This window comes from Bradyrhizobium sp. CSS354 (assembly GCF_029051725.1).
GTDB lineage: Bacteria > Pseudomonadota > Alphaproteobacteria > Rhizobiales > Xanthobacteraceae > Bradyrhizobium.
Map to the genome: position 1 here is coordinate 281,577 of NZ_JAACFU010000004.1, position 55,397 is coordinate 336,973.

Annotated in this window: 63 protein-coding genes (2 of these 63 cut by a window edge); 44 read left to right on the forward strand and 19 right to left on the reverse strand. The window is 62.0% G+C overall.

Annotation, left to right across the window (positions count from 1 at the left end; translation table 11 throughout):
- Together GWG67_RS11330 and GWG67_RS11335 are read left to right on the forward strand one after the other, a co-directional pair.
- A protein-coding gene (locus GWG67_RS11330) for a helix-turn-helix domain-containing protein (protein WP_275169693.1) crosses the window boundary here: on the forward strand, positions 1–452 show its 3' portion. It extends 76 nt beyond the left edge of the window; the window shows 452 of its 528 coding nt (coding positions 77–528); the start codon falls outside the window, past its left edge; its stop codon occupies positions 450–452.
- Between the two features lie 982 nt (positions 453–1,434).
- Positions 1,435–2,217 (forward strand): Crp/Fnr family transcriptional regulator, encoded by a 783-nt coding sequence (locus GWG67_RS11335; protein WP_275169425.1) that lies wholly within the window; start codon positions 1,435–1,437, stop codon positions 2,215–2,217.
- Here GWG67_RS11335 and GWG67_RS11340 read toward each other — a convergent pair.
- A complete protein-coding gene (locus GWG67_RS11340) occupies positions 2,183–3,133 on the reverse strand; it encodes a hypothetical protein (protein WP_275169426.1) in 951 nt (316 codons plus the stop codon). The genes GWG67_RS11335 and GWG67_RS11340 overlap by 35 nt on opposite strands.
- A 14-nt stretch (positions 3,134–3,147) precedes the next feature.
- The gene (locus GWG67_RS11345) at positions 3,148–3,435 is read right to left on the reverse strand and encodes a hypothetical protein (protein ID WP_275169427.1); all 288 of its coding nucleotides are present in this window, start codon (positions 3,433–3,435) and stop codon (positions 3,148–3,150) included.
- Between the two features lie 370 nt (positions 3,436–3,805).
- Between GWG67_RS11345 and GWG67_RS11350 the strand changes: the two genes are divergently transcribed.
- The 15 genes from GWG67_RS11350 (at position 3,806) to GWG67_RS11420 (ending at position 19,504) form a co-directional block, all read left to right on the forward strand.
- Complete coding sequence (locus GWG67_RS11350) at positions 3,806–4,906, forward strand: inositol-3-phosphate synthase (RefSeq protein WP_275169428.1); 1,101 nt, start codon at positions 3,806–3,808, stop codon at positions 4,904–4,906.
- Positions 4,906–5,505 carry a histidine phosphatase family protein gene (locus GWG67_RS11355; RefSeq protein WP_275169429.1) on the forward strand — a complete coding sequence of 200 codons (600 nt, stop codon included), beginning with the start codon at positions 4,906–4,908 and terminating at the stop codon, positions 5,503–5,505. Before GWG67_RS11350 ends, GWG67_RS11355 begins: the two co-directional genes overlap by 1 nt.
- Positions 5,502–6,605 (forward strand): glycosyltransferase, encoded by a 1,104-nt coding sequence (locus GWG67_RS11360; protein WP_275169430.1) that lies wholly within the window; start codon positions 5,502–5,504, stop codon positions 6,603–6,605. The genes GWG67_RS11355 and GWG67_RS11360 overlap by 4 nt, the downstream gene beginning before the upstream one ends.
- A 2-nt stretch (positions 6,606–6,607) precedes the next feature.
- Positions 6,608–7,417, forward strand: a complete 810-nt coding sequence (locus GWG67_RS11365) for a sugar phosphate nucleotidyltransferase (protein WP_275169431.1) — start codon at positions 6,608–6,610, stop codon at positions 7,415–7,417.
- A complete protein-coding gene (locus tag GWG67_RS11370; RefSeq protein WP_275169432.1) occupies positions 7,414–8,181 on the forward strand; it encodes a TIGR04290 family methyltransferase in 768 nt (255 codons plus the stop codon). The genes GWG67_RS11365 and GWG67_RS11370 overlap by 4 nt, the downstream gene beginning before the upstream one ends.
- Complete coding sequence (locus GWG67_RS11375) at positions 8,178–9,131, forward strand: beta-xylosidase (RefSeq protein ID WP_275169433.1); 954 nt, start codon at positions 8,178–8,180, stop codon at positions 9,129–9,131. Before GWG67_RS11370 ends, GWG67_RS11375 begins: the two co-directional genes overlap by 4 nt.
- Positions 9,119–10,324, forward strand: a complete 1,206-nt coding sequence (locus tag GWG67_RS11380) for a phosphopentomutase (protein WP_275169434.1) — start codon at positions 9,119–9,121, stop codon at positions 10,322–10,324. The genes GWG67_RS11375 and GWG67_RS11380 overlap by 13 nt, the downstream gene beginning before the upstream one ends.
- Before the next feature lie 208 nt (positions 10,325–10,532).
- Positions 10,533–11,645, forward strand: a complete 1,113-nt coding sequence (locus tag GWG67_RS11385) for an NAD-dependent epimerase/dehydratase family protein (protein WP_275169435.1) — start codon at positions 10,533–10,535, stop codon at positions 11,643–11,645.
- Positions 11,645–12,709, forward strand: a complete 1,065-nt coding sequence (locus tag GWG67_RS11390) for a GDP-mannose 4,6-dehydratase (protein ID WP_275169695.1) — start codon at positions 11,645–11,647, stop codon at positions 12,707–12,709. Before GWG67_RS11385 ends, GWG67_RS11390 begins: the two co-directional genes overlap by 1 nt.
- Entirely contained in the window at positions 12,706–13,992 is a 1,287-nt protein-coding gene (locus GWG67_RS11395) for a TIGR04295 family B12-binding domain-containing radical SAM protein (protein ID WP_275169436.1), read from the forward strand. Before GWG67_RS11390 ends, GWG67_RS11395 begins: the two co-directional genes overlap by 4 nt.
- Positions 13,989–15,092, forward strand: coding sequence for a glycosyltransferase family 4 protein (locus GWG67_RS11400; protein WP_275169437.1), 1,104 nt, complete (start codon positions 13,989–13,991; stop codon positions 15,090–15,092). Before GWG67_RS11395 ends, GWG67_RS11400 begins: the two co-directional genes overlap by 4 nt.
- Positions 15,089–16,219, forward strand: coding sequence for a glycosyltransferase (locus GWG67_RS11405; protein ID WP_275169438.1), 1,131 nt, complete (start codon positions 15,089–15,091; stop codon positions 16,217–16,219). The genes GWG67_RS11400 and GWG67_RS11405 overlap by 4 nt, the downstream gene beginning before the upstream one ends.
- A complete protein-coding gene (locus tag GWG67_RS11410) occupies positions 16,216–17,304 on the forward strand; it encodes a glycosyltransferase (protein WP_275169439.1) in 1,089 nt (362 codons plus the stop codon). The genes GWG67_RS11405 and GWG67_RS11410 overlap by 4 nt, the downstream gene beginning before the upstream one ends.
- Positions 17,301–18,425 (forward strand): glycosyltransferase, encoded by a 1,125-nt coding sequence (locus GWG67_RS11415; protein ID WP_275169440.1) that lies wholly within the window; start codon positions 17,301–17,303, stop codon positions 18,423–18,425. The genes GWG67_RS11410 and GWG67_RS11415 overlap by 4 nt, the downstream gene beginning before the upstream one ends.
- An 11-nt stretch (positions 18,426–18,436) precedes the next feature.
- On the forward strand, positions 18,437–19,504 hold the full coding sequence (locus GWG67_RS11420; RefSeq protein WP_275169441.1) for a UDP-glucuronic acid decarboxylase family protein: 1,068 nt from the start codon (positions 18,437–18,439) through the stop codon (positions 19,502–19,504).
- Positions 19,505–19,547: 43 nt separating this feature from the next.
- On the opposite strand, the gene GWG67_RS11425 is transcribed toward GWG67_RS11420, so the two are convergent.
- Both GWG67_RS11425 and GWG67_RS11430 read right to left on the reverse strand, forming a co-directional pair.
- On the reverse strand, positions 19,548–19,808 hold the full coding sequence (locus GWG67_RS11425) for a hypothetical protein (protein WP_275169442.1): 261 nt from the start codon (positions 19,806–19,808) through the stop codon (positions 19,548–19,550).
- A gap of 132 nt (positions 19,809–19,940) precedes the next feature.
- Entirely contained in the window at positions 19,941–20,438 is a 498-nt protein-coding gene (locus GWG67_RS11430; protein ID WP_275169443.1) for a ferritin-like domain-containing protein, read from the reverse strand.
- 227 nt (positions 20,439–20,665) lie between these two features.
- Here GWG67_RS11430 and GWG67_RS11435 point away from each other — a divergent pair, with 227 nt between their 5' ends.
- The 4 genes from GWG67_RS11435 (at position 20,666) to GWG67_RS11450 (ending at position 23,639) form a co-directional block, all read left to right on the forward strand.
- Positions 20,666–21,268, forward strand: coding sequence for an NADH-quinone oxidoreductase subunit B family protein (locus GWG67_RS11435; protein WP_275169444.1), 603 nt, complete (start codon positions 20,666–20,668; stop codon positions 21,266–21,268).
- Positions 21,269–21,297: 29 nt separating this feature from the next.
- Positions 21,298–22,152 carry an MBL fold metallo-hydrolase gene (locus GWG67_RS11440; RefSeq protein ID WP_275169445.1) on the forward strand — a complete coding sequence of 285 codons (855 nt, stop codon included), beginning with the start codon at positions 21,298–21,300 and terminating at the stop codon, positions 22,150–22,152.
- 72 nt (positions 22,153–22,224) lie between these two features.
- Positions 22,225–22,548 carry a hypothetical protein gene (locus GWG67_RS11445; RefSeq protein WP_275169446.1) on the forward strand — a complete coding sequence of 108 codons (324 nt, stop codon included), beginning with the start codon at positions 22,225–22,227 and terminating at the stop codon, positions 22,546–22,548.
- 203 nt (positions 22,549–22,751) lie between these two features.
- Entirely contained in the window at positions 22,752–23,639 is an 888-nt protein-coding gene (locus GWG67_RS11450; protein ID WP_275169447.1) for a manganese catalase family protein, read from the forward strand.
- Positions 23,640–23,691: 52 nt separating this feature from the next.
- Here the strand turns inward: GWG67_RS11450 and GWG67_RS11455 are convergent, their stop codons facing one another.
- Positions 23,692–23,928 (reverse strand): hypothetical protein, encoded by a 237-nt coding sequence (locus GWG67_RS11455; protein WP_275169448.1) that lies wholly within the window; start codon positions 23,926–23,928, stop codon positions 23,692–23,694.
- A 26-nt stretch (positions 23,929–23,954) separates the two neighbouring features.
- Positions 23,955–24,371, reverse strand: a complete 417-nt coding sequence (locus GWG67_RS11460) for a hypothetical protein (protein ID WP_275169449.1) — start codon at positions 24,369–24,371, stop codon at positions 23,955–23,957.
- A gap of 161 nt (positions 24,372–24,532) precedes the next feature.
- Between GWG67_RS11460 and GWG67_RS11465 the strand changes: the two genes are divergently transcribed.
- Positions 24,533–24,769, forward strand: a complete 237-nt coding sequence (locus tag GWG67_RS11465) for a DUF3551 domain-containing protein (RefSeq protein WP_275169450.1) — start codon at positions 24,533–24,535, stop codon at positions 24,767–24,769.
- Positions 24,770–24,923: 154 nt separating this feature from the next.
- Here the strand turns inward: GWG67_RS11465 and GWG67_RS11470 are convergent, their stop codons facing one another.
- The 5 genes from GWG67_RS11470 to GWG67_RS11490 all read right to left on the reverse strand — a co-directional run bounded on the left by GWG67_RS11470 (position 24,924) and on the right by GWG67_RS11490 (position 27,838).
- A complete protein-coding gene (locus GWG67_RS11470) occupies positions 24,924–25,784 on the reverse strand; it encodes an SIR2 family protein (RefSeq protein ID WP_275169451.1) in 861 nt (286 codons plus the stop codon).
- Positions 25,785–26,258: an NUDIX hydrolase gene (locus GWG67_RS11475; RefSeq protein ID WP_275169452.1), complete on the reverse strand. Its 474-nt coding sequence runs from the start codon at positions 26,256–26,258 to the stop codon at positions 25,785–25,787. It abuts the gene before it with no gap.
- Between the two features lie 74 nt (positions 26,259–26,332).
- On the reverse strand, positions 26,333–27,118 hold the full coding sequence (locus GWG67_RS11480) for a succinate dehydrogenase iron-sulfur subunit (RefSeq protein ID WP_275169453.1): 786 nt from the start codon (positions 27,116–27,118) through the stop codon (positions 26,333–26,335).
- Positions 27,119–27,192: 74 nt separating this feature from the next.
- Complete coding sequence (locus GWG67_RS11485) at positions 27,193–27,357, reverse strand: hypothetical protein (RefSeq protein WP_275169454.1); 165 nt, start codon at positions 27,355–27,357, stop codon at positions 27,193–27,195.
- Entirely contained in the window at positions 27,329–27,838 is a 510-nt protein-coding gene (locus GWG67_RS11490) for a DUF2243 domain-containing protein (protein WP_275169455.1), read from the reverse strand. Before GWG67_RS11490 ends, GWG67_RS11485 begins: the two co-directional genes overlap by 29 nt.
- Before the next feature lie 245 nt (positions 27,839–28,083).
- Here GWG67_RS11490 and GWG67_RS11495 point away from each other — a divergent pair, with 245 nt between their 5' ends.
- Complete coding sequence (locus GWG67_RS11495) at positions 28,084–28,545, forward strand: DUF4142 domain-containing protein (protein ID WP_275169456.1); 462 nt, start codon at positions 28,084–28,086, stop codon at positions 28,543–28,545.
- An 88-nt stretch (positions 28,546–28,633) separates the two neighbouring features.
- A complete protein-coding gene (locus GWG67_RS11500; protein WP_275169457.1) occupies positions 28,634–29,053 on the forward strand; it encodes a hypothetical protein in 420 nt (139 codons plus the stop codon).
- Positions 29,054–29,434: 381 nt separating this feature from the next.
- Here the strand turns inward: GWG67_RS11500 and GWG67_RS11505 are convergent, their stop codons facing one another.
- The gene (locus tag GWG67_RS11505; RefSeq protein ID WP_081747988.1) at positions 29,435–29,635 is read right to left on the reverse strand and encodes a hypothetical protein; all 201 of its coding nucleotides are present in this window, start codon (positions 29,633–29,635) and stop codon (positions 29,435–29,437) included.
- Positions 29,636–29,809, reverse strand: coding sequence for a hypothetical protein (locus tag GWG67_RS11510; RefSeq protein WP_275169458.1), 174 nt, complete (start codon positions 29,807–29,809; stop codon positions 29,636–29,638).
- Positions 29,810–29,957: 148 nt separating this feature from the next.
- Between GWG67_RS11510 and GWG67_RS11515 the strand changes: the two genes are divergently transcribed.
- Together GWG67_RS11515 and GWG67_RS11520 are read left to right on the forward strand one after the other, a co-directional pair.
- Positions 29,958–30,527, forward strand: coding sequence for a DUF1236 domain-containing protein (locus GWG67_RS11515; protein WP_275169459.1), 570 nt, complete (start codon positions 29,958–29,960; stop codon positions 30,525–30,527).
- Positions 30,528–30,569: 42 nt separating this feature from the next.
- On the forward strand, positions 30,570–30,758 hold the full coding sequence (locus GWG67_RS11520) for a hypothetical protein (RefSeq protein ID WP_081747987.1): 189 nt from the start codon (positions 30,570–30,572) through the stop codon (positions 30,756–30,758).
- A gap of 20 nt (positions 30,759–30,778) precedes the next feature.
- On the opposite strand, the gene GWG67_RS11525 is transcribed toward GWG67_RS11520, so the two are convergent.
- A complete protein-coding gene (locus GWG67_RS11525; RefSeq protein ID WP_275169460.1) occupies positions 30,779–31,246 on the reverse strand; it encodes a metallophosphoesterase family protein in 468 nt (155 codons plus the stop codon).
- Positions 31,247–31,260: 14 nt separating this feature from the next.
- Positions 31,261–31,479: a hypothetical protein gene (locus GWG67_RS11530; protein ID WP_275169461.1), complete on the reverse strand. Its 219-nt coding sequence runs from the start codon at positions 31,477–31,479 to the stop codon at positions 31,261–31,263.
- A gap of 131 nt (positions 31,480–31,610) precedes the next feature.
- On the opposite strand from GWG67_RS11530, the gene GWG67_RS11535 reads away from it, so the two are divergent.
- The 12 genes from GWG67_RS11535 (at position 31,611) to GWG67_RS11590 (ending at position 43,688) form a co-directional block, all read left to right on the forward strand.
- Positions 31,611–31,733, forward strand: coding sequence for a hypothetical protein (locus GWG67_RS11535; protein ID WP_275169462.1), 123 nt, complete (start codon positions 31,611–31,613; stop codon positions 31,731–31,733).
- A gap of 114 nt (positions 31,734–31,847) precedes the next feature.
- Positions 31,848–32,858, forward strand: coding sequence for a cytochrome c oxidase subunit II (gene coxB / locus GWG67_RS11540; protein WP_342761031.1), 1,011 nt, complete (start codon positions 31,848–31,850; stop codon positions 32,856–32,858).
- Positions 32,855–34,768: a cytochrome c oxidase subunit I gene (gene ctaD / locus GWG67_RS11545; RefSeq protein ID WP_275169464.1), complete on the forward strand. Its 1,914-nt coding sequence runs from the start codon at positions 32,855–32,857 to the stop codon at positions 34,766–34,768. The genes coxB and ctaD overlap by 4 nt, the downstream gene beginning before the upstream one ends.
- Positions 34,765–35,364 (forward strand): cytochrome c oxidase subunit 3, encoded by a 600-nt coding sequence (locus tag GWG67_RS11550; RefSeq protein ID WP_275169465.1) that lies wholly within the window; start codon positions 34,765–34,767, stop codon positions 35,362–35,364. Before ctaD ends, GWG67_RS11550 begins: the two co-directional genes overlap by 4 nt.
- A 74-nt stretch (positions 35,365–35,438) precedes the next feature.
- Positions 35,439–35,714, forward strand: coding sequence for a hypothetical protein (locus GWG67_RS11555; RefSeq protein WP_275169466.1), 276 nt, complete (start codon positions 35,439–35,441; stop codon positions 35,712–35,714).
- The gene (locus GWG67_RS11560; protein WP_275169467.1) at positions 35,702–36,640 is read left to right on the forward strand and encodes a cytochrome c oxidase assembly protein; all 939 of its coding nucleotides are present in this window, start codon (positions 35,702–35,704) and stop codon (positions 36,638–36,640) included. Before GWG67_RS11555 ends, GWG67_RS11560 begins: the two co-directional genes overlap by 13 nt.
- Before the next feature lie 58 nt (positions 36,641–36,698).
- The gene (locus GWG67_RS11565) at positions 36,699–37,490 is read left to right on the forward strand and encodes a heme-binding protein (RefSeq protein WP_275169468.1); all 792 of its coding nucleotides are present in this window, start codon (positions 36,699–36,701) and stop codon (positions 37,488–37,490) included.
- A 111-nt stretch (positions 37,491–37,601) separates the two neighbouring features.
- Positions 37,602–39,437, forward strand: a complete 1,836-nt coding sequence (locus tag GWG67_RS11570) for a methanol/ethanol family PQQ-dependent dehydrogenase (protein ID WP_275169469.1) — start codon at positions 37,602–37,604, stop codon at positions 39,435–39,437.
- Positions 39,421–40,260: a substrate-binding domain-containing protein gene (locus tag GWG67_RS11575; protein ID WP_275169470.1), complete on the forward strand. Its 840-nt coding sequence runs from the start codon at positions 39,421–39,423 to the stop codon at positions 40,258–40,260. Before GWG67_RS11570 ends, GWG67_RS11575 begins: the two co-directional genes overlap by 17 nt.
- Entirely contained in the window at positions 40,260–40,895 is a 636-nt protein-coding gene (locus GWG67_RS11580) for a cytochrome c (protein WP_275169696.1), read from the forward strand. The genes GWG67_RS11575 and GWG67_RS11580 overlap by 1 nt, the downstream gene beginning before the upstream one ends.
- Before the next feature lie 19 nt (positions 40,896–40,914).
- Positions 40,915–41,283: a cytochrome c family protein gene (locus tag GWG67_RS11585; protein ID WP_275169471.1), complete on the forward strand. Its 369-nt coding sequence runs from the start codon at positions 40,915–40,917 to the stop codon at positions 41,281–41,283.
- A 5-nt stretch (positions 41,284–41,288) separates the two neighbouring features.
- Positions 41,289–43,688, forward strand: a complete 2,400-nt coding sequence (locus GWG67_RS11590; RefSeq protein ID WP_275169472.1) for a glucose/quinate/shikimate family membrane-bound PQQ-dependent dehydrogenase — start codon at positions 41,289–41,291, stop codon at positions 43,686–43,688.
- On the opposite strand, the gene GWG67_RS11595 is transcribed toward GWG67_RS11590, so the two are convergent.
- The 3 genes from GWG67_RS11595 to GWG67_RS11605 are packed head-to-tail and all read right to left on the reverse strand — an operon-like array spanning position 43,648 to position 46,150.
- The gene (locus GWG67_RS11595) at positions 43,648–45,474 is read right to left on the reverse strand and encodes an SDR family oxidoreductase (RefSeq protein WP_275169473.1); all 1,827 of its coding nucleotides are present in this window, start codon (positions 45,472–45,474) and stop codon (positions 43,648–43,650) included. The two genes, GWG67_RS11590 and GWG67_RS11595, sit on opposite strands and share 41 nt — an antisense overlap.
- 57 nt (positions 45,475–45,531) lie before the next feature.
- Positions 45,532–45,984 (reverse strand): hypothetical protein, encoded by a 453-nt coding sequence (locus GWG67_RS11600; protein WP_275169474.1) that lies wholly within the window; start codon positions 45,982–45,984, stop codon positions 45,532–45,534.
- The gene (locus GWG67_RS11605) at positions 45,956–46,150 is read right to left on the reverse strand and encodes a hypothetical protein (protein WP_275169475.1); all 195 of its coding nucleotides are present in this window, start codon (positions 46,148–46,150) and stop codon (positions 45,956–45,958) included. The genes GWG67_RS11600 and GWG67_RS11605 overlap by 29 nt, the downstream gene beginning before the upstream one ends.
- A 1,262-nt stretch (positions 46,151–47,412) precedes the next feature.
- On the opposite strand from GWG67_RS11605, the gene GWG67_RS11610 reads away from it, so the two are divergent.
- Entirely contained in the window at positions 47,413–48,339 is a 927-nt protein-coding gene (locus tag GWG67_RS11610; protein ID WP_275169476.1) for a Ku protein, read from the forward strand.
- A gap of 44 nt (positions 48,340–48,383) precedes the next feature.
- Entirely contained in the window at positions 48,384–49,172 is a 789-nt protein-coding gene (locus tag GWG67_RS11615; RefSeq protein ID WP_275169477.1) for a DUF72 domain-containing protein, read from the forward strand.
- Between the two features lie 49 nt (positions 49,173–49,221).
- Here GWG67_RS11615 and GWG67_RS11620 read toward each other — a convergent pair whose 3' ends face one another.
- Complete coding sequence (locus tag GWG67_RS11620; protein ID WP_275169478.1) at positions 49,222–49,491, reverse strand: hypothetical protein; 270 nt, start codon at positions 49,489–49,491, stop codon at positions 49,222–49,224.
- A 1,614-nt stretch (positions 49,492–51,105) separates the two neighbouring features.
- Here GWG67_RS11620 and GWG67_RS11625 point away from each other — a divergent pair.
- The 4 genes from GWG67_RS11625 to GWG67_RS11640 all read left to right on the forward strand — a co-directional run.
- Positions 51,106–52,785, forward strand: coding sequence for a retron Ec67 family RNA-directed DNA polymerase/endonuclease (locus GWG67_RS11625; RefSeq protein ID WP_275169479.1), 1,680 nt, complete (start codon positions 51,106–51,108; stop codon positions 52,783–52,785).
- A gap of 16 nt (positions 52,786–52,801) precedes the next feature.
- Entirely contained in the window at positions 52,802–53,947 is a 1,146-nt protein-coding gene (locus tag GWG67_RS11630; RefSeq protein ID WP_275169480.1) for a Shedu immune nuclease family protein, read from the forward strand.
- Between the two features lie 558 nt (positions 53,948–54,505).
- Positions 54,506–55,300: a hypothetical protein gene (locus GWG67_RS11635; RefSeq protein ID WP_275169481.1), complete on the forward strand. Its 795-nt coding sequence runs from the start codon at positions 54,506–54,508 to the stop codon at positions 55,298–55,300.
- Positions 55,297–55,397, forward strand: partial view of an AAA family ATPase gene (locus tag GWG67_RS11640; RefSeq protein ID WP_275169482.1) — the 5' portion only. It continues 1,996 nt past the right edge of the window; only the first 101 of its 2,097 coding nucleotides appear in the window; it begins with the start codon at positions 55,297–55,299; its stop codon lies beyond the right edge, outside the window. The genes GWG67_RS11635 and GWG67_RS11640 overlap by 4 nt, the downstream gene beginning before the upstream one ends.

Below are 55,397 nucleotides of genomic sequence, written 5' to 3' on the forward strand. Positions count from 1 at the left end.
TTCTGATCCTGCGTGAATGCTTCCTGCGCACACGCCGTTTCGAGGGGTTTCAGTCTTCGCTCGGAATCACGCGTCACCTGCTCGCCGAACGGCTGAAGAAGCTGGTCCGGCAGGGCGTGCTGCGTCGTATTCCCTATCAGGACTCGCCCAAGCGGCACGAATACATCCTCACCCAAAAGGGGCTCGATCTCCATCCGATCATGATGGCGATCGTGCACTGGGGCGACACTCATATGGTCGACGCGCGCGGACGACCTTTGCTGCATCAACACCGCAAATGCGGCAAGGACTTCGATCCGGTCATGGTTTGCTCCGAATGTGGCGAACCGCTTTCGGCCAAGGAGGTTCATACCCACCCCGGTCCCGGTGCTCGAGGCACCCCGGTATCGGCGGCGCCGGAGAAGAAGGCAAAGCGAGAGACAAAGTCAAAGACCCAGCGCAGCGCCGCGTGAGATGGCGGCGTGGCGCGAGCAACGTTCGACATATCCCGGGCTGATCTTTCAACAGCGGACATGAGCTCTCGTTCTCGCGGCGCAATTCGCCCGAGTTTTGCTTCGTCACTCCACCCTCTTATCCAAGAGGGCGCAGGGAAGGCCCGGTGCCGGCTGGCACCCGCGGTCCGCTGCGCGAAAAGCACACGCAGGAAAACGGCACAGCAGCATACAGGTGTAGCCAATCACTCGGCCTTCCCTGCGCGATGGTTGGACGGCTTATGCCGTGCTCTCCCGGGAGCCGAGTTCCTTTTGACCTCCCTCGCCTTCGCGAAAGTCGCCGGCACCGCGCCGGTTGACGCGGATGCCGCATTCGCCAAGGCTTGACCGTAGCAACGACGGCCAGGACCACACGGTTTTGCCGTACGCACGGCCCGCCATTTCGCCGCAGTTTTCCCAGCCCTGTCGACGGAGCCGGAAACTTACAGACGAGACGAAGCCTAGCAGCGCCGCTCGTCGGAACGAAGCCTTGGGCTCACGGAGAGCAATCCGCCCTGCCCACGCCTCTCGCACCCGAACGCTGCCGCGTCCACCGCAAGCCCGGCTCGCGAACGTGACGACCACAAGATCGCCCCTCAAGATTGAGCCGGGACGGCCGACACATACGCCATAACCGAATTTCGGTAAAGCGGAATATTTTTGTGAGGAGGGGTTGACGGGATTGCGGGTGTGTTGCCCGACAGGCAGCCATCACATCCGTCAAAGCCTTGGAGTCAGAACAAACGCGATGGCTCGAGAGTTAAGTATATGAAAGTAAGTATACTAAATCTTGGTTCGGCGCAGATGGTAGGCCGTTCGCCCACTCGAGCGCCTCTCGCGCTTCCGGTTCCCGGATCGTCCGAGACCGACAACGATCTGCGTGGAGCGAAAGTATCAAAGTTTAATGCGTTCGGTCGTTCTCATCGATCAGATTGGGGACGGGCTCTGAGTTATTAGGCGACCAATGCAGGCAGGATTTGCGTTCTCCAAGCTCGCCGACCGGTTGGCGAGCCTCACTCCCGTAACGGCCGACGATCTCCACCTGCTTGCGGACATGGCAAGCACAATCGCGCATCTCAGTTCGCGTCAGGCCGTTTTGCGGCATGGCGACGATGCCACCCACTGCTGTCTCCTGCTTCAGGGATATCTGTCCTGGCAGGATGCCGAGAGCGTGGACGGGCAGATCACGTCGCTCCATGTTCCCGGTGACATCGCCGATCTACACACGCTGTATCGTCCTCGCGTTGACGGCAACCTGATCGCGCTCGGCCCTGCCATCGTCGCACTCGTGCCACACCGCTTCTTTCACGATTTGTCCGCGCGTTCGCCCGCCATGTCTCGCGCATTGCTGCTGATGCTGCTCACCAGCCACGCCATTCAGCGCAACTGGACAGTGAACCTGGGTAGCCGCGATGCCTTGACGCGTGTTGCGCATCTGCTGTGCGAGATCACCACCCGCCTGCAAAGCGTCGGCTTGGCGAGAGATCTCAGGCTGCCATCACCCTTCACCCAATCGGACCTTGCTGCAGCGTGCAGCATTTCCCCAGTCCACGCCAACCGAACAATTCAGGAACTGCGACGATGCAACCTCCTGCGATGGCAGGGTAAGACGGTAACGATCACGGACTGGCCGGGACTCGTGCGGCTCGCAAGATTCGATCCGACCTACCTGGGCATTCCGTCCAGCCGCGACGAGTCGTCGTCCTCGCGTCTCAGACCACTCGCGGCGGATCTTGCGCTCGCTTGAGCCCGTTTCCGACGACACCTTGGAGATTTGCGGAGCGTGCAATCAGGGCCTCCCGCGCCTCTCCAATGACATCATCCCAATTGCCTGGTGCCCTCTGATGAAACAGGCGCAGGCTCGGATACCAAGGGGAATGGGACTCGCATGACGGCCAGCGCCAGTCGCAATCCGCATGCAACAAGACCCACGCGTCACAGCCGAGTGCGCCCGCAAGATGAGCCACCATGGTGTCGACGCAAATGAGCAGATCGAGCCGCTGGAGCAGATGACCGAGAACCGTAATGTCAGGCGTGCTGACGTCCCTCGCGCCGATCTCGGCCAGTTCGCACGTTCGGGCCCCGCGTTGCAGCGAGCAGAGCGTCACGCCGGGAACGGCAAGATGCCCTAGCAGGGACGGCGGGATGGTCCTTCGCTTGTCCCAATTGCCGACTTCCCAAACCAGGCCGACGGCAAGACCTTGTGGCAGTGGTAGCTCGAGCACCGGCGGCAGCGATACGTAAGGTGCACGCATCTCGACCTGCTCCCGTTTCGCCCTTATAGCATGCGGCACCTCCATAATCTCGATATCGACCTCGAAGTCGATCTCAGGCGTACCATCATGGATCGAAAACGCACGATCGACGCCCGCCACACGCTCCACCAGCGGCAGAAGTTCGCCTTGGCACCACACAGTGACGCTGCGCGCGAGATCACGGAGCGGTCGCATGAAGCGCAGGAACTGGATGGTATCGCCAAGCCCATGGTAGCAACGGACGAGCACATGCTTGCCCACCAGGGCCTCGCCGCGCCAGATCCGCTGGAGGTGACGCGGCCCGGTGTGCTTTGGTGGATAGGCAAGCATTATCAGATCGCGGTCGCTGATCGCCCAGGCGCGTTCGAAGTCGCCTGCCCGCATCGCCTCCGTCCAACCGCCCGACATGCGCGGCGATCCGATCAACGCCGCACGAATTTGTGAAAGCGACTCACTTGGCCGTCCTTGGTGCGGTCCTGGTGAAGGAACGCAATGCCGGTCTCGTCGAACTTCGCGAAGAATTCGTCCCAACTGATCCGGTCGAGACCTTCGTCGGGCGGATCGAAATCGATGCGCAGGATGCCGGCGTGTCCGTCCTCCTCCGTAGCCTTGACCGTCGCGGGCTTTCCACCGCGCTCCTCCGCCCATTTCCGGATGACGTTATGGCTGGTGGTCTGCTGGGCTTCGCTGGTTTGTGATTTGGTTGACATGTGACACCTCGACTGCTGACAAAGAGCGAGCGACGAATAGGTCGTCGCGTCAGACTGTTCGCCGTGAACGCCGGACGGAAGGATTTGTTCTTTCGCGGTGTCGGCTCTCTCGGAGCATCATCTTCTTCATCTTCATCATGGAAGCTTTTCGTTCCCGCCAAACTGCCCGGGATTCTATCCCAGGTTAAGGGCGCGAAATTTTTTTGGCCGGAATCTGACGTGAGGCGGACATAGTGCCGTGAGTTCAGGAACGAACATACGTTCCTCACGTTCGCCGACGTACTTACGTCAACACTGCAAGTCTTCAACACTGCATATCCTTCAACACTGCATGCCTTAACGCTGCACGTCTTCCGGAGGGCCTAGATCCATGCATTCTCGTCTTCAGGACAGGCGGCGCGTGCGCGTCGGCATCGTCGGTGTCGGCAATTGTGCGAGCTCGTTCGTTCAGGGGCTCTCCTATTACCGGGACGCCAAATCGAATGAGCCGGTGCCTGGGTTGATGAACGCCGATCTCGGCGGCTACCACATTAGCGACATTCAGGTCGCGTCGGCCTTCGACGTCCATGCCGGCAAGGTCGGACGCGACGTGACCGAGGCGATCTTCGCAGCACCGAACAACACGCACCGCTTCTCCGAGGTCGCGCCCACCGGCGTCATGGTCCAACGCGGCCCCGTCATGGACGGCGTCGGCCAATATCTCAAGGACGACGTTCCGATTGCGGATGTTCCGGAAGCCGACGTCTCCGAAGTGCTCGCGACATCGCGCACGGACGTACTTGTGTCCTATCTTCCCGTGGGCTCGCAGCGCGCGAGCGAATTTTACGCCGCGCGCGCGATCGAGGCCGGCTGCGGCTATGTCAATTGCATCCCGGTCTTCATTGCCTCGAATCCCGACTGGCGGCGGCGCTTCGAGGATGCAGGCCTGCCGATCGTCGGCGACGACATCAAGAGCCAGGTCGGCGCCACCATTCTGCACCGTGTGCTCGCCAACCTTTTCCGCGAACGCGGCGTGCGGCTGGACAGAACCTACCAGCTCAATGTCGGCGGCAACACCGATTTCAAGAACATGCTCGAGCGCGAGCGGCTGACGTCAAAGAAGATCTCCAAGACGCAAGCCGTGACTAGCCAGTTCGACGTGCCGATGGATGCCGACAATATCCATGTCGGCCCGAGCGACCATGTGCCGTGGCTGACCGACCGCAAGCTGGCCTTTATCCGCCTGGAGGGCACGACGTTCGGCGGTGTTCCCTTGAGCGCGGAAGTCAAGCTCGAGGTCTGGGACTCCCCGAACTCGGCGGGCGTCGTGATCGACGCGGTCCGCTGCGCCAAGCTTGCCATGGACCGCGGGCAGGCCGGCGCGCTGACGGGCCCTTCGAGCTATTTCATGAAGTCGCCGCCTCAGCAGTTCACCGACGAGGAAGCCGGACGGCGAACGCGCGCCTTCATTGACGACAAGGCGTACACCTGATGGCGAAGATCATTCATCTGATCCGCCACGGGCATCATGCCCTGCTCGGCCGCACGCTCTGTGGCCGGATGAAGGGCGTAGAACTCGATGATCTCGGCTGTGAGGAAATCGCGCGATGCGCCGATACCTTCACGCCGCCACCGAGCATGGTTCAGTCGAGCCCGCAGCGGCGCTGCATGCAGTCGGCCTGCATCCTGGCGGCACGGTTCGGCTTGCCGGTCGAGATCGTGCCGGCACTCGACGAACTCGACTACGGCGAATGGACCGGACTGTCGTTCGAAGCGCTCGCCCGGGACCCCCGATGGTCACGCTGGAACGAACAACGCGGAACGAACCGCCCGCCGGGCGGCGAAAGCATGCGGTCGCTCCAGAAGCGCGTCGTCGCCCATCTGGAACAGGTGCGCAATGATCATGGTAGCGGCACCGTCGTTGTCGCCGTCAGCCATGCCGAACCGATCCGCGCGGCGCTGCTGCACTATTCCCGGAAAGAGCTCGACGACTTCCTCTCGATCGAGATCGACCCCGGCAGCGTCAGCACCCTCAGCGTGGACAATCGCGGAATCAAGATCACCGGGATCAATCAGCGGGTGCCAGCGTGAAGATCGTCATTTTCGGCCTGACAATTTCCTCGTCCTGGGGCAACGGTCACGCCACCTTGTGGCGAGGGCTTTGCAAGCATCTCGCGCAAGCCGGCCACAGCGTCGTCTTTTTCGAGCGCGACGTGCCCTACTACGCCGGCGCGCGGGATTTGCACGAACTGCCCGGCGGCCAACTGCGACTGTTCTCGAACTGGGACGATGTGCTTCCTTTGGCGCGCAGCGACATTCGAGATGCCGATGTCGCGATCGTGACCTCTTATTGTCCCGACGCGATCGCCGCGACGGAGCTTGTCCTGTCCGAGGGTCGCGCGGTGCCCGCGTTCTACGACCTCGACACGCCGGTCACGCTGGCGAAGCTGATGGCCGGCGAGGCCGTTCCCTATATCGGGCCGCGCGGCCTGCGGGATTTCGCGCTGGTGCTGAGCTTCACCGGCGGTCCCCGCATCTGCAACGAATTTCGCGACAGGCTCGGCGCCTGCAATGTCCGTCCGCTCTACGGCCATGTCGATACGGACATCCATCGGCCCGTGCCGTCGCAGCCGCATTACCGTGCGGATCTGTCCTATCTCGGCACATATTCGCAGGATCGCCAGCGCGCGCTCGAGGCTCTGTTCGTCGAACCCGCACGTAGCAGGCAGGATCGGCGCTTCCTGATCGGGGGTGCACAGTACCCGGAAGATTTTCCCTGGTCGCCAAACATCTACTTCGTGCAGCACTTGCCGCCCTCGGAGCACGCGGCGTTCTTTGCGTCGTCCCGGCTGACACTCAACGTCACGCGCCGTGCCATGGCGGAGATGGGCTGGTGCCCCTCCGGCCGCCTGTTCGAAGCTGCTGCCTGCAAGGCCCCGCTGCTCAGCGACGACTGGCCGGGAATCGATCAATTCTTTGCACCCGGACAGGAGATCCTGATCGCACGCGATGCGAAGGACACGCTTGCTGCGTTGACGATGGCCGACGCCGAGCTTCAGCACATCGCCGGGCGCGCCTATGAACGGACCATGGATCAGCACACATCCGACAAGCGCGCAGCCGAACTAATTTCGCTGCTCGAACAGACGGCATCCCTCGGCGCGCGCCGACAGCAACCCGAGGAGGCCTGATCATGTGGGGCATCGTTCCGGCCGCGGGCCGTGGCAGCCGCATCCAGCCGCTCGCCTTCTCCAAGGAGTTGCTTCCAGTCGGAAGCCAACGGGACGACGGCATCGACCGTCCGTGCGCCGTCTCCGAATATCTGCTGGAGCGGCTGATCCTTGGGGGGGCCGACAAGATCTGCTTCGTGATCTCCCCCGGCAAATCAGACATCCTCGAATATTTCGGCGATCACTATGGCAGCGCCCAGCTCGCCTACGTCGTGCAGCCCGATGCGTCGGGGCTGTGCGATGCCGTGTTCAGGGCGGGCACGGTGGTTGGCCACTACGAGGACATCCTGGTTGGACTTCCGGATACCGTCTGGTTCCCGAAGGCGGCCCTGCAGGCATTGCCGGCCGCTGACCTGTCGTTTCTGCTGTTTCCGGTCGAACATCCCGAGTTCTTCGATGCCGTCGTGCTCGACGGCGACCGTGTCACGGAGATCCAGGTCAAGCAGCCGGATGCGGCGTCGAAATGGATATGGGGCGCCTTCAAGATGTCCGGCAACGGATTTCGCGAGCTCCAGTCGCTGTGGACGAAGCGCGAGCGCCGGGATGAATATTTCGGGACGCTGGTCAATGCCTACATCGCGGCCGGCGGCCAGGGTCTCGGCGTCAAGGCCGGCGAATCCTATGTCGACGTCGGCACCATCGACGGCTACCGGACGGCAATGGCGTTGCTCGCGGAAAGCTCCCCCGGGAACGGACGCTCTCGACTGCTGGCCGGCGGTTCGCCGGAGGCAGCCCGCCCGGCCCACGCAATGAACAATGGAGTGACCGCATGAGCAGAGGCGCCCTCTCCCGCGAGGAAATCCGGCAGCGCGTCGATGCGCTCGGGCCATGGTTTCACAATCTGGACCTGAACGGCGTGCCGACAGCGCCTTCACATTTTCTCGGCGATTATCCCAACGTGAAATGGCGGCGCTTTTCCGGAATCATCCCGGACCGTCTCGAAGGCAAGACCGTGCTCGATATCGGCTGCAATGCCGGTTTCTACGCCATGGAGATGAAGCGGCGCGGCGCCGAGCGCGTGCTCGGCCTGGACACCGACGACGAATATCTCGCGCAAGCCCGCTTCGCGGCCGAGGTGAACGGTCTCAGGATCGAATTCCGCAAGATGTCAGCCTATGATGTCGGACAGCTGCGCGAAAAGTTCGATCTCGTGATCTTCATGGGCGTGCTCTACCACCTGCGGCACCCTTTGCTGGCCCTCGACCTGATCCACGAGCACGTCGCCGGCGATCTCCTGCTGTTCCAGTCGATGCAGCGCGGCGACAGCCGCGTGGATTCCCTCGACAAGAACTACGACTTCTGGACCACCGATCAGTTCGATTCGCCGGGCTATCCAAAGCTGCACTTCATCGAGAACAAATATGCCGACGACCCCACCAATTGGTGGGTACCGAACCGCGCCTGCGCCGAAGCCATGCTGCGCAGCGCCGGCTTTGCGATCGCGGCGCATCCGGAAGAGGAAGTCTATCTCTGCAAGCGGGTGGCAAGGCCGCAGGCGGAAGGTCCCGTCTATCCGTCGCGGGAGACCGGCCGATGATCGAAGCCGCCAAAATCTGGAACGAGCCCAACAACAAGTCGCACTGGGACATCCTGATCGATCCGGATTGGACCATGTTCGCGAGCCTGGCGCTCGCTGCGGGAAAGGCGATCCGCAGCGCGCATCCCACACTCCCGCGTGTGCTTGGCGGCATATCGCCGATCGATCCGTCCTTCATACGCAACATGCAGGCGCGCGGCGTGCTCGATCATGTCGATGCCGTGGCCGTGCACGGCTTTCCGCTCGACTGGAACTTGTGGCAGATCGCGGAATGGCCGGCCAAGCTCGACGAGATCAAGGCGGTCACCTCGCTGCCGGTCTGGGTCACGGAGGTGGGAGTCTCGTCCTTCGGTGCCGAGGAGGTGCAGGCCTGGGGACTGACGCGGACCGCCGAGCTGTTGACTGGCCAGGCACCGCGAATTCACTGGTACAGCCTGTACGATCTTCCTTCGAGCTGGGAGGCGACGACGCGGCACAAGGAAGCTGAAGGTTCCTCCTACTACCGGCACTTCCACATGGGGCTGCTGCGCGAGGACGGAACGCCGAAAGCCTCGGCGGACCTGTTCGCCCAATATGCACCAGCGATGGGCCTGTGCCAGTGGTTTCACTTCGAGGACCACCGCCTCGATGACGCCGTGCTCTGGATGCGCCGGCTCGGCGTGCAGCATCTCAGGACCGGCCTGTCCTGGGCCGACAGCTTCCGTCCGAACGCGCTCGCCTGGTTCGATCGGCAGATGGACGCGCTGGCGGAGTTTCAGGTCACAGTGACCTTCTGCTTCACTCCGGAACATCGGGGCGTCGAGCCTCATCACACCAGCCCGCCGCTCGACGTGAACGAGTTCGCGGATTTCTGCGCACAGATGGTCGAACGCTATTGCGCGAAAACGGGGCTCGCGCCGTCCGCAGCGTCTTCGCGCCCGGCCATCTCGGAGCCGACATGCGCGCCCTGATCCTGGTGATGGACTCCGTCGGGATCGGCGCCGCGCCCGATGCCATCAATTACGGCGACGAGGGTGCCGATACCGTCGGCCACATTGCCGAAATGTGCATGGCCGGTAATGCCGACGGACCACGCCGGGCGGGGCCGCTTCGACTTCCCAATCTGGTTGCGCTCGGACTTGGCCGAGCTTGCCATCTCGCCACCGGGCGCGTGCCGCCGGGCCTGGATGGCCGGCCTGAGCACGCGCGCTTTGGCTGCGCGAGCGAGATCTCCAAAGGCAAGGACACGCCATCCGGTCATTGGGAGATCGCCGGCGTGCCGGTGCCGTTCGACTGGGGCTATTTTCCAAGAACCAAGCCGTGCTTTCCGCGCGACCTGACGGAGCGCCTGTGCGAACAGGCTCGATTGCCCGGCATCCTCGGGAACTGTCACGCCTCCGGCACCGAGATCATCGCCGAATTCGGCGAGCGTCACATCAGAACGGGCGAACCGATCTGCTATACGTCGGCCGACAGCGTGTTCCAGATCGCAGCGCACGAAGAGACGTTCGGACTCGAACGCCTCTATGAGGTCTGCCGCGTTGCCCGCCGACTGGTCGATCCCCTCAACATCGGGCGCGTCATCGCACGTCCCTTCATCGGCACGTCGGCAGGCGACTTCAAGCGAACATCGCACAGGAAGGACTTTTCCGTCCCGCCGCCGGAGCGGACGATCCTCGATCTTGCGGAAAGCGCAGGCCGTGACATCGTCACGATCGGCAAGATCGACGACATCTTCGCCCATCGCGCGACAGGGAAGAACCTGCGCGGCGATGGCAACCAGGCGCTGTTCGATGCCACGCTCGATGGGCTGGCTTCTCTCGCAAAGGGCGGGATTTTATTCGCCAATTTCATCGATTTCGACACGCTGTACGGCCATCGCCGAGACGTCGCGGGCTATGCAGCGGCGCTCGAAACCTTCGACGCGCGCGTTCCGGATTTGCTGAACCGCTTGCGCGACGATGATCTCCTGATCATCACGGCCGATCATGGTTGCGACCCGACCTGGAGCGGCACCGATCATACGCGGGAACAAGTACCGATCTTGGCGTGGAGCGCGCGCTCGACTTCTCCGATCGGCAAGCGCGCCGGATTTGCGGACATTGGCGCGACCGTCGCGAGCCATCTCGAACTGCAGGCGCCGGTTCACGGCGCGCAATTCTAGTTGGCTGCACCGGCCGATTCACCTGGGTTATTGATCCAGGTTAGAGAAATATTCGTTTGTAGGTTTCGCAGGAACGAACATTCCTTGCGTCGCTTCTAATTTCAAATGTGACTGGCGCGCCGGTCGCCCGACCAGAACAGCAGCGCGCTTTCATTCTCATCACGGATTGATCCCGCAGGATCGATCTCACGGCGGCACGGAGCGGTGAATGACGCGAGTATTGATCACTGGAGGTGCGGGATTCATCGGATCGCATGCGGCCGACGCGCTGCTGGCGGCCGGCTATGAAGTCCGCCTGCTCGACAATCTCTCGCCGCAGGTCCACGGAGGCAACCGTCAGCGTCCCGCCTATCTTGCCAACGACGCGGAGCTCGTCGTCGGTGACGTCACCGACGCTCTTGCGGTCGATCATGCGTTGCGCGGCACCGACATGGTCCTGCATCTCGCATCAGCGGTCGGCGTCGGCCAGAGCATGTACGACATCGAACCCTATGTCAGGACCAACGAGCTCGGTACCGCCGTGCTGTTGCAGACGCTATCCAAGCGCCCGGTCGCGCGGCTCGTGGTGGCCTCGTCCATGAGTATTTACGGCGAAGGCCTCTACCGGAGCGCCGATCAGAGCGTGGTCGCCTGCGAGGAGCGAGCGGTCGAGCAGCTTCGCCGCGGTGATTGGGAGCTGCGCGATGCCACCGGCAACCCGCTGGATCCCGTTCCCACGCCGGAGACAAAGCAGCCTTCGCTGAGCTCGATCTATGCGCTCAACAAATATGCGCAGGAGCGCATGTGCCTGATCACAGGCAAGGCGTATGGCATCCCGACCGTGGCGCTACGCTTCTTCAATGCGTTCGGGCCACGTCAGGCCCTGTCCAATCCGTATACCGGCGTGCTGGCCATCTTTGCCGCCCGGCTGCTCAACGGCCGTCCTCCCCTCGTCTTCGAGGACGGCCGGCAGCGCCGCGACTTCGTCCATGTGCATGACGTCGCCCGCGCCTGCCGGATGGCGCTGGAGGCGGAGCACGCGCACGACGTCTTCAACGTCGGCTCGGGTCAGAGTCGCACCATTCTATCGGTCGCCGAGGATCTGGCCGAAGTCATGGGGCGCCGCGACATTGCGCCCGAGCTGACGCGGAAATATCGCGCCGGGGATATCCGGCACTGTTTCGCCGACATGGGAAAATCCCGCGACGTGCTCGGCTTCGAGCCGCGCGTCGCATTCAGGGACGGGCTCGAAGAGCTGGCGGAATATCTCGCCGACCAGATCGCCGACGATCAGGCGGAGCGAGCCACCAAGGAGCTGCAGCAACGAGGATTGGTCGCGTGATGAGAGAACGAGACAACAGACCCGTCCTGATCACCGGCGGCTGCGGGTTTATCGGCTGCAACCTCGCCGACCGCCTCGCGGAGCGCGGCGAGCCGGTGCTGATCCTGGATAATCTCGCCCGCGCCGGCGTGCGGGAGAATGCGCAGTGGCTGAAGTCCCGGCATGGCGACCGGGTCACAATCGCCGTCGCCGACATCCGCGAGCCGATCCCGGTGATCGACGCCGTACGCGAAGCCCGCGCCGTGCTGCACTTGGCGGCCCAAGTCGCCGTCACCGACAGCGTGAGCGATCCGGCCGCCGATTTCGAGATCAACGCGCGGGGCACATTGAACGTGCTCGAAGCCGTGCGGCTCCACAACAACGCCGCGCCGATCGTGTTCGCCTCGACCAACAAGGTCTACGGACGTCTGATCGACGATGGCGACATCGCGCTCACCGGCCGCCGCTACACGCCGACAAGAGGCCTGCTCGCCGCCGGCATCTCGGAAAATGCGCCGCTCGACTTCTACAGCCCCTATGGATGCTCCAAGGGAACGGCGGATCAATACGTCCACGACTATGCGCGGGTCTACGGACTCCAGACCGTGGTGATGCGGATGAGCTGCATCTATGGGCCCCGCCAATTCGGCACCGAGGATCAGGGCTGGATCGCGCATTTCCTGCTGAGCGCCATCCGCAGCAAAGAGCTGACGATCTATGGCGACGGCCATCAGGTCCGCGATGCGCTTCACGTCTCCGACGCGGCCTCGGCCTGGCTCGCCGTGCTCGATGGCATCGCGCTCGCCCGTGGACGCGTATTCAATCTCGGCGGCGGTCCGGCCAACGCGATCAGTCTGCTGGAATTGATCGACCGCATCACCGATCTGACCGGCCGCAAGGTGGCCTATCGCTTTGCCGATTGGAGGCCCGGGGATCAGCCCTGGTACGTGACCGACACGCGCGCCCTCTCCAGCGCGCTCGGCTGGGCCCCTCAGGTTTCGTTCGCAGACGGCCTCCGATCCCTTCACAGCTGGCTGGACGGCCGGTTCGGATCGTCACAAGGCAACCGCGAGGCGCTGGCATGACGCGTGTTGCCCTCATCAACCCAAACTGGGATTTTGGCGGCAGCATCTATTTCGGCTGCCGATCCCCTCACCTTCCGCTCGAACTCGGGATCTCCGAGCATTACCTGAAGGCGGCAGGGCACAAGACGCTTCTGCTCGATGCCCACATGTTCGATCTTTCGCTCGCCGATATCGAAGCCGAGCTGCGCGCGTTCGGCCCCGACCAGATCGTCATCACGACGGCGCCGACCTATCTGTTCTGGCGCTGCGCCCCTCCCGAGCTCCGCGTTCCGCAGGCGCTTGCGATCGCCGTGCGCGACCTGGCTCCGATCCTCGTCGCGGTGGGCCCCCACGGCTCGACCGTGCCAAAAGCGGCGCTTCGAAAGCTCGGCACCGACATCGTCGTGATGGGCGAGTGCGAGGCGTCCTTGTTGCGTCTTGCCAATGGCGAACGGGACTTTCCGGGCTTGTGCTTCGCCGATGCCGCATCGCTCCGCGTCAATGGCGGTCCGCAGGCGGTCGCATTCAAGGATCAGCCGCCGCTTGACTGGCCGGAGGAAATGATCCGGCGGCATCACCATCACCACCACCGTTTCGAAGCCGAGCCACAGGCACCTGGCGCCGAGGTCGAGTCGTCCAGGGGATGTCCGTACAATTGCACGTTCTGCGCCAAGGAGAACTTCCGCAACGCCTATCGCAAGCGGCCTGCCTCCATCGTTCTCGAAGAGATCGACGGCCTGCGTCATCAGGGCATCGAATATGTCTATTTCATCGACGAGATTTTCCTACCGAACGCAGAACTGCTGGAAGGGCTGACCACACGCGGGCTGAAGTTCGGTGTGCAAACCCGCATCGACCTCTGGAAGCCGGACATGCTGGCTCTGCTCGGCCGCGCCGGCTGCGTCTCGATTGAAGCCGGCATCGAAAGCCTCACGGTCGAGGGCCGCGCCGCGCTCGCCAAGAACTGCAAGATGACGACCGACCAACTTGCCGAACGGCTGGTCGAGGCGCGCCGTCACGTTCCTTTCGTGCAGGCCAATTTGATCGAAGTCCCCGAGGACGATGACCCCATCGTGCAGCGCTGGCGCCGCACCATGCAGGATGCCGGCATCTGGGCCAACGATCCGGTCCCGCTGTATCCCTATCCGGGCTCGCCGGATTACCGGAAGCTGTGGGGCGAGCCGGACGATTACGCCTGGGAGCGCGCACACCGGCACTATCTCGCGATGTTCGATCAGTTCAGCGACGTGCAGAACGATCGTCCGGTGCCGCTCGAGGCTCTCGAACTGCAGGTGGCATCATGAGCCGCAGCTCGCAGCTCAGGATCCTGATGACGACCGATACCGTCGGAGGCGTCTGGACCTACTCGTCCTCACTTGCTTCGTCCCTTGCTGCACAGGGGGCGGACGTCACCCTGGTGACGATGGGCCCCTGCGCGCGGGCCGGCCAGCTTGAGATTCTGCGTGGCTCGCGGGTCCACCTGATCGAAACGGACCTTGCACTCGAATGGCAGGATCCGGAAGGACAAGATCTGTCCCAGGCCAGGCGCGTCCTCGCGAAGCTCGAAGCTGGAATCAGGCCCGACGTCGTTCACCTCAATAGTTTTCGCGAGGCGACCTTCGCGTGGCGCGCTCCGGTCGTGGTCGTCGCGCATTCCTGCGTCAACTCCTGGGGGCTCGCCTGCCGCGATACGAGCTGGCTCGGCGAACCAAAATGGCGCGGCTACACCCAACGGGTGACGGCCGCACTCGACACGGCACAGGCCTGGGTTTGCCCCAGCCAGTCCTTCCACGATGACATTGCGGAAATCTATCGGCCTCGCTCGCGCGGCATCGTGATCTGGAATGGAATTGCCCCTCAGGGCTTTGCGGGACAGAAGCAAGACGTGATCTTTGCGGCGGGCCGGCTCTGGGACCGCGCCAAGAACATCGAGGTCTTGGCGGCCGCAGCGCCTGGGCTCGACTGGCCCGTTCAGGTCGCCGGGCCAGCGGACGAGTGCCCTTCGGCTTCCGTCACCTGGCTCGGGCAGTTGCCTCACGAAGCCATGCGCGCGCACTTGCAGCACGCCGCTATCTTCGCCAGCCCCGCGCTCTATGAGCCGTTCGGCCTCTCCGTTCTGGAAGCCGCGGCGGCGGGATGCGCCCTCGTCCTGTCCGACATTTCGACCTTCAGGGAATTATGGAGCGGGGCTGCGGTGTTCGTCGACCCTACCGACAGCAATGCGCTGCATCGGGCACTCGCAGGTCTGTGCACCGACGATCGCGAGCGGGTGCGGCTGCAACGAGCCGCCTTTGAGCATTCCCTGACCTACTCGCTGACCCGAACCACGAGCGCCTATCTCAGCCTCTACGAGGAGCTGCTTGCCGTCCATCGCGCGCCCGCCCCCATGGAGGTACGCGCATGAAATGCGTTCTGTTCTACCATGCGTTCACCTCCTGCTGGAACAACGGCAATGCCCATTTCCTGCGCGGTTATGCCCGCGAACTTCACGCGCTCGGTCATGAGGTCGTCGTGTTCGAGCCGATCGACGGCTGGAGCCGATTGAATGCGATCCGCGAGGGTGGCAGTCAGACAATGGAGGATATTCCAACGCTGTTTCCCGGCATCGGCATCCGCCGCTACGACGCCTCCCTCGATCTCGATGAGGCGCTGCACGGTGCCGATCTCGTCGTCGTCCACGAATGGAATTCGCCTGATCTGATCGCGGACATCGGATCGAGACGGGCTCACGGCGCTCCGTTCACGCTGCTGTTCCACGACACCCATCATCGCGCCGTCAGCGCACCGGACGAGCTTGCGCAGTTTGACCTCGACGGCTTCGACGGTGTGCTTGCCTTCGGCGAGGTCCTTCGTCAAATCTATCTGAAGCTCGGCTGGGCCGACCGGGCCTTCACCTGGCACGAGGCGGCCGACATCGCCCTGTATCATCCGCTGCCGCATGTCGAGCGCACCGATGATGTCGTGTGGATCGGCAATTGGGGCGACGGCGAACGCAGCGCCGAGCTCAACGAATTTCTGGTCGAACCCGTGGCCGAGCTGAAGCTGCGCGCGGGGGTCTATGGCGTCCGCTATTCGGACGCGGCGCTCGCGACCATTCAGGCGGCAGGCATTCGGTATGGCGGCTGGCTGCCCGCACACTGGGCTCCCATTGCTTTCGCCGGCGCACGCGCGACTGTCCACGTTCCCCGCGGTCCCTATGTCCGCTTGCTTCCGGGCATTCCAACCATTCGCGTCTTCGAAGCGATGGCGTGCGGCATTCCACTGGTCTCGGCCCCCTGGTCAGATGCGGAACGCCTGTTCCCGGAAGGTGCCTATCTCAGCGCCTCCGACGGCGTCGAAATGAAGCGGGCGCTTCGTGCGCTGCTCGATGACCGGGAATTATGGTCCGCCACGGTGGAGGCCGGACTCCGGACGATCAAGGAGCGTCACACCTGCCGTCACCGGGCGGAGCAGCTTGTCGGCATCGTGCAGGACCTCCGGGCAACAGGCCACTCCACACAGCCCCAGCGATACATCGGAGCCTCCGCATGAAGATCTGCTTCTTCGGATCCAGCCTCGTCTCATCCTACTGGAACGGTGCCGCCACCTATTACCGCGGCATGCTGAAGGAGATTGCGGCCCTCGGCCACGACGTCACATTCTTCGAGCCCGATGCCTTCGAGCGCCAGGCCCATCGCGACATCGACGATCCCGACTGGGCGAAGGTGGTGGTCTACGCCGCGACGCCTGAGGGCTGGCGAAGCTCGCTTGAGGAAGCCGCCCGCTCGGCCGACATGCTGGTCAAGGCCAGCGGCGTCGGCGTCTTCGATCAGGAGCTGGAGAACGCGGTCGCCGAAATTCCGTCGAATGCGATGCGCATCTACTGGGACGTCGATGCCCCCGCGACGCTGGAGTCGGTGGCGGACAATCCAGACCATCATCTGCGCCGTGCGATCCGGTCCTACGACATGGTCTTGACCTATGGCGGCGGCGATGCCGTCGTATCCGCCTATCGCGGCATCGGCGCGCGCGACTGCGTGCCGATCTACAATGCGCTCGACCCGGCCACGCACTTTCCGGCGCCGCCCAATACGCACTTCACGTGCGATCTGAGCCTGCTGGCAAATCGCCTCCCCGATCGCGAGCAGCGCGTCGAGCGGTTCTTTATCGACGTCGCACGCCAATTGCCGGACAAGACGTTCCTGCTCGGCGGATCGGGTTGGGACTCCAAAGACACGCCAGCCAATCTGCACAAAGTCGGCCATGTCGGGACCGGCGACCACAACGCGTTCTTCGGCTCCGGTCTGGCTACGCTGAATGTCAATCGCGACAGCATGGCGCGCTACGGCTTCTCGCCGCCAACACGCGTGTTCGAGGCCATCGGCGCCGGAGCCTGCCTGATCACCGACCAGTGGGACGGCATCGGTCATTTTCTCGAGCCAGATCGCGAGGTGCTGGTGGCCGCGACCGGAGCGGAGGTCGCAGAGCATCTCGCCGCATTGCGTCCCGACCGGGCTCAGGCGATCGCAGCGCGCGCTCGTGCGCGCGTTCTGAGCCATCACACCTACCGGCAGCGCGCGCGCCAGTTCAACGATCTCTTTGCCGCAAGCAGTTCGCGAATCGAGGCAGCAGAATGAACCTCACCATCGTCGTCGTCGGTCTTTCGGTCACTTCGTCCTGGGGCAACGGTCATGCCACGACCTATCGCGCCCTGATCGAAGCTCTGGCACGACGAGGTCATCACGTCACGTTTCTCGAACGCGACGTTCCCTGGTATCGCGAGCATCGTGATCTTGCCAAGCCTTCCGCTTGGACCGTCGAGCTTTATCAATCCTTGAAGGAAATCCCGCAGCGTTTTGGAAAGATGATCCGCGATGCCGATCTGGTGGTCATCGGCTCCTACGTGCCCGACGGCATCGCGATCTCCGAATGGATCACGACCCACGCCCGGGGGATTACCGCCTTCTACGACATCGACACGCCGGTCACGCTTGCGAAGCTCGAGCAGGGCCTGGACTACCTTTCCGCGGCGATGATCCCTCGCTTCGACCTTTATTTGTCCTTTGCCGGCGGCCCGGTGCCCGGCATGATCGAGGAGAACTATGGCAGTCCACTGGCTCGGGTGCTGTATTGCAGTGCCGACACCGACACCTATGCGCCGCAACGCGCGGAGAAGAAGTGGGCACTGGGCTATCTCGGAACCTACAGCGAGGACCGGCAGCCGGTTCTGGAGCAGTTGCTGCTCGCCCCCGCTCGCACTCTGTCGCGCGAGCAATTCGTCGTCGCCGGCGCGCAATATCCCGATGAGGTGGTCTGGCCGGCCAATGTCGCCCGGATCGAGCACCTTACGCCCAAACATCATCCGGGATTTTACGCAGAGCAACGCTTTACGCTGAACGCCACCCGTGCCGACATGCGCGCGCTCGGCTTCTCGCCCAGCGTTCGGCTGTTCGAAGCGGCCGCGTGCGGCACGCCCGTCATCTCGGACCGGTGGCCTGGAATCGAGACCGTCTTCGAACCTTCCCGGGAGATCCTGCTCGCATCGAGCCCCCGCGACGTCGTGGAGATCCTGCGCGACATGCCCGAGGAGCGAAGGCGCACGATCGCGGAAAACGCACGGCGCCGCGTTCTGGCCGACCACACCTCCGACCATCGCGCTCGGCAAGTGGAGACCTACTACGCCGAGGCATCGGTCCGTCGCCGCCGGAAAGCCCCGCAACTTCCCGCCTCGCGTCCCATGCAGGTCGCTCAAATCTGAAAGGCAGCACCATGACAGTTCAGACCCGCATCAACGCGTCCCGCCGCTCTCCCACCGTTCTGGTGGCCGGCGGCGCCGGCTTCATCGGATCGCACCTCTGCGACGCGCTTTTGCAACGCGGCCACACCGTGATCTGCCTCGACAACCTGTTTACGGGAACGACCGACAACATCAGGCCGCTGCTCAATCATCCGAATTTTCGCTTCATCGAACACGACGTGCGCGATCCCGTCGAGATCGAGGGCGACATCGACCGGATCTACAGCCTCGCCTGCCCGGCGTCGCCGCGTCATTATCAGAAGGATCCGGTCGGCACGATGAAGACCTGCGTGCTCGGCACCATCAACATGCTGGAGCTCGCGCAACGGAAAGGCGCCCGGGTGCTGCAGGCATCGACCAGCGAGGTCTACGGCGATCCGGAGGTCCATCCCCAGCCGGAATCCTATCTCGGCAACGTCAATCCGATCGGGCCCCGGGCCTGTTACGACGAGGGCAAGCGGGCCGCGGAAACGCTGATGTTCGATTATCATCGCATGTACGGGGTCGAAATCAAGGTCGCGCGCATCTTCAACACCTACGGACCCCGGATGCTGGAGAACGACGGGCGCGTGGTCTCCAACTTCATCGTGCAGGCGCTTCGCGGCGAGCCGATCACGATCTATGGAGGTGGTACGCAGACCAGGAGCTTCTGCTTCGTCGACGATCTCGTGCGCGGCCTCCAGCTGCTCATGGAGAGTCCATCGTCGGTCACCGGACCCTGCAATCTGGGTAATCCGCACGAGGTTACCATCGAGGCGATCGCGCGCGACGTGCTGGCGTATACGGAATCAGCCTCCCCGCTCCGGTTCGAGGAGCTGCCGAAAGACGATCCGAAGCGCCGCAAGCCCGTCATTGACACGGCCGTGAAGGCGTTGGGGTGGCGCCCGCGCGTGGCGCTCAAGGACGGTCTTCGCGCGACCATCGCCTATTTTGCCATGCGCATGGCCGGGGAAGCGCCGGCACTCGTTCCGGCCATTGCACCGCGCAGGAACGGACGTACCGGGGCACGCGGCCAGCTGACGATCGCCGACCGGCAGTAAACGGCAGAAAGAGCCCACGAGCCCGCGGAATCCGGGCGAGCCCTCAAGCCCGCGAAGCGGCCGCGCCACGGGCCGGCTTGCAGAGGTTTTCGAGATGGTACTGGTATTCGGAGATCGCCCGGTTGGCCATCCGGATCCGGTTTGCCTGGCCTTCCTCGACCATCATGGTGATGCGTTGAGCCAGAAATACGCACGCATCGAACTCATCGTGGATCGCCCCGCTGCGGGCCAGAAAGTCCCATGCGATCTCATAGGCCTGTTCGGCAGCAGGACTGCGGTAGTCGCTGAAGATGATGTGCGCCATGACAGCAAAACGCGGATGAGAGGGTTTCGGTCCTGCGGGCCCATATGAGAGCGCAGGCAGACTCAGCGGCCGAACCCGCCGGTCTCGCACCGGCGGGACCGGCGATCTCCCCGTGGTGGGGATGGAGTGCGATCAGGCCGCCTGGCGCTGATGCGCCAGATATTCCATCGTCACCTTCTCGACGTTCGAGTCGATCCAGGCGGCCATGCGCTGCTCCTCCTTCAGGGACGTCTCGAGCGGCTCCTTGGCCTCCGCAAGCCCAGCGGCGCCGCAGAGGGCGAGCAGAGACTTGTAGGCAGCGATCTCGAAATTCTCGAAGGCATTGTTGGCGAACGTATTCTTGAGAATCTCGTCGCCGGCCACCGAGTGTGCCATGGCTTGCATGTTCGCCATCATGGATTGCGTCGTATCCTTCAGGCTGGAGGTACTCTCGCCGCAGGCTTCCAGGCATCTCTCCAAGCGCTTCAGCTGCTCGTTGGTCTCCTGAAGGTGGGTGGCGACCTTGGCCTTGACCTCAGGATATTCGTCCAGTCGTTCCGACTGACGTTCCATCAACTCTCGCGCCTGCACTTCCATCGCATGCGCATTGCGTAGTCCAACCACGAATGTATCGCGGGCTGCGTTCGTCATCTCATGTTCTCCATTTCACGGGCCTTGTTGCCGCCAACCGCAGTTTTGGTGGATCGTTCCTAGGGTGATCCGTGACGCGAACGCTGGGTTCCGGCCGCCGGACCCGAAGCTAACCTGCGATAACAGAACACAAATCCACCTACCGCCGCAGGAACGCGGCATGCAAATGACTGTTTCCCGAAGCGCGTGGTCGCATCGCCAAACGCCCGCAGCGTTCAGGGACCAGAATGACAGACAGTTCTCCGCATGCCAGCAACTCAGGCGCTTCGCTTGGCAGGCCTGGACTTGGCCGGCCTGGGCTTGTCAGACCGGGCGAGGGACGGCCGGACAACACTTCCGATCCGTTCTTCATGAGTATCCGCGACGATCTTGCGGACAAGGGCTTCTTCACGGCGACCGCGGAGGAGCTGATCACCTGGGCGCGGACCGGATCGCTGATGTGGATGACGTTCGGGCTCGCCTGCTGCGCGGTCGAGATGATGCAGATGTCGATGCCGCGCTACGACGCCGAACGGTTCGGATTCGCTCCGCGCGCATCGCCACGCCAATCCGACGTGATCATCGTCGCGGGCACTCTGACCAACAAGATGGCGCCGGCGTTCCGCAAAATCTACGCTCAGATGCCTGAGCCGCGCTACGTGATCTCGATGGGGTCGTGCGCCAACGGCGGAGGCTATTATCACTATTCCTATTCGGTCGTGCGCGGCTGCGACCGCGTCGTGCCGGTCGACATCTACGTGCCCGGCTGCCCGCCGACCGCGGAGGCGCTGCTGTACGGCGTGATGCTGCTTCAGAAGAAGATCCGGCGCATCGGCACAATCGAGCGCTAGTGAGCTGACCAAATCGGACCCGAATGGACATGACGCAGATCTCGCTTCCCTCTTCCGCCGACGCGGAGCATCCGCAATCCGACCTAGACCGCAACGACAACACGCGGCAGATCGTCGCTGACGTCGCCTATCGTCAGCTTGCGATCGTCAACGTCATTTTCGTGGGTTTCGAGAACGCCGGCGACGGCAATTGGGTGCTTGTGGACGCCGGCATTCCCGGATCGGCTGGCGCCATCCGCTCCGCCGCGAAAGCCAGGTTTGGAGGAAACGGCCGGCCCGCCTGCATCATCATGACGCATGGGCATTTCGATCACGTCGGCGTGCTCGAAACGCTGGCGAGTGAGTGGGAGGTGCCGGTTTATGCCCATGCGGCCGAGCATCCCTATCTTGACGGAAGCCAATCCTATCCGTCGGCCGATCCCAGCGTCGGGGGCGGGCTGCTCGCTCGCCTCTCTCCGCTGTTTCCCACCAAGCCGGTCAACGTCGCATCGCGCCTCTATGATCTTCCCTGTGATCACAGCGTACCCTTCATGCCGGAATGGCAGTGGATCCATACGCCCGGCCATACCCCAGGGCATATCTCGCTCTGGCGCGAACGCGACCGCGTGCTGATTGCCGGCGACGCCTTCATCACGACGCGGCAGGAATCCGTTTACGCCGCAGTGACGCAAACGCCGGAGATGCACGGGCCCCCGATGTATTTCACGCCCGATTGGGAAAGCGCGAAGAGATCGGTGCGCGCACTTGCCGCGCTCGGTCCGGAGATCGTCGTCACCGGGCACGGCGCGGCCATGCAGGGGCCGCAGATGCGCGCGGCTCTCGATGCTCTCGCCCAACGGTTCGACGAAGTTGCCGTGCCTTCGCAATATCGACGTGGAGCTTAATCACACGGCACGGCGAGGAACGGTCGATGCTTCACGTGATTGTCCGACATCGAAACCTCAAGGAGAAATAACATGCGTAAGACAATCCTGACGATCTTCACGGCCGCGATGCTTGCAGGCGCTTCAGTGGGCGCAGCATACGCGCAAGGTGCTGGCGGCGGCGCTGGTGGTGGCGCAGGCGGCGGTGCGGGCGCTGGTGCCGGCGGCGCAGGTGCCGGCGGTGCTGGAGCTGGCGGTGCAGGAGCCGGCGGTGCAGGAGCCGGCTCGGGCGGAGCCGGCGGATCCGGTGGCGGCGGCATCACGCATGTCGAGCGGGGCGGACAAGGTGCGTCTAGTCCTTCCGGCATGCGCAACGAGACGACCCCACCGTCCAACGGCACCATGCCGCGCCGCTAGCGGTTCGCGGTTCGCAATTTTCTAAAGCGCGCTCCTTGCCGTTGCGTGCGTGAGAGCGGCCCCGGCGAGATCCTCTCCTCGCCGGGGCCGCATCGCGTTCACGTCTCAATTTAAAGGCTTTCAAAATAGTTGCTAGAAACTCCATAGGAACGCAACCCGGCAGCACTCATTGCGCAATAGCGTGAACACAAAAGGAGCTGCGCATGTACTATTTCGACAAACGACTGCAATATCCGGTCAGGGTCGAGAAGCCCGATCCGATCTTCGCTCGCCAGCTGCAGCAAGCCATCGGCGGCGTCGAAGGCGAGATCCGCGTCTGCCTTCAGTATTTCTTCCAGGCCTGGGGCGCGCGGGGGCCGGCCAAATATCGCGACGTCCTGCTCAATACCGCGACCGAAGAGATCAGCCACATCGAGATGCTCGCGACCGCGGTCGCGTTGAACCTGGAGAATGCGCCGGCAACGATGCAGGAGACCAGCCTGCAGGCCAACCCGGTCGTCGGCGCGGTGATGAACGGCGGCGAGCGGCCGCGGCATGTGATCGAGGGCATGCTGCACCGGCATCTGCTCTCGACCGGCATGGCCGCCTTCCCTGCCAATTGCGACGGCGTCCCGTTTGATTGTTCGCATGTCTATGCCAGCGGCAATCTGGCCGCCGACATGTATTGCAACGTCGCGGCTGAATCCACCGGCCGGACTCTCGCCGTGCGTCTCTTCAATTCCACCAGCGATCCCGGCATGCAGGACATGCTGAGCTACCTGATTGCGCGCGACACCATGCATCAACAGCAATGGCTCGCGGTGATCGAGGAGATGGGCGCGGATGCCGCCCTGCCGATTCCGAACAGCTTCGACCGCAGCAAGGAGGCGACCGAATTCAGCTACATGTTCATGGGCACCGAACGCAATGCGGCACCGCTACAGCCGGGGCGCTACTGCGAAGGTCCTTCGCTCGACGGCCAGGGGTCGTTCAGCTTCCGCGCCGGGTTCGAGCCTTTGGGCGAGGAGCCTTTGCTCGGACCAGCGCGGCCGGATAGCGGCGCACAGGTCGAGCAGATGAACGAGCCGCCGGTGACGAACGCGCTGGCTTGATACTCGTGCACCGGCCGGGGTCGTCCGATAAAGGGACGGCCTTGGCCGGCGTCTAGCGACGCCGAGCCACCAGAACGCCCAACAGAAACGCCGCAAAGACCGCTTGCAGCGGTGCTGCTCTGGTCATCTTCCGCAACTGGTCGGCCAATTGCGCCGAGGGCGCTTGGGAAGGCGCATCGAGTCCTGTTGTTGTATTACCGTGCGGCGCGTGCGAGCCGCTCTGCGCAGTGAACTGATCGTCCACGAGGCCGGATGCTTCGGTCATGGCGGAGCTTTCTTTGATATCCATGCTGATCCTCCAGTGCGGTTTTCCAGTCAGCGATCAACGTCGCCGAAGACAATGTCGAGCGACCCGAGAATCGCGGAGACGTCCGCGAGCAAATGCCCCCTGCAGAGAAAGTCCATCGCTTGCAAATGGGCGAACCCCGGCGACCTGATCTTGCACTTGTAGGGACGGTTCGTGCCGTCCGCGATGAGGAACACACCGAACTCGCCCTTCGGAGCCTCGACAGCGACATAGTCGAGCCGGTCGAAATAGGGGATCGCCTGAAGATAGGTCTTGGCCTCGATCAGCTTTTCGGTGCCCCGGTGCAAAAGACCAATGTGCGGATCGACGCGTGCGACGATTTCGCCGTCCAGTTCGAGCACGAGCCTCAGCACGCCATGCGCGGCGGGATGCAGGGGATCGAAATTGATGGTGAAGTTTCTCAAGCTGGGAGACTGGTCAAGCATATCGCTTCCGATCGAGGACATCGGTCACCTTAATCGCGATCGACGTCGAACGGCTTCACACAGGTTAACGATCGCGTCGAACTGGAGAAAAGGAGCCGTGAGCGTTGCCCTTTGGAACCCTGCTTCACGAGGGACGTTCAATGTTGAATTGGAGATTTTCCATGAAGCATCGATTGCTCCTGGCTGTCGCGTCTCTCGCGCTCGTGACGGGCTTCGGCTCCTCATCGGCCGCCATCGCACAAGACCGCTACTGCCTTCAGGGCCGCGTTTGGGGCTATCCGGGCAACTGCCAGTTCGCCAGTTACGCTCAGTGCATGGCGACTGCATCGGGAACGAACGCCTATTGCGGCGTCAATCCGCGCTATGCCTATGCCCGGCGATATAGGGGATATCGGTGAGCGGCCCAGGTTGCGGACCGGCAATCGAGCTGCTTTCTGACCGATCCTGCCGCTAACCTGAGCGAGCCCATGGCAGCAGAGCAAACGCTCACGGCCGTCGTGTTCGCCGGCGGTCTCGGTCTTGGCGCGTATCATGGCGGCGCGTTCGAGGCCCTCACTTCTTACGGTCGATACGTTGGCGGATGTCCAGCAAGAAACGGGTAACACCATCATCCGGGCTGACGCCGTCAGGCGGCGCGACAGTGATGATGCCCCAGTTCGCCAATACCGCCTCCTGCACCGGATTGCGCTGGGTGACGAAAACGAAGGATCTCGGTCGGTCCTGGCGGTGCCCGGATTCGTCCCAACTCTGCCAAATACGGTGCAGCAGGAGCCGAATGTTGGGATCTGACATGCTGTATCCGATGAAAAGCAACGTGCTTCCCAAAGCATCAGCGCGAAATCGGATATCGAGCGGCGAATCGAACGCGAGCCGGTTGAGGAAGTCGGTCTCGGTCAGGACGAGCGAGGCATCGTCGTCGAAGTCACCATGGAATTTGATGATGTGCGTAACACCGGAACGGGCACCTGCAATGTCCTTTGCGTTGCTGATCTTGGCGTAGGGCTTTTTCAGGACCTCGAAGGCTGTCTCGAGGTTACGGTCGTAGTTCGTGGTGTAAATGGTCGGAAAATCGAGCTCCACGATCAGCTTGTGGAGGCGGGAGGCCGCGATCCTGTCCGGGTCGACGCGCCAGTTGCGATCCAGCCAGCTGCGGAGCGGGCCAATTCCGCCGCGCTTCAGCCGATAGTACTCCGCCAGCATCTGATAGCCGCCGTGCATTCCATCGATCACGTCGCGCTCAAGTCCAAGGTCATCCAGCAGATGGTCGATCAGAGATTGCCAGGACGGCAGGCCGACAGCCATCGAGACGCCGGCGCCGACGAACAGGATGGCGCAGCGCCGCTTGATCGCAGCGGCAAGGACCTCATGAGGCGGTCGCTCCTCGAATGCGAGTCCGGTCGGTTGCTGGTTCATCTACCTTGAATAGCTGGACAAGACGCGGGTTCCTAGGCCATCGCCCAGCGGTAGGGAAGCGGTCTTCTCCGTCTGCGCCGCGAACCGGGCGATCAGACGCCGAAGTTGCGCCTTGTGCACCAGACGGCCCGCCGTTTTCGGCGAGACCCAGATTGCTTCGCGCTCACCCTTTTCCGGCCACCAGCGCTCCTGCCCGTGGACTCTCATGGGAAAGACGGCGACGTTCATGGTCCGCTTGCGATCGCCCTTCCGTTTACGATGCTTGAAGGAGCCCAGCGCGCGCTTTGCGGTGACGCCGACGAGACCGGCCTCCTCGTACGCCTCGAGCGCAGCCGTATGATGCGGCTCCGTCTTGCGCATCGGCGATCCCTTCGGGACACTCCATCTGCCCTTGCGCCTGGTCGTAATCAGCATCACGCGCAATTCGGAATTGTTCAGCGTGAACGGCAACGCGGCGAATTGTTTCTTGCCCATCAGGCGCCTCCAGTCTGGTCGATAAGCCAACGCCGCAGCCATCGTTCCTTCTGCGCAGTAGCGTCCGTCCCCGATCAGAACTTCCGTTCGACCATCTTGAGGCGCAATCCGGAAATGGCTTCGCCCGGATTCAAGCCTTTGGGACACGCCTTCGCGCAGTTGAGAATGGTGTGACAGCGATAGATCCTGAAGGGGTCTTCGAGCTTGTCGAGGCGCTCGCCCGTCGCTTCGTCGCGGCTGTCATTGACCCAGCGGGCCGCCTGGATCAGGGCAGCTGGGCCGAGGAAACGCTCCGAATTCCACCAGTAGCTTGGACAAGATGTCGAGCAGCAGGCGCAGAGAATGCACTCGTACAGTCCATCGAGCTTGGCCCGATCCTCATGGCTCTGCCGCCATTCCTTCTGTGGCGTGGGCGACACGGTTTGCAGCCAAGGCTCGATCAATGCGAGCTGGGCGTAGAAATTCGTCAGGTCCGGAACGAGGTCCTTCACCACGGGCTGGTGCGGCAAAGGCAGGACGCGCAGCGGCTCGCCTTGCGGGACGTCCTCGATCATAGACTTGGTGCAGGCGAGCGTGTTCTGGCCGGCGATATTCATTGAGCAGGAGCCGCACACGCCTTCGCGGCAGGACCGCCTGAACATCAGCGTGGAATCGATGTTGTTCTTGATCCAGATCAGACCATCCAGCACCATGGGCCCGCAATCGCTCATATCGACGAAGTAGGTGTCGAGCCGGGGATTGCGACCGTCGTCGGGATTCCAGCGATAGACCTGGAATTCGCGCAACGATTTGCTGTCCGGCTTGGGCCAGATCCTTCCCTTTTCCACGCGGGAGTGTTTCGGAAGCCTGAACTCGACCATGTTACCTCCGGGCGGACATGAGGCGTTGACAAAGGCCGCGGCGTTCAACTCCACTTGCGCAGCTGAACCGCGCATCAGCCGAGATTGAAGCAACGGAGTTGCAGAAGATCATCCAGCGACACACCAAACAGCACGATGCGAAAGGCTGGTGCTGTCGCGAGCGCCAGCAGCACTATGAAAATGGCATAGACCAGAGCCGGCGGAGTCTCTCTAGCGAGCTTGTAGACTGCTTTCCGCATGTACCCTCCCTTGCTTGCCGGCACGCGTCATGGCGATGCCGACAACCAGCATGGCCGCACCCCATAGCAGGAAGCCGAGATCCCAGAAGATGCGCTGTTCGTCGGGGACTGTCTCATTCACCCGATGCAGCTTGAAGATCCCATGGTCCACCACACCTTCAACCAGATTGAAGATGCCCCATCCGAGCAAGACCGCTCCGAGACACCGGCTGCCCGACAAATGAATGTCGGACCTGCGCGCCCTTTGCCACAGGACATACAGGCCGAGCAGCACAAGCAGATAGGTCGCACTGTGGAAGATGCCGTCCCAGGTCGTATTGAGCTTGACGTTGTCGATGGAGTTGAGCGGGTACCAGCCGCTTAACATATGATGCCATTGCAGCAGCTGGTGAAACACGATGCCATCGAAAAATCCGCCCAGACCAAGCCCGAGAAGGACACCCGCGGAAATCGGGAAGCTGGATGAATTGTTGTCTTGCATAAATTGACTCGTGCGCCGATCGGCATCTGGATGATGGACAAACCATCCTCAGCGCTGCCGTTCCTATGATCATGACGCACCTCCCGTGCCAATAACCTGCGTTAAGCTGCCTGCTCATCTCATGACGGCGAAGACGCTTTGCGGAGCGTCGCTCGGCTGCTCTTGCCAACGATAGGAACGTTCGAAACGGTAGCAGCGTCTTGTGAATCCAACATTGGAGATTCATCATGCTGAGAAGATCGTTTTTGCTTGCTTTGGGCGGACTCGGACTGTCGACCTACGCTGCGCAATCCAAACCAGTCCCACAGCGGGATTTTCGAACGGCCGACCTCATGGGTGGGTCGTGTGCGATGCAGACGAGTCAGCTCGCCCTGACGCGCACCGGCAATCCCGACATCGTCAACTTCGCGAATGCAGAGATTGCCGAACAGGTCCAGGTCGCGAGCGCGCTCGGAGCAGCGCCGGGATCGGCACCGCTGCGGCCGGATCATGCCGCCCTGCTTCAGCGCCTTCAGGCCACACCATCGGGTCCCTTCGACCGGATGTATGTGCAGGGGCAGATCCGGGGGCACCGTGAATTGCTCGCGCTCAACGCGTCGTATTTGCGATCCGGTGGCAACCCCGGCGAACAGCAGGTCGCACAGATGTCGCTGCCGATCATTCAGCGTCACCTGGCGATCCTGAGCAATCTCAGGGAAGTCGGCTAGAGCTTTACCCCAGCGACGAAGGAGCGGCGGGGCCGTGCGTGACGGCCGCCGTCAAAGTCGTCGATGATTCAAACCGCGAGGAGCCGATATGGCGTATGCCCTGTTCAAGGACGACGAAAAACTCAGCCGGACGTTTTCAACGAAAGAGGAAACCCTGAAAAAGGCCGACGACGCCGGTCTGGTCGAAAGCAGCGGGGGCAAGCCTACGCTCGAGGACGACCTGCAGATCAAGCCCTGCTCGCCGGACCCCGAAAGCTCGAAGCGAAGACGACCTCGATTGGACGCCGGGAAACCCGGCGTCCTGATCATCGATCTAACAGCCTTTGCAGATGCTCTTGATCTTTCGATCGACGTGGGAGTCCTGAGAGTTCTCCGAGCGTATTTCGGCGTCGCCCGGCATCGACGGACCGGGTGTCGCAGTTCCGTCAATCCGCCCGCTGCTGGTGCCTCCTGCGGGATTGCCGGCCCGCCCGACGGTGGTCGATCCTCGCGGACCGCCACCGGTTGATTGGGCCGTTCCAGCGGTGTTCGTGCCGGTAGCCGTCGTCCCGCGCGAAGCCGCGGCCGCGTCGGCTGGATTACCCAGGTTGGGTGATACATCCCCCGTCTGGTTTGTAGCTCCTGCCGACCCAAGGCCTGCCGACCCAGGACTTGCCGATCCAGGGCTTGCCGATCCAGGGCTTGCCGATCCAGGGCTTGCCGACCCAAGGCTCGAGGCACCGCCGGCCGACCCAGGGCTTGAGGCACCGCCGGCGCCGCCGCTCGCGCTTGCTCCGCCCGAACCACCACCGCCACCGCCGCCACCGCCAGTCTGCGCCGAGGCGGCCCCTATCGACGCGCTCGCCAGGAAGGCGATCAGTATCAAGCTCGAACTTGTCCTACGCATTGCTCAGCTCCTCTCACGATCATTGTGCGTGTGATGTTGGTCGCGCTCACCACCGCCTCCCGAGACGTGTGATTTGCGGTCGTTGGTGGGCGTTCCGGGTGCAGGGCGCTCATGCTCGCGACCTCCCTTTTCGGGGTGCTTGCGGTCCTGCCGCGAGGAGCCCGGACCACCGAAGCGTTCAGTGTCTGAGTTCTTGTGTGGCATTCATCGGTCCTGCTGGTAGCCTTGGTTTGTCGTGTTCTGCTTGATGTTGCCGTCACGTCCCTGGGTGTCGAAGTTCTCGCGGCCGGGCACCTTTTCGTCCGTTTCGATCTTTGGATCAGATCCGGGTCCCTTGTCGCTGCGCTGCTCTGGCGGTACGGGGGGCATTTTGGTCATTGCATGCTCCTTGTTTCGGTCTCGCGACCTCATGCGCTGGCAATGAGATGCGGCGGCGGTCGTTCCTGATCGATGCTGATGCATGCCCGTAGGAACGAACGATTCCCGCGCGGGTTGACCCGCAGTTCATACCGAAGGCTTTTTATTCATGGTCAAGGATCTATCGCGTGAAGCGGAGAAGGACGGCACCCGGAAGCTGATGATGGTGGGATCGGCGGTGGCAGCCGTCCTGATTGTAGGTTTCATCGTCTGGTTCGCCGTGCCCCAGATGTTCGGGACAACAGACTATCTGGGCCGCCCCTCTACAGGCGCCGACAAAGGTGCCCCTGCCACAACCGTCGGCACGGGAGTTCCCACGCAACGCGAAGCGGTCAGCAAAGCGGCGAAGGAAAACCCGGCTGGCAATGAAGATGCGACCGGCGCCCGTGCGCGGGATGTCAAACAGACCGCCCAGCCGGCTGGCCTCAACGATCAGCAGCGCGAACAGCTCCGCGCCATCGTCTCGTCGGCGCACGGCCCCACGATGGATCGTCCAAATTTCGAGATGATGATCGGTACTTCGGTGCCGCGCCAGACCGAGGTGGCCGACTTGCCGCCCGAAGTCACCCAAGTGCTGAACGGGTTCTGGGGCGATCAATACCTGATCGCTGGGAAGGATCTCGTCATTGTCGATCAGCATTCGCGCCGCGTCGCGGCAATCATCGCTGGCGTACGCTGATCGCGTGCCGCCGCATCGACAGAACCATAAAGAGGATAACTTATGCCGAGAGCGAAAGCGCCTGAAAACGACCCGAGAGAAACACCGGTCGACGATCCGCGACAGCAGACCGATTTGCCGACCCACCGGCAGACGGACCAGCCTTGGCAGGGGAATCCCGAGAAGGAGCAGATCGACCCAAAGCGTCCCCCGATTGATCTGGAGCGGTGGCAAAAATCGAATACCCACTAGCTGGCACGCACGTACTTCGTTCACCCGTCGAGCTCATGGATGGTGGGGCGCAGGTCGCCGCCCTCATCCGGTTCGAGCGTCGCCAGCGTGATCGGCAGCTTGAAGCGCCTTGGACCGGCGCTCCCGGGATTCAGGAAAAGCACTCCGTTTCTCGTGTTGACCTGCACCCGATGCGAATGTCCTGATATCACCACGTTCACACCGTGCGCTGCGGGGTCGATGGCGAGCGTCTTGAGATCGTGCAGGAGGTAGAAGCAACGAGCGCCGAGGTGCACCGTTTCGGTTTCGGGATAGCGCATCGCCCAACTGCCGACGTCGACGTTTCCCCTGATGGCGGTGACCGGCGCTATTCGGCAAAGCCTCTCCAGAACCTCCGGCGCGCCGATATCACCGGCGTGGATGATATGCGACACTCCCGCAAGACAGCGTTCGGCCTCCGGCCTGAGAAGGCCGTGCGTGTCGGAGATCACTCCGATCCTCAATGCCATGTCAGACCAGGGCTTCAGTGCAGGACATCAAGGGGTACCTTCCCGATCTCCTCACCCTCATGGTTCGTGACCAGGATCGAAAAGTGACGGTTCCTGAGTTCGGGACGCTCCGCAAGAAGTCTCCTCGCGATCTCCTCGGCAACATCCAGCGCCATGATGTCGTCAGGCAATTCAGCACCCCCCTCGTCTGCAACGGTCTTGGGGTCGATCAGATCGAAATGATAGCGCGGCACGTGAACCCTCAAATTCGTCGCAGGAACGCGCGATCTCAAGCCTTCGTTCCGGCGCTCGCACGTCAACTCCGGGCATGTCCGCAGGAACCCTCAGGGTCATCGCGGCATTGCTGCGTTTTTGGAGCCGACACATGCTCAGAGAGTTGCGCGTGCTTGCCCAGCCGGGCGCTATCATCGCCAGCCTTGCCGTCCTGTTGCTGATGGCCGCTGGTGACGCGGCGATCGTGATCGCCGTGAAGGGCTGGCCATTCTAGCCCGATGATCGATGTCGGACATATCCCTGTTGGGCCGATCGCCCCGATTGGCGCATAGGAACCTTTGTAGGCCTGACCGGTTCCGCCTGTGAAGCGGAGTGCGACAAAACGTCAATGCGGGTCTGGGTGCGAAGGGTTCTGGTGTTGTGCATGACCTGGCCGCTTGCTGCGTGCGCGGGCCGGCAGTCGGCGCTTGACCCTCAAGGGCCGCAATCCGGTCAGATCTTGCACACGCTGTTCATCTTTCTCGCCGTGGCAGCGATGGTCTGGACCGCTGTCGTGATCGTCCTGGGAATCGGAATGTTGCGGCGGAAGCGTTCGGCCGATCGGCCGCTCGATCTTCACCAGGCGTTTGAGGAACGCTCCGGGCGCGTCATCCTCGCGCTCGGGATTGCAACCACCGTCATCGTGCTCGGCCTCTCCCTTGTCAGCTATGCCGGTCAGCGCACCGTCTTCGTCAAGGACGAGAAAGCCCACACGCTCAAGATCATCGGCCACCAATGGTGGTGGGAGGTCCGCTACGAGGCCGACAGTCCGCACCAGAGTTTCGTGACCGCCAACGAGATCCGGATCCCTACCGGCCAGCCCGTGAAGGTCGAGCTTGAATCCGCCGATGTGATCCACAGCTTCTGGGTGCCCAGCCTGACCGGCAAGATGGACTTGATCCCCGGGCAGAAGAACGAGCTGCAATTCACGGCGAAGAATGCCGGCGTCTATCGCGGACAATGCGCCGAGTTCTGCGGGATCCAGCACGCCCACATGGCGTTCGCGGTGATCGCGATGTCTCCCGACGAGTTCGGCCGCTGGCGTGACCATGAAAACCAGAGCGCGAACAGCCCCGCGGATCAGCTCGGCAAACAGGGCGAGGCTCTGTTCCGGGGACGCGGATGCGCCTTGTGCCACAACATCAGCGGCACGCTGGCCGGCGGGCAGCTCGGCCCGGATCTCACGCATATCGGCAGCCGCACGACCATCGCGGCGGGGACGCTGCCGAATACTCCCGCGACGCTCGGCGCCTGGATCGCCGATCCCCAGCACATCAAGCCCGGCAATCTCATGCCGAAGATGCCGCTGCAATCGGATGAGCTGATCGCGATCATTCATTATCTGGAGCAGCTCAAGTGAGCATCGCCGCTGAACCAAATGATTTGCGGGATGACGTCCTGAACGGCCTGCAGCTTTCGACGCAGCTCGAGCGGGTGTGGCGCACGCCGTCCGGGTGGATGGGCGCGCTGATGGCAGTCGACCACAAGGTGGTCGGCCGCCGTTACATCGTCACGGCGTTCGTATTCCTGCTCCTCGGCGGCATCCTTGCGGTCCTGATGCGCGTTCAGCTTGCCGGGCCGGAGAAGACGTTTCTCTCCGCCGACAAGTACAATCAGGTCTTCACGATGCACGGCTCGACGATGATGTTCCTGTTCGCTGTGCCCGTCATGGAGGCGTTCGCCGTCTATCTGGTGCCCTTGATGGTCGGCACGCGGAACATCGCCTTTCCGCGGCTGAACGCCTTCAGCTATTGGATGTTTCTGTTCGGCGGCTGCTTCCTGTGGATCTCCTTCCTGTTCAATGTCGGCCCCGATGTCGGCTGGTTTTCCTACGTTCCCCTCTCCAGCCTGCAGTTCACACCGACGAAGCGCGCCGACGTCTGGGCGCAGATGATCACCTTTACCGAGGTCGCGGCGCTCGCAGTCGCCGTCGAGATCGTCGTCACCGTGTTCAAGCTCCGCGCGCCCGGCATGACGCTCGACCGCATTCCCCTGTTCGTCTGGGCCATGCTGGTGACGGCCTTCCTGGTGATGTTCGCCATGCCATCGATCATGGTTGCATCGACGTCACTGATCCTGGATCGGCTCGTCAATACCCGCTTCTACGATTCCTCATCGGGTGGACATCCCCTGCTCTGGCAGCACCTGTTCTGGTTCTTCGGCCATCCCGAGGTCTACATCATTTTCATCCCGGGCACGGGGATGGTCTCGGCGATCCTCGCGACGTTCGCGCGGCGGCCGGTGATCGGCTATCCCGTCGTGATCCTCTCCCTGATCGCGACCGGCTTCCTGTCGTTCGGCCTCTGGGTCCACCACATGTTCGTCACGGGCCTGCCCCAACTCGGCGCGGCCCTGTTCACCGCCTCCAGCATGCTGATCGCGGTGCCGAGTGGACTGCAGATCTTCTGCTGGCTGGCAACGCTCTGGGACGGACGTCCGGTCTACCGGACGCCGCTGTTGTTCGTGATCGGCTTCATCGTGATCTTTGTGCTCGGCGGATTGTCCGGCGTCATGGTCGCCTCGGTCCCGATCGATACCCAGGTGCACGACACTTATTTCGTCGTGGCCCACTTCCATTATGTCCTTATCGGCGGCGCTGTTTTCCCGCTGATCGGCGCGGTCTACTACTGGTTTCCCAAGATCGCGGGCCGCATGCTGAGCGAAAGACTTGGGCGCTGGAACTTCTGGCTCGCCTTCATCGGCTTCAACGTCGCGTTCTTTCCCATGCACATCCTCGGGCTGATTGGGATGCCGCGCCGGGTCTACACCTACACGGCCGACATGGATTGGGCGCACCTGAACCTCTTGTCCAGCGGCGGTGCGCTGATTTTCGCGCTCAGCTTCGCGTTGCTTCTGGTCAATGTGATCTACAGCCTGCGCAAGGGCGAGCTCGCAGGCGACAATCCCTGGGATGCCTCGACGCTGGAATGGGCGACCTCGTCGCCACCTCCGCCGCAGAACTTCGACCGCATTCCGGTCGTCAAGCACCGCGATCCGCTGTGGGCCGATAGCGAGAGCCTGCCCGTGGTCGCGGGCCTGAGTGCAGAGCGGCGCGAAGTCCTGCTGACCTCGCTGGCGGAAGCGGAGCCGCAGATCCGCGAGGCATCGCCCGAGCCGAGCATCTGGCCACTGCTCGCGGCGATCGCGACGACGATCTTCTTCATCGGCTCGATCTTCACGCCCTGGGCGGTGCTCTGGGGCACGCCGCCGATGGCCGTGACTTTGATCGGCTGGTTCTGGCCGACCGGCAGCAAGGAGGACGAGGAGTGAGACAGACTATCGTCCGCGACGTCTCGGACCTGCCGACTTACGGCTACGGCCCGCGCAGTGGCCCCTGGTGGGGCGCCATGGGTTTCATGGCCCTCGAAGGCATGGGCTTTGCCGTTGCCATCGGCGCCTACCTTTATCTCTACGCAGTCAACCCGAGCTGGCCGATCGGAGCCTCCCCGCCGGATCTCTGGCCGGGGACGGTCGAGACGGTGATCTATGTGTTGAGCATCATTCCCAACGAGTTCACGAACCGCGCCGCACACCGGCAGGATCTCGCGAAGGTGCGGATCGGCCTGATCGTGATGGCCCTGATCGGCATCGCTCTGCTGGTGCTGCGCGGCTTCGAATTCGCGCATCTCAACACCCGATGGGACAATTCAGCCTACGGCTCGATCGTATGGCTCATTCTGGGGCTGCACACGACTCACCTTGCCACCGATCTCGGCGACACCGTCGTGCTGGCGGTGTTGATGTTCACGCGCCATGCGAAACCGCGCCGGTTCAGCGATGTGACCGACAACGTGTTCTACTGGAACTTCGTCGTGCTCGCCTGGCTGCCGCTCTACGTCTTGCTCGATTGGGTGCCACGCCTATGACTGCAGCCGATCGACATTCCAGACTGCTTTACTGGGCCGGCGTTGCGCTCGGACCCATCGCTTGGGGTATCAATTTGCAGGGCGTCTACGTGCTCGCGCACTTCTCCTGCGAACAGACCAGGATCAGTGGCGCGATCATGAGTGCGGTTCTAGCTATCGTCGCTCTCGCAGGCACTGTCATTTCAGCCCGCGCCGTTCAACGCGGCGCTGGGGCTGAATGGACGGATGCGCAAGGCGGCGGGCCACGAACGTTCATGGCCTGGCTCGGCGTCGGCTCCGGCGTGCTGTTTGCGTTGGTGATTGCGAACCAGTTCGCCGCCTCGCTCATGATCAGCCCATGCCTGCGCTGAGCTTCGCAGCACTGCTGCTCGCGCTGCTCGCGGCACCGGCCGCCGCGCACGGACTATCGGAGGTCGATCCCGGCTCGCTGTGGAGCTACGATCCCTGGCTCATGGCCCCGCTCTATGCCGTCGCTATCGCCTTCTATGTCGGAACGCAGCGGCTCTGGCACCATGCGGGCGGCGGCCGTGGCGTCAGCTTCCGCCAGGTGGCGGCATTCTGGACCGGATGGCTGGTGGCCGCGCTCGCGGTGACCTCGCCACTGCACTGGCTCGGCGAGCGTCTGTTCACCGCGCACATGGTCGAGCACGAACTGCTCATGGTGGTCGCGGCACCGCTGATGGCGTTCGCCCGGATCAATGGGCCGATGCTGTGGAGCCTGCCGGCCCGGCTTCGCCCGGCGGCGGGTCGCATGCTCAATCTGCCGATATTGGCGTGGCCGTGGCGTTTTGTAAGCCACCCCATGAGCGCGACCATCCTGCACGGTGCGGCGCTCTGGATCTGGCATGCACCGCCGCTATATGCATGGGCGCTAGAGAATACGGCGATCCATCGTCTCCAGCACATCAGCTTTTTCGCGACCGCGCTGTTGTTCTGGTGGGTGCTGCTTCATGGCCGCGGTCAGGGCCGTAGCACCCGAATTCGTGACGGCATCGCTGTCGCGTGTCTCTTCATCACGATTTTACATTCGGGTGTGCTCGGGGCTCTGCTGACGGTGTCGCCGCGGCTGTGGATCCCGGGCCAGGGCGCCCTCGCTGGCGAATTCGGCCTCTCGGCACTGGAGGATCAGCAGCTCGCCGGCATCCTGATGTGGGTGCCCATGGGAATACTCTATACCGGCGCGGCGTTGTTTTTCGCTCATCGGTGGCTGACTGCGAACGGCGGCCATTCCCACCTGCCGCTCTCTTCAACATCCGAGCTGAGCGATGCTGCATAGGAACCGCAACTTCTGTTCGGACGTTCGCCTGTCGACTGCGACACTCCACGGAGGCCACATGGAAAAACGATCCGTCATGGCGGCAACGGCTATCTTCACCGCGGCATTCTTGATGCCTGCAACCTTGAACGCGCAGGACCCACCCCGGCCAGGGATGTCGTGCCCGGTCGACCATGACAAGCTCGCCGATATCCTCAAGAAGAGTGTCAAGCCGGGCGGCGGCCCGAGCAACGGAGGTCTCGACAACAACGAATGGGCTGCCGTCGTCAATCGACAGGGTGTCGTCTGCGCCGTCGCCTATAGCGGCAGTGAGGCCGATGATCAGTGGCTTGGCAGCCGGGCCATCGCAGCCGAGAAGGCCAATACGGCGAATGCATTCAGCCTGAAGGACAAGGCCATGGCGACGGCCAATCTCTATGCCGGTGCGCAGCCCGGCGGATTCCTGTTCGGCGCGGCGCTCGGCAACCCGCCGTCCCCGGAAGCCTTGTACGCCGGATCTCCGGACAGCTTCGGCACGGCCCAGGATCCGATGGTGGGCAAGCCGATCGGCGGCACCATCGTGTTCGGAGGCGGGCTGGCGCTCTATGACGGCAACGGCGTGGCCGGTGCGCTGGGTGTGAGCGGTGACAGTTCCTGCGCCGATCACAACGTCGCCTGGCGCGTGCGCCACCAGCTCGGGCTCGACCGGGTGCCCGCCGGAGTAAGCCCGAACATGAAGGACGCGATCATCTATGACATCGGACCTGACGGCAAAAGCCCGTCGGGATTCGGTCATCCCAAGTGCAACGGCAAAGAGGATCAGATCGCGGTAGATCTCGGCGCCGGCGTTTCGGGCAATGTCGTGAGATAGTGCTTCGTCGCTCGCCGCATTTTGGAACCAAGGAAAGGCGGAACGTTTGTACGTCCGTAAACCGGCCTGCAACGGCGCACGGCCTCGTCACTGCCGTGGAGATCTTTACATATGTTAGTGCGTAGCTTCACGCAGTTGGTGAGCGTGGTGTGCGCGTCCTGCGCGTTGCTGTCATCCGCCTCGGCACAGACCGATCTGGCCAGCCGCATGAAGGATCCAGGCCAATGGCCGATGGCGGCGCGCGACTACGCCAACACCAGATATAGCGACCTTGATCAGATCAACACGTCCAACGCTTCGCGCCTCCAGCTTGCATGGACGTTCTCGGTGGGCGCCGATCGAGGCCAGGAGGCGGCGCCGCTCGTGGTGGACGGCACCATGTATGTGGTCGGCCCCTATGCAGGACCCTACCCCAATCGTGTATTTGCGCTTGATGCCACGACAGGCGAATTGAAATGGTCCTACGCGCCGAAGCCGGAGCCCGCGGCCGCGGGCGTTGCCTGCTGCGACGTCGTCAATCGCGGACTGGCCTTCGACAATGGCAAGGTTTTCCTCAACACGCTCGATAACCACACCGTCGCGATCGACGCCAAGTCCGGCAAAGAGCTTTGGCACACGAAGCTCGGCGAGATCAACAAGGGCGAAACCATCACGATGGCTCCCATCGTGGTGAAAGGCAAAATTCTCGTCGGCAACAGCGGTGGCGAACTGGGCGTGCGCGGCTGGGTCACCGCACTCGACGAGACCACCGGCGCCATCGCCTGGCGCGCTTATTCAACAGGGCCCGATAAGGACGTGCTGATCGGCGACGATTTCAAGCCGTTCTACGACAATCTCAAAGGCCAGGATCTCGGCGTGAAGAGCTGGCCCGCCGACCGCTGGCAGGTCGGTGGCGGCACGGTTTGGGGCTGGATCTCTTACGATCCCGATCTGAACCTGATCTATTACGGCACGGCCAATCCAAGTCCCTGGAACGCGAACCAGCGCAGCGGTGATAATCTCTGGAGCGCGTCGATCTTCGCGCGAAATCCAGACACAGGCCAGGCGAAATGGGCCTACCAGGTCAACCCGCACGATCTGTTCGATCACGACGAGATCAATGAGAACGTGCTCGTCGACCTCGAACTGAATGGACAGCCGCGCAAGGTGCTGATCCACCCCGGCCGCAACGGCTACATGTACGTGATGGATCGCGCCACCGGTGAAGTGATTTCGGCGGACGCGTATGATTTCGTTAACAGCTACAAGGGCGTCGATCTGAAGACAGGCAAGATCATCCCGAACGAGGAGAAGACTCCGCTTGTCGGCAAGACAGTCGAGAACATCTGCCCGAGCGCGCCCGGCGCCAAGGATTGGCAGCCGAGCGCGTGGTCACCGCGCACAAAACTTCTCTACGTTCCGCATCAGCATCTCTGCATGAGCTTCAAGGCTTCTCAAGTCGGCTACATCGCCGGGACGCCCTATGTCGGCGCAGACGTCGACATGTATGCCGGCCCCGGCGGCTATCGCGGCGAGTTCATGGCGTGGGATCCGATCGCGCGCAAGAAGGTCTGGGAGATTCACGAGAAGCTGCCGGTCTGGAGCGGCGCGCTGGTGACGGCTGGCGACGTCGCGTTCTACGGCACCATGGATAGGCTCTTCAAAGTGGTGGATGCCAAGGATGGACGCGTGCTCTGGCAATTCCGCGCTGGATCCGGGTTCATCGGCCAGCCGATCTCCTATCGCGGCTCCGACGGACAGCAATACATCGCGATCCTGTCGGGCGTCGGCGGCTGGCCGGGGGTGGTCGCCAATGCCGAGGTCGATCCGCGGGTGCGCAACGGCGCCCTTGGCTTTACCGGCGCGACGCAGGATTTGCCGTTCTACACCGCCGGTGGGAGCGAGCTGCTGGTCTTCAAACTCGGCGGCGCAAATGGTGAGGACACCAGCCATGCGCCCTCTAAATAGGCGTCCCCGCATATCGTTTGGCATTCTCTTCGCGCTCGCGACAACGGCAGCGGCAGCGTCGGAGGGTGAGCTTCGCGTCTGTGCCGATCCCAACAATCTGCCGTTCTCGAACAGTGCCGAAGCAGGATTCGAAAACAGGCTCGCGGCCATGGTGGCTGAGCATTTCGGCCAGCAGGTCTCCTACACCTGGTGGGCGCAGCGCCGCGGCTTCATCCGCAACACACTGAAAGCCGGCAGATGCGACGTCGTCATGGGCGTGCCGTCCGGCTATGAACTCGTCGAGACGACCAGGCCCTATTATCGCTCGAGCTACGTGTTCGTCACACGGCAGGACCAGCACCTCGAGCTTTCGTCCCTGCTCGACCCGCGCTTGCATCACCTCGTGATCGGCGTGCATCTGATCGGCGATGACGGCAACAATCCGCCGCCCGCGCAGGCGCTCGGCGACCAAGGCATCGTCGACAACCTCCGCGGCTACTCCATCTACGGTGATTATCGCCAACCCGATCCGCCGGCACGCCTGATCGAAGCGGTCGAAAGCGGCAAGATCGATGTCGCCGCAGCATGGGGGCCGCTCGGCGGATATTTCGCCCAGCGCTCTCCCGTCCCCCTGACGGTCACGCCGATCCGGGATTACGAACGCTTTCCATCTCAGCAATTCCGGTTCGCCATCGCGATGGGGGTGCGCAAAGGCGACGACGTTTTGCGCGACCGACTCAATGCATTCATCGACGAGCACGGGACTGAGATCGCGTCACTGCTGCGCAGTTACGGCGTTCCGCTGGTGGACGAACCGACTCCGGTATCGGGAGGACACGAATGATGTCTGCTCCAGTGCTGCGCGCGAGCGCCCTATCGTTGCTGCTGGCGACCGTGCCGAACGGCGCGGCAATCGCCCAGCAGACCCTGCCGCAGTCGCAGGAGGCGCAGATGCCGACGCTGTCCCCGCGCCCGAATTTCGGTGGCAATGTTGGCAATGGCAGCCCCGGCGTCTTCATGCAGATTCCGGTCAGTCACCTCCATCCCGGCGCGCAGCCGGACCCGCCGCAAATCAAAAATCCCGTGCAAGGCGATCCCAACGCGCAGCAGCGTGGGATGACCTACTACGTCAACTTCAACTGCGTCGGCTGCCACGCGCCCAATGGCGGTGGCGGCATGGGGCCGGCGCTGAGCAACAACATCTTTATTTACGGCTCGCAGCCCGAGAACATCTTTCTCTCGATCTACCAGGGGCGGCCGAACGGGATGCCGGCCTGGGGCGGCGTGCTGCCCGACAGCGTGATCTGGGATCTCGTCACTTATATCGGCAAGATCAGCAACGAGCCGAGCCACCAATGGGGCCGCACCTTTTCGGCGAGTCTGCCGTCGCCCGAGGTCGAGCAGGTCCCGAGCGAGCAGGTCTCCACGACCGATCCCTGGTCTGCCACCAAGTCTTTCAATTTCGGCCAGAAGCCCTGATCGGCCAAGCGGAGCAGCAATGGTGAATCCGATCACGAGATTGCTAGTCACCGCGCTACTGGCTACGACAGGCGCCGCCTGCAACGCTGCGGGCCCGGACAACTTCGTCGGCGACGCGCGTCGTGGCGCCGACCTCGTCAAGCAGTACCAGTGCGGCGGCTGTCACGATATTCCCGGTATTGCCGGCGCCGAAGGTAACGTCGGCCCACCCTTGCATCGGATCGGCACGCGGACCTACATCGCCGGCTACATCCACAATTCGCCGGACAACATGGCTGACTGGATCGAGGATCCACAGCGGGCGTTGCCGGGCAATGCCATGCCGCGAATGGGCATCCCGCAGAAGGACGCGCGGGACATCGCGGCGTTTCTCTATACGCTGAAATGACCATCATGACACCGACACACCGTTCAACGAACTGGCTCCGTGAGGCGCCATTGCTGGCCGTCACCGTCGTGGTCGTCGGTATCATGGGACTGGGCCTCCTCGCCGGCGGCGCCTGGCTCGCGGCCCTCGGTGGCTCCATCTACTATCTGATCGCGGGCATCATGCTTCTGCTCACGAGTTGGCTGCTCGCGCGCCGTCGTGCCGAGGCGCTCTGGATTTATGCCGCGCTGCTGGCCGGAACGATGGCATGGGCGATCTGGGAAGCCGGCCTCGACTTCTGGTCGCTGGCGCCGCGGGGCGACGTATTGGCACCACTCGGCGTCTGGCTGCTGTTGCCCTTCATTGCGCGTCGACTGGCACCGAGCATGCGGACCGCACGTTGGGCGCTCGGCCTCGTGCTGATCGTAGCCGTCGTCGTGCTCGGCGTTTCCCTGACGAGGGACCGGCATGATATCGCCGGCACGATGCCGGAGATCGAAACGACAGGCGCTATTGCTTCGTCCGAGCCGACCCGGCCCGACGCCGGCGAGAACTGGACGGCCTACGGCGGCAGCGGCTTCGGTACGCGCTTCTCGTCGCTGAGCCAGATCACCAAGGACAACGTCAAGGACCTCAAGCTCGCCTGGGAATTCCGCACCGGCGACCACAAGGGCCCTGATGATCCCGACGAGATCACCAACCAGGCAACGCCGCTCAAGGTGGGTGATCTCCTCTACACCTGTTCGCCGCACCAGATCGTGTTCGCGCTCGAAGCTGCGACCGGAAAACTGCGCTGGAAGTTCGATCCGCAGGTCCAGCACAACAAGGCGTTCCAGCACATGACCTGCCGCGGCGTGTCCTATCACGCGACCAGGCCCGGCGCGGTCACGGCCGACGGCGCGCCGGCCCCGAACGATTGTGCGGGACGCATCTTCGTCCCAACCAACGACGGGCGGATGTTCGCGCTCGATGCCCAGAGCGGTGTGCCTTGCCAGAGTTTTGGCAACCAGGGACAGATCGATCTCAAGCAAGGCAGCGAGATCCAGACACTCGGCTTCTACGAGGGCACCTCGCCGCCCCTCGTCACGGACAAGGTGCTGATCGTCGGCGGAGCGGTGATCGACAACTATTCCGATCGCGTCCCGTCGGGTGTGATCCGCGGCTTCGACATCTATTCGGGACGGTTGATCTGGGCGTTCGATGCCGGCAATTCCGATCCGAACGAAATGCCCTCGGCCTCGCATCATTTCACGGCCGGCTCACCCAATTCGTGGAGCATTTCGGCGGTCGACGAGAAGCTCGGACTCGTCTACGTGCCGCTCGGCTCGAGTTCTCCGGATATATGGGGCGGCGGCCGTTCGCGCGAAAACGAGCGCTACGATTCGGCCTTGATTGCGCTCGATGTCTCGACCGGAAAACTGCGCTGGTCGTTCCAGAACGTGCACCACGATCTCTGGGACATGGATATGCCGTCGCAGCCCAGTCTGGTCGATTTGCGCTCTGACGGCGGCGTGACGCCTGCGATCTACATCCCCGCAAAGACCGGCGACATCTTCGTGCTCGACCGCCGCGATGGGCGTCAGTTGGTGCCCGCACCGGAGAAGCCGGTGCCTCAGGGCGCCGCGAAGGGAGACCGGCTGTCGCCAACCCAGCCTTTTTCGGAATTGAGCTTCCGCCCCTCCGGCATGCTGACGGACGCGCAGATGTGGGGCAGCACGATGTTCGACCAGCTCGCCTGCCGGATCAAGTTCAAGCGCCTGCGCTATGAGGGGCCGTTCACTCCGCCGTCTGAACAAGGCACGCTGGTGTTTCCCGGAGACTTCGGCATGTTCGAATGGGGCGGCATTGCCGTCGATCCGCAGCGCCAGATCGCGATCGCGAACCCTCAATCGATTCCCTTCGTCTCGCGCCTGGTGCCGCGCGGGAAGGACAATCCGGCCGCGCCGAATGCGGCGCATCCACCAGGAACCGAGCTCGGCGTGCAGCCGATGTACGGCGCGCCCTACGGCGTCGACCTCGGCATTTTCCTCTCGCCGCTCGGCATCCCCTGCCTTGCCCCGCCATGGGGCAACATCGCAGCGATCGATCTCAAAACGCACAAGGTGGTCTGGCAGCATCGCATCGGCACGATCCGCGATCAGGCCCCGTTGCCGCTGCCATTCAAGCTCGGCGTTCCCATGCTGGGCGGTCCGATCGTCACCGCGGGCGGCATCATCTTCATCACGGGAACGATGGACGACTACATCCGCGCGTTCGACGTTCGCGATGGCCGACAGCTTTGGCAGGACCGCCTTCCTGCCGGCGGCCAGTCGACGCCGATGACCTATGAGGCCGGCGGCAAGCAATACGTCGTCACGGTCGACGGCGGCCACGGCTCGTTCGGAACTAAACTCGGCGATTACGTGCGGGCTTACGCGCTGCCGTGATCTGCCTCGGCAGGACTTGCTTGTACTTGCCCACGCCTTGTCCCGGTCTGCCGGCGCGACGCGCAACTGCTGAAGCCAGGAGAGCCACGCCCGCAGCCAGTCCCAGCGCCGCGAGCCCCTGACTGATGACCCCGGCAGGTGGAAGCTGCTTGCGCGACAGCCAACCGCCGTCGATCGACGTGCCTTGCGGACCAGCTTCGATCATGGTGCCCTCGCTGCTCTTTGCGGGGTGCGCGCGCGACAGCAGGTAGCGGAAGGCAGCTCCCACGATGTTCTCGGTGATCTGCGGAGCCATCGCATAGGCAATCTGGCCGGCACGAGCCGGCCAGCCCACGGCGACCTCGTCTCGGGGTGCGCGAACGAGGCTCACAAACGTCTCGGCAACATCCTCCGCCTGATACAGCAGCGGACCGGGATCGAGCGTCCGGCCGGACATGTTGGCGCCGTGGACGAAGCCGGGCGTGTCGACCATGGCCGGGAAGACGCCGCAGACGTGAATGTTGCGGTGAGCACTGAGCTCCTGACGCAGGCTCGCGGTGAAGCCCCGCAGGCCGAACTTGCTGGCCGTATAGGCCGCAGCAAAGGGCGTCGGCGCCCAGCCGCCGAGCGAGATGTTGTTGATCAGGATGCCGCGGTTCTGGCGCAGGAAGATCGGAAGCACCGCGAAAGCGCCATGCATTGTGCCGAGGAGATTGACCTCGATCGTTCGGCGATGAAGCGCGATATCCGCATCCTGGTAGGCCCCGAAAACGCCGGTACCGGCGTTGTTGATCCAGACGTCGATGCCACCGAACGCGTCGGCGGCCTCTCGGGCCAGTCGCTGCACCGCCTCGGCATCGGTGACATCGGTCGCGATCGCCAATGCGCGGCCTCCGAGCGCCTCGCATTCCGCAGCAAGGCTCGTCAGGCCTTCAGCACGGCGTGCCGCCAGGACCACGCTTGCGCCCTTGCCGGCGAAGGCCAGGGCCGCAGCACGCCCGATTCCGCTCGAGGCACCGGTTATGACGACGCGCGTGCCGGTCATTTGGCGCGGCTCAGATCCGGAGCCGCCCGCGGGAAGCAGCCAGTTCAGGGATCGTCGGAGGCGCTCGCCCCCATGCGTTTCGAACCAGTCGCCATGCGCGAAAATCACCCGCTCCGGAGACAGCCGAATAAGCCGCTCCGCTGCGGACCGCACGGAACGGCCGCCGAGGCGCAGCAGCAGCCGCAGATAGACCGGCGCCGTGCCGTTCGGCTTGGAAATGCCGAGGAGGTTCGCCGCGGCCTCGTTTGGCGCGCTGAGATCATTGGGATCGAGATTTTGCACGAGATCCGTCAGGATCAGTGTCCGGCTGCGCTTGTCGAACAGCTCGATCTCGGAGAACATCGGAGCGTTCACCGAGACGGCTTCGAGGTCGGCCCTCCATTCCTCAGGCGTCGTGTCTCCGAGCTCGCGGTCGATGCGGATGCGTGCTGCTCGAACTTGCCTGCGCGCCGAAAGGCCCCGCGCCGCGAAAATCGTCACCTGTGGCAGCTCCTTCTGCCAGTCGGACAGGAACATCCAGTGCGCGATATTCGGCGCGAGCAAGTACCTTATCGTCCCAAGCCGCTCCAGCTCACCGCGGAGGGCCGGCGAATATCTCACCGGCGAATGCAGCACGAGATCGCCGTTCGACAGCCGAATGACGGTCATGCGCACCGGGAGTTTCAGACCGGCGGCGCTGATCGGGGCGTCGTCCACGACCCAGATATCGTCCGTCGCGCGCGACAGACGGGCGGTCGACAAGGTGGCGTCGGAACTTTGCATGAGCGTCTTCCATCACAAGGCGTTTGCTCAAGCTTCGGGAGCGACGCTCGTTCCTCGCTAGGAAGCCCGAGCCTGCTTGCGGGCATTGCGTCGGCGACGGCGCGCCGCGAGTCGTCCTCGGACCCTCTCCGCCGGAATGTGCCGCGAGATTGCCGGGGCAAGCTCCGGCTCTGAGTGGCGTTGTTCGGCCGCAATAGGGGCTTGGTCCGGACGAGCTTCCATCAGATCGAGCACCGCGCGGCCCTTGGCCGTGATGCGCCACCCGCCATTTGTCCGGTCGATCAGCCCTTGCGAAAAGATGTCCAGGCCGGGCACCCGCGCGCCCAGCCGCCGGGTACGCTCCGTCCAGTCGCGACCGCTGGTCGCCAGAATGGCCATATCCCGCTTGAGATCCTCCATTGCGGCGAACCCATCCGGGTAGCTCACCAGGATCTTGAGGACCGTCACGTGGAAATTCACCCCCGCCCCCACATGACCATCGTCACATCGTCGGGATTTCAGAGAGGGCATTGCGGGCCGCCTGTTTGAGGCGATCCGCACAGATGTCACCCCTGCTTGCAGTCTCCAGAAGCTTCGATGCGACGCGGGTCCGGGCGCCAATCTCACAGCGTGGAACACCTTCACACACCTCGTCGAGAACGGTGCGCAACAACGCCTTGGTCGCGGTATCGATCATGGAAAGCCCCAGCGGAAAGGTTCACGGTAGGGCAACCGCTCCGGCCTGTGATTCAACATTGTTAATGATCTGAAAATTTGCTGGCTTGGCCACCCCGTCGCCTTTGGCGGGGTCTCCGGCTGCTGGGCGATCCACGAGCGGTATGGCGCCATCAGCAGCAGCTTGGTCAGTTGGAGAGGGAAACGCTTGGTGGATGCGATCGCAAAAGCACATGGCGATGCTTCCATTCTCGGACCCCGGTCGACAGCCTTGGATGCCGAACGAAAGCGGCCATCTCCAAGAGCCGCAGAACGAACCACTTTCCCAAAAGGAATCACGTGGCAAATGATAGAGCGACCTTTCCAACAGTGGACATGAGTTCTCGTTCTCGCGGCGCATTTCGCCCGAGCTTTGCCTGGTCACTCCACCCTCAAAGCCAAGAGGGCACAGGGAAGGCCGGGTGCCGGCTGGCACCCGCGGTCCGCTGCGCGAAAAGCACACGCAGGAAAACCGCACAGCAGCATACAGGTGTAGCCAATCACTCGGCCTTCCCTGCGCGATGGTTGGACGGCTTATGCCGTGCTCTCCCGGGAGCCGAGTTCCTTTTGGCCTCCCTCGCCCTCGCGAAAGTCACCGACACCGCGCCGGTTGACGCAGATGCCGCATCCGCAAGAGCTTGACCGTAGCAACGACGGCCAGGACCACACGGTTTTGCCGTACGCACGGCCCGCCATTTCGCCGCAGTTTTCCCAGCCCTGTCGACGGAGCCGGAAACTTACAGACGAGACGAAGCCTAGCAGCGCCGCTCGTCGGAACGAAGCCTTGGGCTCACGGAGAGCAATCCGCCCTGCCCTTAGCCTCTCGCACCCGAACGCTGCCGCGTCCACCGCAAGCCCGGCTCGCGAACGTGACGACACAAGATCGCCCCTCAAGAATGAGCCGGGATGAGCGACACATACGCCAATTCCGAATTTCGGTAAAGTGGAATATTTTTATGGAGAGGGGTTGACGGGGGTGTGTTGCCCGACGGGGCTGGTGCCGCTCCCCTTAGAGCAACGGATTGGCTGATTTCCACGGAGGTCTAATGACCGAGGGATCTGCCATGGGTTGGTCACCGCTGTATGTTCTTATTTCGTTCGTGCCGGTCAAGGCTGCCCGCCATGTATTCCGAGCGCCTGACCGGGACGTGGCATCAATTTGCGGTGGACACCTGCGGCCGGTGTCGGAACTGTGCCGCGCCGTTCGTCTTGAGTCCAAGTCCCCGTAATGGAGTGTTGCGTAGCATGGCCCCCCGCGCGAACTGGAAAGGCTTTTTGCGTCTCTCGTTGGTCACCTGTCCCGTGGCGCTCTACCCGGCTACGTCGGAGAGTGAGAAGATCTCCTTCAACCAGCTCAACCGTCAGACCGGTCATCGGATCAAGTACGTGAAAGTCGACGCCGACACCGGGGACGAGGTGTCCAACGAGGACATCGTCAAGGGCTACCAGCTCGAGAAGGACCAGTTCATCGAGGTGACCAAGGAGGAGCTTGAGGAGATCGCGCTGGAATCCACGCGGACCATCGAGATAGACGAGTTCGTGGACAAGGCCGATATCGATCCGCGCTACCTAATCCGCCCCTACTACATCCGTCCGGACGGAAAAGTCGGCCACGACGCCTTCGCGGTCATCCGCGAGACCATCCGCGAGATGAACAAGGTTGCGATCGGGCGCGTGGTGCTCACCAACCGAGAGCACATCATTGCGCTCGAGCCGATGGACAAGGGCCTGGTCGGCACCTTGCTGCGGTATCCCTACGAGGTCCGTAGCGAGCAAGAATACTTCGAAGAGATCCAGGACGTCAAAGTCACCAAGGACATGCTCGATCTGGCCAAGCACATCGTGAACCAGAAGGCCGGATCGTTCGAGCCGGAGAAGTTCGAGGACCACTACGAGACCGCGCTGATCGAGCTCATAAACCAGAAGCGTGCCGGCAAGCCGATCGTGCCGAAGGATCGGCCGAAAGGCGAGAACGTCGTCGATCTGATGGACGCGCTACGCAAGAGCGTCGGCGGGGCAGCAGCCAAGACCGAGGCTCCGAAAAAGCCTGCCAAGAAGACGAAGAAGGCTGCCGCGGCTCAGAAGGAGATGCTGATGCCGATCGCCGGTAAGAAGCCGGGTAAGGAAGCGGCGAAGAAGCCGACAGCAGGCGCGCGGAGGAAGTCGGCGTGAGTTTGTGAACATCCGGTGATGCCCGATGGCAGTTACGGACTGACATGGAAGAGGTCGCGCATGTCAGGGCTGAGCTGCGGCTCGGCACAGCGGGATGGAATGTTCCGCGAGTCTCGAAGGAAAGAGTTGGCGGGGTAGGTAACCAACTTGAACGCTACGCGCGGGTGTTGAATGCCACGGAGATCAACTCATCATTTCATAAGCCGCACCGGCGTTCGACCTATGAGAAGTGGGCGAACGCGACGCCAGATGATTTCCGCTTTTCGGTAAAGGTGCCGAAGTCTGTTACTCATTCGTCACAGCTTGCGCGGGGTGAACTCGATCGATTCATCGAAGAGAGCGCCGGACTTGGCGCGAAGCTCGGGGTTTTGCTCGTTCAGTTTGCGCCTCGCAGAATGTTCGTTGAGTCCGATGCGGAGTTCCTGTTCCGCGCACTGCAGGAAAGGACCTCGGCCGCTCTCGCTTGCGAGCCGCGTCACGTCAGCTGGTTCACGCCCGAGGTCGGCGCTTGGCTCAGGGAACGTCAGATTGGCCGCGTCGCCGCGGATCCGGCGCGGGTGCCCGATGCCGACCTGCCGGGCGGGTGGCCGTGCCTGTGCTATTTTCGACTGCATGGAGCGCCGCGCATCTACTACTCCGCGTACGACGGCGCGTTCCTTCGGACCCTGAAGCGGCGGCTCGGTGCTGCGTCTTTGTCGAGTGAGACCTGGTGCATCTTCGACAAGACCGCCGCCGGGGCAGCACTCGAGAACGCACTAGACTTGCTCGCTTTATGGGCTTTGCAGCGGCCAGTTGATATCCCTCACGTCCTCCAACTTCGTCGAAGGCTTTGAGGCTCGCACGCACCCGTTGCCATCCGAGCGGCGCGACAGCGCAGGCGACCTAATCGGAACGTGGCGGGCACTCCGGGCACGTATCGCCAATCGAATGCAAAACCTCGCGCACTTGCCCGACGGCCTGATCCGGAGACAAGCCCTCGGGTGGTTCCTGCCTGGCGATATCCAATGCGTGCTCGCGCGCATGCGGGTCGGCCCGGTCCTTCGCCCAGCCGTGCTCCTCGCATTCGTGGATGGCGCCCGCCTCCTGCAGCACGCTGAGCGCCCATCCGCGCAGCGTTCGGATCGCTGGCCGCCTTTCCTTCGTCATCAGCATCGAACTTGCTCCTGCCCGGAGCGAATCCTTTCGCCCGTCCTATCGTTCCGGCGGTTAGCACGCAGCAGGGATTCGTAATCGGCAGAGCTGAGGTTGGTCCCCCTGTTCCGCGGCTCTGTGCACAAGCGACTGCCGGCGCCGGCATGAGGCGCGCCCAGTGCTTCTGCAGGGTCGCGAATGGAGCCGAGAGCTCTCTCAAGGTGGCAGGCCGGACACGACGGCTCCCGAGCCTTGGATATCGCGTGTATTTTTTGGTAGCGGGAGAGCGCTACACTCGGTTTCTTCACCCTTTGTTTTCGCTGAAACTAGCCTTCGTGCGCGGCCGAGAGCGGAGGTGATGCCAGTCGCGCCCTATTCTATTTTCGAGCAAAAACGTAGCTTCTCCCAGCAGTTCCCACTCTTGTTCCCACTTGCGCGGCCAAACGAGCCTTACACCGGCCTGACTGTTGCGACCTTCCGACTCGACGCGGGCCCAACGCCAGATGATCGGTCGAACTCGGATACCGTTGATTGGTCTGCGGCGCCCAGCCCTTGCTTCCTCCAGCGCTTTGAGTGCGGTTACTGGCGTCCTCGTAGCCCTTCCGCCCCTGGCGACCATTCGAACGAAAAGCTCAGTAAACCCCTTCCGATACTCGAACTCCCCTCACATTCACCACGCATCGCGTCCGCTCCGATTGTTTCGATCTGCCTAAATCGGAGCCACGCCAAACCGCTGCTCGTTGTCACTCCGCAACGGTTGCGCGCCTAGTGCGACGTTGCGACAAGAGTGGGCCAACGTTCATTTGAAAAAACGCCGTTGATTCGGAATCAACGTGCTAATACCCCTCATGATAGAGGGGAGCATGAGGTAGCAAGTTGCGAATCTGAGAATGGAAACCCCTCTTCAAGAAATGGCAATTTGCCGACATGGTTAATCAAGGGGATCAGCCTGAATAGGTTTGGACCTTCCGTGCCTCACGCCGCGTATGAAGCCCCGCGAGACCTGCGTTCGCAACTCCTTCTAGAAATTCGTCCGCCACGACCAGCGCCGGAATAGTGCCCGCATATCGCCCCCGCATGCAGCGATCGCGGCATCGACCTCCGCTTCAAACTCCTCTGTCAATTCCGCAGGCTATTGACGTAAGCGCTACAATAGAACACTTCACGAACAGATAAACGTGAATCGATGCGTTGGGGATTCTGGGGATACCGATGACAACAATTCGGCCCTGCAAAGGCGGATATCTCACTCATCGTTGATCTTAGCGAGCATAGCCTCCACGAGGGTCGACTCTTGAAAGTGCATAAAATGCCAGTCGAAGCGGTTGTGTCTCTGGATAAGTTTGATTCGGCGGTACGGACTTTGTTACAGCACTCGAACTCGCAGACATTGCTCGTGCCGTCCCCGACGGCAGTGTTGTTGATCCCTTAGGAAGTTGCTTGCGTTTCCGCACCACACGTTTAAGTTGGTGGTGAGCTTACAGGCAGATTTTTTGTTGCGCTATCGCAACATCAGACCAAAGGTCAGAGGCCAATGCTTCCTGACTGCAGAACTATGCACGCTCAATGTGGAATATGAAATCCCATGATCGCTAAGGAGTGCCTGTAAGCTCACAAATTTAGGGCGAGGGGCATTTGAGCGCACTTAGTGATTTAAAAGCGGCAACAACGCTGAGCGATTTGGCAAAACTGATTGGCTATAAGCCTAGTGCACTAGCCTTCCTAATTCACCAAATTCCCGACGGATCGAAATATTCATCTTTCACGATCCCAAAAAAGTCGGGCGGAGCGCGCCTGATCAGCGCCCCAGTGCCGAAACTGAAAACGCTTCAGCGACACCTTACATCATTCCTGACGAAGTGTCGGAAAGAGATCGATGATGCAAACAAGCTGCGGCCCTTGTCGCATGCATTCCGTAAAGGGCAGTCAATCATCACGAATGCGACGCCGCACATCAAACATCGATATGTGCTCAATCTAGATTTACAGGATTTCTTCCCATCGATAAACTTTGGACGAGTGCGCGGCTTCTTTATCAGCAACAAGGACTTCGCGCTGCATAAGGACGTTGCGACCGTAATCGCTCAAATCGTCTGTCATGCAAATGCACTGCCTCAGGGCGCGCCAACCTCACCAATCATTTCAGACCTTATCGCTCACATCCTTGATGTCCGATTGGTCGGTCTCGCGAAGAAATACAATTGTACATACACCCGTTACGCGGACGACCTAACATTCTCCACAAGGCTGAAGACGTTCCCTACATCGCTCGCCGTTCAAGTCTCCCCCTCCGATTGGCAACCCGGCAAACCGCTCGCCGAAACAATCACGAGTGCCGGATTCAAGATCAACCCTGCCAAAACACGGATCCGGCTGCGTGGCAGCCGCCAAACCGTCACGGGCCTAACCGTGAATCAGAAGGTAAACATTCAAGCGGACTATTATCGCCGCGTCCGATCAATGTGCTACGAACTATTCAAAACGGGCATCTACTTCAATCAAGGAGCCGCACCTAGCGCGGCGTTGCCGGCCCTTGAAGGGCAATTGAATCACTGCTTTCGAGTCAAGCACGCGGTTGCATTGGCCAGAAACGAAATCACCATAAACGACAAACGAGATCGTGGTGTTCGCAAACTCTATAAGAGACTGTTATTCTACAAGCACTTCGTCCAGCTCAAGAAGCCTCTCATCATTTGCGAGGGGAAAACGGACATCACATATCTGAAATTGGCGGTGCGCAGCTTGGCGACCACGTTCCCGTCACTCATCACAACGACAGGGTCTATCCAGACACGCAAAGTCAGCTTTTTCAACCACACTCGAATAGCGGACAGCGTTCTAAAACTGGGCGGCGGATCGGGGGGCATGCAGCTCCTCATCAAAGACTACGCAGCCGCACTAAAATATTTCAGGAACAGGCCGCTTGCGCATCCAGTTATATTGTTAATCGACAATGATGATGGCGCTGACGAAATCTTTGCAGCCATCCACACCACCGTCAAACTGAAAGTGTCTCGAACGTCCACAGCAGATTTCTATCACATCTGTCACAATCTTTATTTGGTGAAAACACCAGAAGCAGGGCTTCACGGCACGTCTCGTATAGAAGACCTATTCACGGCACCTGTACTTAAGACGGTCGTAGATGGAAAGACGTTCAATCCCGGCAAGAGCCTCGATCCTATCAACGAGTACGGCAAGGTCGTTTTTGCAGAAAAGGTTGTTCGACCCAATGCAAATAAGCTGGATTGGGCGGCCTTTCAAAAGCTCCTAGGCCGAGTCGACGCCGTTACGAAGCATTACAGGCCGCCGTAGAAACCATGAGATTGCCATGACAGACGATGAACTTAATTACCTTGCCAACTATCGACCAGACGCGCTGTACACCGTACCTGCGCGAAACGGAAAGGGCGCCTATGCGACGCTTGTCGGCGACAGCGAAGCGGTACTTGGCGAAATCGACGTTACTGCCCGCTGCAAGCTCGCGGTGTCGGCCTTTTATGTTCAAGATCGAGTGGACTTCGGCTCACTAAAAATCACGAAGATCAAGTTTCACAAACGTTTTGGATGGCGGAGCGATGGCCAGGTCCAAGTAAATGATTTTCAGCTCGCCCAAATAAGAGATTTCTTGTCCGTAATTTCCAGCCTCGATCTACGCGATGCAAAGAAAACGCGCGTCTTGCTGGACGACAGCATCCACGTTTCGGGTTTAGGTGCATTGTTGTCGAGCACAAAAGGTGCGGCGCTCGTTAGAGAGCTTGCCGCAAATCCTGAACTACACGAGGACATTTATGCCGTGGCTGCGAAGCGCGCTGCCCTTGTGACGTTTGAAGCGTACTTGAGGAGCGAGGTCTCTGAGCCAGCTTGGCAGAAATTTTTCGAGGCGAACCCATGGATTTTTGGCCATGGACTTAATTATTTGTTTTTGAACAAGGTAGGCAACAAGCTGGAGAGTCAGACTACGGGCTCTGCCTTCGACCGATACGGAAAGAGAGCAGATGGTCTCCTGCAAACCAATGCTGAGGTCAGCCAATACGTACTGTTGGAGATAAAGAAGAACGACACCCTTCTTCTACGCGAGGATGCCTATCGCGCGGGCGTCTGGGGAGTATCCGAGGAGCTATCGAATGCCGTGACGCAAATCCAGAAAACAGTATTCGAATTCACGAGAAACCGTTTCCGCGATTACGCTAAAGATGACGAAGGCCGCGACACCGGGAAAACCATCTATGCGGTCGATCCGCGCAGCTTCCTCATCATTGGAAACCTAAGACAACTTAGCTCAAATGATGACAAGGTAGCTTGTTTTGAGCTATTCCGACGTAATCTACGGGCGCCAGAGATACTCACGTTCGACGAATTGTATCAAAGAACTAGATGCATCGTCGAAAACATCAGCAATAAGGTGCAGGCAACTACAGCAGCGAACGAGGGGCCGGAGGAACGCGCTGAAATGGACGACGATATTCCCCGGTGAGCGCTGCTCGACGTATTCCTAACAAGATTCAATTTATTCTTCCGCTGGGCAACCGCCGCGCCTCCGTTGCGCGCACTTCGGTACTTTCGGTCTACTTGATGCAAGGAAGCCCGCCACAACCCGTTTAAACGTTACTGGATTTGCATAGAGGAACAGTGCCTTTTGGTGTCGTCTCGTCCTTTGGCGGCGGGCGCCGCCTTCCGGATTATTGCGGCGAAAGCTAAGGGGAACGTCCTAGGACCTTAGCGGCTAAGATCCGGATAGCCAAAATTCAGCGTGAGGGACTTTAGGTCTGCTTTGCGGACTTTCACGTCTCAAAACCGTGCAACGGACATTTCGCACTATACCGGAGGGTGTTGCTATGTCCGCTATCCACGACACGAAACGTTATCGGCCTATCTCGAAGGTTCTCGTCCGCTATGGACGGAGCCGCACTTGGTTGGAGCGCAAGCTTCGGCACGACCCAAAGTTTCCTCGACCGTATAAATTTGGGACGAGCCGGCGCTTTTGGCTCGAAAGCGAGCTTGAGACGTACGATCGTGAATGCGCGGTGCGTTCATGACCAAGCAGACGAGCTACCCTTATAAGGAACTTCAGGGCGAGATCCTGAAGCGCATCTTCCGCGGCAGCAATCTGCTCCAACGGCAACCGCATTCCGCGTCAGTGGCTCGCGATTTGGAGACATATAAAACGATGGCGGCACAATTGATCGCGGCCGCAAACGGTTGGCAGTATCAACTACACCCTCGCTGGGAACATCTTGCACCGCTGGTGCCATGCACCTACGGTCAAGAGCATTTGCGGTTCGCACTTCGCAGACCGTTGTTCTTCGTGGACACGAGCGGCGACCCTGTGGCTATCGCGACGCAGCCGCCCCGCCTCGATGCCAACTTGGGCGAACGCTTGAACGTACTAAAGTCGCATGGGCTGTTCCCGAGCCCGGCGCCGTCCACCTACGCCAGTATCGATGATCCGGGAAACAGCATGTTCTTCGTCTGCACGTTAGCGACGATCACGGTTCGCTGGCTTCCGGAGCAGGAAGAGATTGACGGCCTCTTCTCGGTCCCATCGAACGAGATGCCGCGCTTCCGTGACTTTATCGATCAGTTCAGCTCATCCAACGAAGAGCTTTCAGCGGCAATCGATTGCTTGCGGCGTTACCGTGACGTCGCGCGTCCCTGGGCGCTTCCCGAGCACATTGTGTCCCTGCGTCATTTGGAAGCTTGTTTATATAATGTGCCCTGGGGAGACGTGCCACACGGACTATTAGGCGACATTTGGGCCCTGTTCACGGCTTGGAGCCGCGAGCGGGTAACCGAAATCCTGACTTTTGATCGGGAGTTTGGTTCATGACTCCGCGCACAAAGGAAGTCGCAACGCGGGCAGCAAGCGCCCTCGCCGCTATTCGTGATGAAGGACTGCTGAAGGTGGCGGCGATCTCACCTGATGG

Coding starts and splice junctions, on each gene's coding strand:
- GWG67_RS11490 (WP_275169455.1), bottom strand. CDS start 27,838: ATGCAAGACAACAATTCATCCAGCTTCCCGATTTCCGCGGGTGTCCTT.
- GWG67_RS11445 (WP_275169446.1), top strand. CDS start 22,225: ATGCGTAAGACAATCCTGACGATCTTCACGGCCGCGATGCTTGCAGGC.
- GWG67_RS11370 (WP_275169432.1), top strand. CDS start 7,414: ATGAGCAGAGGCGCCCTCTCCCGCGAGGAAATCCGGCAGCGCGTCGAT.
- GWG67_RS11475 (WP_275169452.1), bottom strand. CDS start 26,258: ATGGGCAAGAAACAATTCGCCGCGTTGCCGTTCACGCTGAACAATTCC.
- GWG67_RS11620 (WP_275169478.1), bottom strand. CDS start 49,491: ATGCTGATGACGAAGGAAAGGCGGCCAGCGATCCGAACGCTGCGCGGA.
- coxB (WP_342761031.1), top strand. CDS start 31,848: ATGCGGGTCTGGGTGCGAAGGGTTCTGGTGTTGTGCATGACCTGGCCG.
- GWG67_RS11580 (WP_275169696.1), top strand. CDS start 40,260: ATGTCTGCTCCAGTGCTGCGCGCGAGCGCCCTATCGTTGCTGCTGGCG.
- GWG67_RS11460 (WP_275169449.1), bottom strand. CDS start 24,371: ATGCTTGACCAGTCTCCCAGCTTGAGAAACTTCACCATCAATTTCGAT.
- GWG67_RS11390 (WP_275169695.1), top strand. CDS start 11,645: ATGAGAGAACGAGACAACAGACCCGTCCTGATCACCGGCGGCTGCGGG.
- GWG67_RS11510 (WP_275169458.1), bottom strand. CDS start 29,809: ATGACCAAAATGCCCCCCGTACCGCCAGAGCAGCGCAGCGACAAGGGA.
- GWG67_RS11535 (WP_275169462.1), top strand. CDS start 31,611: ATGCTCAGAGAGTTGCGCGTGCTTGCCCAGCCGGGCGCTATCATCGCC.
- GWG67_RS11380 (WP_275169434.1), top strand. CDS start 9,119: ATGCGCGCCCTGATCCTGGTGATGGACTCCGTCGGGATCGGCGCCGCG.
- GWG67_RS11590 (WP_275169472.1), top strand. CDS start 41,289: ATGACACCGACACACCGTTCAACGAACTGGCTCCGTGAGGCGCCATTG.
- GWG67_RS11500 (WP_275169457.1), top strand. CDS start 28,634: ATGGCGTATGCCCTGTTCAAGGACGACGAAAAACTCAGCCGGACGTTT.
- GWG67_RS11485 (WP_275169454.1), bottom strand. CDS start 27,357: ATGCGGAAAGCAGTCTACAAGCTCGCTAGAGAGACTCCGCCGGCTCTG.
- GWG67_RS11350 (WP_275169428.1), top strand. CDS start 3,806: ATGCATTCTCGTCTTCAGGACAGGCGGCGCGTGCGCGTCGGCATCGTC.
- GWG67_RS11600 (WP_275169474.1), bottom strand. CDS start 45,984: ATGCCCTCTCTGAAATCCCGACGATGTGACGATGGTCATGTGGGGGCG.
- GWG67_RS11435 (WP_275169444.1), top strand. CDS start 20,666: ATGACAGACAGTTCTCCGCATGCCAGCAACTCAGGCGCTTCGCTTGGC.
- GWG67_RS11385 (WP_275169435.1), top strand. CDS start 10,533: ATGACGCGAGTATTGATCACTGGAGGTGCGGGATTCATCGGATCGCAT.
- GWG67_RS11610 (WP_275169476.1), top strand. CDS start 47,413: ATGGCCCCCCGCGCGAACTGGAAAGGCTTTTTGCGTCTCTCGTTGGTC.
- GWG67_RS11470 (WP_275169451.1), bottom strand. CDS start 25,784: ATGAACCAGCAACCGACCGGACTCGCATTCGAGGAGCGACCGCCTCAT.
- GWG67_RS11345 (WP_275169427.1), bottom strand. CDS start 3,435: ATGTCAACCAAATCACAAACCAGCGAAGCCCAGCAGACCACCAGCCAT.
- GWG67_RS11335 (WP_275169425.1), top strand. CDS start 1,435: ATGCAGGCAGGATTTGCGTTCTCCAAGCTCGCCGACCGGTTGGCGAGC.
- GWG67_RS11440 (WP_275169445.1), top strand. CDS start 21,298: ATGACGCAGATCTCGCTTCCCTCTTCCGCCGACGCGGAGCATCCGCAA.
- GWG67_RS11575 (WP_275169470.1), top strand. CDS start 39,421: ATGCGCCCTCTAAATAGGCGTCCCCGCATATCGTTTGGCATTCTCTTC.
- GWG67_RS11340 (WP_275169426.1), bottom strand. CDS start 3,133: ATGTCGGGCGGTTGGACGGAGGCGATGCGGGCAGGCGACTTCGAACGC.
- GWG67_RS11565 (WP_275169468.1), top strand. CDS start 36,699: ATGGAAAAACGATCCGTCATGGCGGCAACGGCTATCTTCACCGCGGCA.
- GWG67_RS11455 (WP_275169448.1), bottom strand. CDS start 23,928: ATGGATATCAAAGAAAGCTCCGCCATGACCGAAGCATCCGGCCTCGTG.
- GWG67_RS11480 (WP_275169453.1), bottom strand. CDS start 27,118: ATGGTCGAGTTCAGGCTTCCGAAACACTCCCGCGTGGAAAAGGGAAGG.
- GWG67_RS11400 (WP_275169437.1), top strand. CDS start 13,989: ATGAGCCGCAGCTCGCAGCTCAGGATCCTGATGACGACCGATACCGTC.
- GWG67_RS11425 (WP_275169442.1), bottom strand. CDS start 19,808: ATGGCGCACATCATCTTCAGCGACTACCGCAGTCCTGCTGCCGAACAG.
- GWG67_RS11430 (WP_275169443.1), bottom strand. CDS start 20,438: ATGACGAACGCAGCCCGCGATACATTCGTGGTTGGACTACGCAATGCG.
- GWG67_RS11635 (WP_275169481.1), top strand. CDS start 54,506: ATGACCAAGCAGACGAGCTACCCTTATAAGGAACTTCAGGGCGAGATC.
- GWG67_RS11410 (WP_275169439.1), top strand. CDS start 16,216: ATGAAGATCTGCTTCTTCGGATCCAGCCTCGTCTCATCCTACTGGAAC.
- GWG67_RS11605 (WP_275169475.1), bottom strand. CDS start 46,150: ATGATCGATACCGCGACCAAGGCGTTGTTGCGCACCGTTCTCGACGAG.
- GWG67_RS11615 (WP_275169477.1), top strand. CDS start 48,384: ATGGAAGAGGTCGCGCATGTCAGGGCTGAGCTGCGGCTCGGCACAGCG.
- GWG67_RS11450 (WP_275169447.1), top strand. CDS start 22,752: ATGTACTATTTCGACAAACGACTGCAATATCCGGTCAGGGTCGAGAAG.
- GWG67_RS11585 (WP_275169471.1), top strand. CDS start 40,915: ATGGTGAATCCGATCACGAGATTGCTAGTCACCGCGCTACTGGCTACG.
- GWG67_RS11405 (WP_275169438.1), top strand. CDS start 15,089: ATGAAATGCGTTCTGTTCTACCATGCGTTCACCTCCTGCTGGAACAAC.
- GWG67_RS11505 (WP_081747988.1), bottom strand. CDS start 29,635: ATGCCACACAAGAACTCAGACACTGAACGCTTCGGTGGTCCGGGCTCC.
- GWG67_RS11355 (WP_275169429.1), top strand. CDS start 4,906: ATGGCGAAGATCATTCATCTGATCCGCCACGGGCATCATGCCCTGCTC.
- GWG67_RS11560 (WP_275169467.1), top strand. CDS start 35,702: ATGCCTGCGCTGAGCTTCGCAGCACTGCTGCTCGCGCTGCTCGCGGCA.
- GWG67_RS11595 (WP_275169473.1), bottom strand. CDS start 45,474: ATGCAAAGTTCCGACGCCACCTTGTCGACCGCCCGTCTGTCGCGCGCG.
- GWG67_RS11420 (WP_275169441.1), top strand. CDS start 18,437: ATGACAGTTCAGACCCGCATCAACGCGTCCCGCCGCTCTCCCACCGTT.
- GWG67_RS11525 (WP_275169460.1), bottom strand. CDS start 31,246: ATGGCATTGAGGATCGGAGTGATCTCCGACACGCACGGCCTTCTCAGG.
- GWG67_RS11520 (WP_081747987.1), top strand. CDS start 30,570: ATGCCGAGAGCGAAAGCGCCTGAAAACGACCCGAGAGAAACACCGGTC.
- GWG67_RS11365 (WP_275169431.1), top strand. CDS start 6,608: ATGTGGGGCATCGTTCCGGCCGCGGGCCGTGGCAGCCGCATCCAGCCG.
- GWG67_RS11515 (WP_275169459.1), top strand. CDS start 29,958: ATGGTCAAGGATCTATCGCGTGAAGCGGAGAAGGACGGCACCCGGAAG.
- GWG67_RS11415 (WP_275169440.1), top strand. CDS start 17,301: ATGAACCTCACCATCGTCGTCGTCGGTCTTTCGGTCACTTCGTCCTGG.
- GWG67_RS11465 (WP_275169450.1), top strand. CDS start 24,533: ATGAAGCATCGATTGCTCCTGGCTGTCGCGTCTCTCGCGCTCGTGACG.
- GWG67_RS11395 (WP_275169436.1), top strand. CDS start 12,706: ATGACGCGTGTTGCCCTCATCAACCCAAACTGGGATTTTGGCGGCAGC.
- GWG67_RS11570 (WP_275169469.1), top strand. CDS start 37,602: ATGTTAGTGCGTAGCTTCACGCAGTTGGTGAGCGTGGTGTGCGCGTCC.
- GWG67_RS11375 (WP_275169433.1), top strand. CDS start 8,178: ATGATCGAAGCCGCCAAAATCTGGAACGAGCCCAACAACAAGTCGCAC.
- GWG67_RS11630 (WP_275169480.1), top strand. CDS start 52,802: ATGACAGACGATGAACTTAATTACCTTGCCAACTATCGACCAGACGCG.